47 protein-coding genes and 2 pseudogenes (1 of these 49 running past the window's edge) are annotated in these 57,671 nt (G+C 67.7%); 27 read left to right on the top strand and 22 right to left on the bottom strand.

Translation table 11 applies throughout. The annotated features are described in order from the left end of the window. Positions 1-69, bottom strand: partial view of a hypothetical protein gene (locus tag AB0H61_RS32465; protein WP_357311566.1) — the 5' end (the start) only. It extends 978 nt beyond the left edge of the window; only the first 69 of its 1,047 coding nucleotides appear in the window; its start codon is at positions 67-69; its stop codon lies off the left edge, out of view. Between the two features lie 459 nt (positions 70-528). After that, a complete protein-coding gene (locus tag AB0H61_RS32460; protein WP_357311565.1) occupies positions 529-1,497 on the bottom strand; it encodes a DUF2157 domain-containing protein in 969 nt (322 codons plus the stop codon). Positions 1,498-1,648: 151 nt separating this feature from the next. Here AB0H61_RS32460 and icmF point away from each other — a divergent pair, with 151 nt between their 5' ends. Further along, positions 1,649-4,867, top strand: coding sequence for a fused isobutyryl-CoA mutase/GTPase IcmF (icmF, locus tag AB0H61_RS32455; protein WP_357311564.1), 3,219 nt, complete (start codon positions 1,649-1,651; stop codon positions 4,865-4,867). 130 nt (positions 4,868-4,997) lie between these two features. Beyond that, on the top strand, positions 4,998-6,071 hold the full coding sequence (locus AB0H61_RS32450) for an amidohydrolase family protein (RefSeq protein ID WP_357311563.1): 1,074 nt from the start codon (positions 4,998-5,000) through the stop codon (positions 6,069-6,071). A gap of 24 nt (positions 6,072-6,095) precedes the next feature. On the opposite strand, the gene AB0H61_RS32445 is transcribed toward AB0H61_RS32450, so the two are convergent. After that, positions 6,096-6,749, bottom strand: a complete 654-nt coding sequence (locus AB0H61_RS32445) for a TetR/AcrR family transcriptional regulator (protein WP_357311562.1) — start codon at positions 6,747-6,749, stop codon at positions 6,096-6,098. A gap of 103 nt (positions 6,750-6,852) precedes the next feature. On the opposite strand from AB0H61_RS32445, the gene AB0H61_RS32440 reads away from it, so the two are divergent. The 6 genes from AB0H61_RS32440 (at position 6,853) to AB0H61_RS32415 (ending at position 11,717) form a co-directional block, all read left to right on the top strand. Beyond that, positions 6,853-7,689 (top strand): SDR family NAD(P)-dependent oxidoreductase, encoded by an 837-nt coding sequence (locus AB0H61_RS32440; RefSeq protein WP_357311561.1) that lies wholly within the window; start codon positions 6,853-6,855, stop codon positions 7,687-7,689. A 116-nt stretch (positions 7,690-7,805) separates the two neighbouring features. Then, positions 7,806-8,708, top strand: coding sequence for a ferritin-like domain-containing protein (locus AB0H61_RS32435; protein WP_357311608.1), 903 nt, complete (start codon positions 7,806-7,808; stop codon positions 8,706-8,708). Further along, positions 8,705-9,220, top strand: a complete 516-nt coding sequence (locus AB0H61_RS32430; protein ID WP_357311560.1) for a hypothetical protein — start codon at positions 8,705-8,707, stop codon at positions 9,218-9,220. The genes AB0H61_RS32435 and AB0H61_RS32430 overlap by 4 nt, the downstream gene beginning before the upstream one ends. Continuing rightward, positions 9,217-10,710 carry an NAD(P)/FAD-dependent oxidoreductase gene (locus AB0H61_RS32425; RefSeq protein ID WP_357311559.1) on the top strand — a complete coding sequence of 498 codons (1,494 nt, stop codon included), beginning with the start codon at positions 9,217-9,219 and terminating at the stop codon, positions 10,708-10,710. The genes AB0H61_RS32430 and AB0H61_RS32425 overlap by 4 nt, the downstream gene beginning before the upstream one ends. Before the next feature lie 110 nt (positions 10,711-10,820). Continuing rightward, positions 10,821-11,216: a Dyp-type peroxidase gene (locus tag AB0H61_RS32420; protein WP_357311558.1), complete on the top strand. Its 396-nt coding sequence runs from the start codon at positions 10,821-10,823 to the stop codon at positions 11,214-11,216. Between the two features lie 87 nt (positions 11,217-11,303). Next, positions 11,304-11,717, top strand: coding sequence for a DUF3224 domain-containing protein (locus AB0H61_RS32415; protein ID WP_357311557.1), 414 nt, complete (start codon positions 11,304-11,306; stop codon positions 11,715-11,717). Positions 11,718-11,726: 9 nt separating this feature from the next. Here AB0H61_RS32415 and AB0H61_RS32410 read toward each other — a convergent pair whose 3' ends face one another. The 3 genes from AB0H61_RS32410 to AB0H61_RS32400 all read right to left on the bottom strand — a co-directional run bounded on the left by AB0H61_RS32410 (position 11,727) and on the right by AB0H61_RS32400 (position 16,985). Beyond that, positions 11,727-12,509: a helical backbone metal receptor gene (locus tag AB0H61_RS32410; RefSeq protein WP_357311556.1), complete on the bottom strand. Its 783-nt coding sequence runs from the start codon at positions 12,507-12,509 to the stop codon at positions 11,727-11,729. Positions 12,510-13,416: 907 nt separating this feature from the next. After that, positions 13,417-14,184 carry an SWIM zinc finger family protein gene (locus AB0H61_RS32405; RefSeq protein ID WP_357311555.1) on the bottom strand — a complete coding sequence of 256 codons (768 nt, stop codon included), beginning with the start codon at positions 14,182-14,184 and terminating at the stop codon, positions 13,417-13,419. Next, complete coding sequence (locus AB0H61_RS32400; RefSeq protein ID WP_357311554.1) at positions 14,181-16,985, bottom strand: DEAD/DEAH box helicase; 2,805 nt, start codon at positions 16,983-16,985, stop codon at positions 14,181-14,183. The genes AB0H61_RS32405 and AB0H61_RS32400 overlap by 4 nt, the downstream gene beginning before the upstream one ends. Before the next feature lie 173 nt (positions 16,986-17,158). On the opposite strand from AB0H61_RS32400, the gene AB0H61_RS32395 reads away from it, so the two are divergent. Both AB0H61_RS32395 and AB0H61_RS32390 read left to right on the top strand, forming a co-directional pair. Then, complete coding sequence (locus AB0H61_RS32395; protein ID WP_357311553.1) at positions 17,159-17,521, top strand: hypothetical protein; 363 nt, start codon at positions 17,159-17,161, stop codon at positions 17,519-17,521. Positions 17,522-17,670: 149 nt separating this feature from the next. After that, positions 17,671-18,330 (top strand): annotated as a pseudogene (locus tag AB0H61_RS32390) (HNH endonuclease family protein). Between the two features lie 39 nt (positions 18,331-18,369). Here the strand turns inward: AB0H61_RS32390 and AB0H61_RS32385 are convergent. Then, entirely contained in the window at positions 18,370-19,182 is an 813-nt protein-coding gene (locus tag AB0H61_RS32385) for a sulfurtransferase (protein ID WP_357311607.1), read from the bottom strand. Between the two features lie 188 nt (positions 19,183-19,370). Between AB0H61_RS32385 and AB0H61_RS32380 the strand changes: the two genes are divergently transcribed. Then, entirely contained in the window at positions 19,371-20,612 is a 1,242-nt protein-coding gene (locus AB0H61_RS32380) for a benzoate/H(+) symporter BenE family transporter (protein ID WP_357311552.1), read from the top strand. A 75-nt stretch (positions 20,613-20,687) separates the two neighbouring features. Here the strand turns inward: AB0H61_RS32380 and AB0H61_RS32375 are convergent, their stop codons facing one another. Genes AB0H61_RS32375 through pdhA form a run of 3 tightly spaced genes read right to left on the bottom strand, consistent with a single transcriptional unit; the run spans position 20,688 to position 24,157 of the window. Continuing rightward, complete coding sequence (locus tag AB0H61_RS32375; RefSeq protein WP_357311551.1) at positions 20,688-22,043, bottom strand: dihydrolipoamide acetyltransferase family protein; 1,356 nt, start codon at positions 22,041-22,043, stop codon at positions 20,688-20,690. A 30-nt stretch (positions 22,044-22,073) separates the two neighbouring features. After that, positions 22,074-23,048 (bottom strand): alpha-ketoacid dehydrogenase subunit beta, encoded by a 975-nt coding sequence (locus tag AB0H61_RS32370; protein ID WP_357311550.1) that lies wholly within the window; start codon positions 23,046-23,048, stop codon positions 22,074-22,076. After that, positions 23,045-24,157, bottom strand: coding sequence for a pyruvate dehydrogenase (acetyl-transferring) E1 component subunit alpha (pdhA, locus tag AB0H61_RS32365; RefSeq protein WP_357311549.1), 1,113 nt, complete (start codon positions 24,155-24,157; stop codon positions 23,045-23,047). Before pdhA ends, AB0H61_RS32370 begins: the two co-directional genes overlap by 4 nt. A 136-nt stretch (positions 24,158-24,293) precedes the next feature. Here pdhA and AB0H61_RS32360 point away from each other — a divergent pair, with 136 nt between their 5' ends. Together AB0H61_RS32360 and AB0H61_RS32355 are read left to right on the top strand one after the other, a co-directional pair. After that, positions 24,294-24,788 (top strand): Lrp/AsnC family transcriptional regulator, encoded by a 495-nt coding sequence (locus AB0H61_RS32360; protein ID WP_357311548.1) that lies wholly within the window; start codon positions 24,294-24,296, stop codon positions 24,786-24,788. A gap of 118 nt (positions 24,789-24,906) precedes the next feature. Next, positions 24,907-25,710 carry an SDR family oxidoreductase gene (locus AB0H61_RS32355; RefSeq protein ID WP_357311547.1) on the top strand — a complete coding sequence of 268 codons (804 nt, stop codon included), beginning with the start codon at positions 24,907-24,909 and terminating at the stop codon, positions 25,708-25,710. A 52-nt stretch (positions 25,711-25,762) separates the two neighbouring features. Here AB0H61_RS32355 and AB0H61_RS32350 read toward each other — a convergent pair whose 3' ends face one another. Together AB0H61_RS32350 and AB0H61_RS32345 are read right to left on the bottom strand one after the other, a co-directional pair. After that, positions 25,763-26,185, bottom strand: coding sequence for a thioesterase family protein (locus tag AB0H61_RS32350; protein WP_357311546.1), 423 nt, complete (start codon positions 26,183-26,185; stop codon positions 25,763-25,765). A 31-nt stretch (positions 26,186-26,216) separates the two neighbouring features. Beyond that, the gene (locus AB0H61_RS32345; protein ID WP_357311545.1) at positions 26,217-27,197 is read right to left on the bottom strand and encodes an AraC family transcriptional regulator; all 981 of its coding nucleotides are present in this window, start codon (positions 27,195-27,197) and stop codon (positions 26,217-26,219) included. 81 nt (positions 27,198-27,278) lie between these two features. Between AB0H61_RS32345 and AB0H61_RS32340 the strand changes: the two genes are divergently transcribed. The 5 genes from AB0H61_RS32340 to AB0H61_RS32320 all read left to right on the top strand — a co-directional run bounded on the left by AB0H61_RS32340 (position 27,279) and on the right by AB0H61_RS32320 (position 30,991). Beyond that, on the top strand, positions 27,279-28,136 hold the full coding sequence (locus tag AB0H61_RS32340) for an NAD(P)H-binding protein (RefSeq protein ID WP_357311544.1): 858 nt from the start codon (positions 27,279-27,281) through the stop codon (positions 28,134-28,136). Positions 28,137-28,277: 141 nt separating this feature from the next. After that, positions 28,278-29,537: an MFS transporter gene (locus AB0H61_RS32335; protein WP_357311543.1), complete on the top strand. Its 1,260-nt coding sequence runs from the start codon at positions 28,278-28,280 to the stop codon at positions 29,535-29,537. Positions 29,538-29,616: 79 nt separating this feature from the next. Then, positions 29,617-29,856: a hypothetical protein gene (locus AB0H61_RS32330; protein WP_357311542.1), complete on the top strand. Its 240-nt coding sequence runs from the start codon at positions 29,617-29,619 to the stop codon at positions 29,854-29,856. A 170-nt stretch (positions 29,857-30,026) separates the two neighbouring features. After that, the gene (locus AB0H61_RS32325; RefSeq protein WP_357311541.1) at positions 30,027-30,671 is read left to right on the top strand and encodes an MspA family porin; all 645 of its coding nucleotides are present in this window, start codon (positions 30,027-30,029) and stop codon (positions 30,669-30,671) included. After that, positions 30,668-30,991, top strand: a complete 324-nt coding sequence (locus tag AB0H61_RS32320) for a hypothetical protein (RefSeq protein WP_357311540.1) — start codon at positions 30,668-30,670, stop codon at positions 30,989-30,991. Before AB0H61_RS32325 ends, AB0H61_RS32320 begins: the two co-directional genes overlap by 4 nt. A gap of 44 nt (positions 30,992-31,035) precedes the next feature. On the opposite strand, the gene AB0H61_RS32315 is transcribed toward AB0H61_RS32320, so the two are convergent. Genes AB0H61_RS32315 through AB0H61_RS32305 form a run of 3 tightly spaced genes read right to left on the bottom strand, consistent with a single transcriptional unit; the run spans position 31,036 to position 32,066 of the window. Continuing rightward, positions 31,036-31,473: a hypothetical protein gene (locus AB0H61_RS32315; protein ID WP_357311539.1), complete on the bottom strand. Its 438-nt coding sequence runs from the start codon at positions 31,471-31,473 to the stop codon at positions 31,036-31,038. Beyond that, complete coding sequence (locus AB0H61_RS32310; protein WP_357311538.1) at positions 31,470-31,691, bottom strand: hypothetical protein; 222 nt, start codon at positions 31,689-31,691, stop codon at positions 31,470-31,472. Before AB0H61_RS32310 ends, AB0H61_RS32315 begins: the two co-directional genes overlap by 4 nt. 6 nt (positions 31,692-31,697) lie before the next feature. After that, positions 31,698-32,066, bottom strand: coding sequence for a hypothetical protein (locus AB0H61_RS32305; RefSeq protein ID WP_357311537.1), 369 nt, complete (start codon positions 32,064-32,066; stop codon positions 31,698-31,700). Between the two features lie 365 nt (positions 32,067-32,431). Here AB0H61_RS32305 and AB0H61_RS32300 point away from each other — a divergent pair, with 365 nt between their 5' ends. The 3 genes and pseudogenes from AB0H61_RS32300 (at position 32,432) to AB0H61_RS32290 (ending at position 33,846) form a co-directional block, all read left to right on the top strand. Beyond that, entirely contained in the window at positions 32,432-33,334 is a 903-nt protein-coding gene (locus tag AB0H61_RS32300) for a helix-turn-helix transcriptional regulator (RefSeq protein WP_357311536.1), read from the top strand. Next, positions 33,309-33,515 (top strand): DUF397 domain-containing protein, encoded by a 207-nt coding sequence (locus AB0H61_RS32295; RefSeq protein ID WP_357311535.1) that lies wholly within the window; start codon positions 33,309-33,311, stop codon positions 33,513-33,515. The genes AB0H61_RS32300 and AB0H61_RS32295 overlap by 26 nt, the downstream gene beginning before the upstream one ends. Before the next feature lie 131 nt (positions 33,516-33,646). Beyond that, a pseudogene (locus AB0H61_RS32290) lies at positions 33,647-33,846 on the top strand (DUF397 domain-containing protein). An 88-nt stretch (positions 33,847-33,934) separates the two neighbouring features. On the opposite strand, the gene AB0H61_RS32285 reads toward AB0H61_RS32290, so the two are convergent. The 3 genes from AB0H61_RS32285 to AB0H61_RS32275 are packed head-to-tail and all read right to left on the bottom strand — an operon-like array spanning position 33,935 to position 36,825. After that, positions 33,935-35,353, bottom strand: a complete 1,419-nt coding sequence (locus tag AB0H61_RS32285; RefSeq protein ID WP_357311534.1) for an NAD(P)(+) transhydrogenase (Re/Si-specific) subunit beta — start codon at positions 35,351-35,353, stop codon at positions 33,935-33,937. A 3-nt stretch (positions 35,354-35,356) separates the two neighbouring features. Continuing rightward, the gene (locus tag AB0H61_RS32280; protein ID WP_357311533.1) at positions 35,357-35,674 is read right to left on the bottom strand and encodes an NAD(P) transhydrogenase subunit alpha; all 318 of its coding nucleotides are present in this window, start codon (positions 35,672-35,674) and stop codon (positions 35,357-35,359) included. Continuing rightward, positions 35,674-36,825 (bottom strand): Re/Si-specific NAD(P)(+) transhydrogenase subunit alpha, encoded by a 1,152-nt coding sequence (locus AB0H61_RS32275; protein WP_357311532.1) that lies wholly within the window; start codon positions 36,823-36,825, stop codon positions 35,674-35,676. Before AB0H61_RS32275 ends, AB0H61_RS32280 begins: the two co-directional genes overlap by 1 nt. A 404-nt stretch (positions 36,826-37,229) precedes the next feature. Here AB0H61_RS32275 and AB0H61_RS32270 point away from each other — a divergent pair, with 404 nt between their 5' ends. From AB0H61_RS32270 to AB0H61_RS32260, 3 genes are read left to right on the top strand one after another with little or no spacing between them, the layout of a single operon-like run. Beyond that, positions 37,230-37,709, top strand: coding sequence for an HIT family protein (locus tag AB0H61_RS32270; protein WP_357311531.1), 480 nt, complete (start codon positions 37,230-37,232; stop codon positions 37,707-37,709). Further along, positions 37,706-38,545, top strand: a complete 840-nt coding sequence (locus tag AB0H61_RS32265) for a maleylpyruvate isomerase family mycothiol-dependent enzyme (protein WP_357311530.1) — start codon at positions 37,706-37,708, stop codon at positions 38,543-38,545. The genes AB0H61_RS32270 and AB0H61_RS32265 overlap by 4 nt, the downstream gene beginning before the upstream one ends. A gap of 6 nt (positions 38,546-38,551) precedes the next feature. Further along, complete coding sequence (locus AB0H61_RS32260) at positions 38,552-39,190, top strand: Type 1 glutamine amidotransferase-like domain-containing protein (protein WP_357311529.1); 639 nt, start codon at positions 38,552-38,554, stop codon at positions 39,188-39,190. 1 nt (position 39,191) lies between these two features. Here AB0H61_RS32260 and AB0H61_RS32255 read toward each other — a convergent pair whose 3' ends face one another. Both AB0H61_RS32255 and AB0H61_RS32250 read right to left on the bottom strand, forming a co-directional pair. Beyond that, positions 39,192-39,695 (bottom strand): GtrA family protein, encoded by a 504-nt coding sequence (locus tag AB0H61_RS32255; protein WP_357311528.1) that lies wholly within the window; start codon positions 39,693-39,695, stop codon positions 39,192-39,194. Between the two features lie 61 nt (positions 39,696-39,756). Continuing rightward, entirely contained in the window at positions 39,757-40,068 is a 312-nt protein-coding gene (locus AB0H61_RS32250) for a hypothetical protein (RefSeq protein WP_357311527.1), read from the bottom strand. A 218-nt stretch (positions 40,069-40,286) separates the two neighbouring features. On the opposite strand from AB0H61_RS32250, the gene AB0H61_RS32245 reads away from it, so the two are divergent. Further along, positions 40,287-41,648, top strand: coding sequence for an FAD-linked oxidase C-terminal domain-containing protein (locus AB0H61_RS32245; RefSeq protein ID WP_357311606.1), 1,362 nt, complete (start codon positions 40,287-40,289; stop codon positions 41,646-41,648). A 65-nt stretch (positions 41,649-41,713) separates the two neighbouring features. Beyond that, the gene (locus tag AB0H61_RS32240) at positions 41,714-42,040 is read left to right on the top strand and encodes a GNAT family N-acetyltransferase (protein ID WP_357311526.1); all 327 of its coding nucleotides are present in this window, start codon (positions 41,714-41,716) and stop codon (positions 42,038-42,040) included. A 23-nt stretch (positions 42,041-42,063) separates the two neighbouring features. Here AB0H61_RS32240 and AB0H61_RS32235 read toward each other — a convergent pair whose 3' ends face one another. Both AB0H61_RS32235 and AB0H61_RS32230 read right to left on the bottom strand, forming a co-directional pair. Continuing rightward, positions 42,064-55,764, bottom strand: coding sequence for an amino acid adenylation domain-containing protein (locus AB0H61_RS32235; protein ID WP_357311525.1), 13,701 nt, complete (start codon positions 55,762-55,764; stop codon positions 42,064-42,066). Positions 55,765-55,780: 16 nt separating this feature from the next. Beyond that, positions 55,781-56,446, bottom strand: coding sequence for a DUF6875 domain-containing protein (locus AB0H61_RS32230; protein ID WP_357311524.1), 666 nt, complete (start codon positions 56,444-56,446; stop codon positions 55,781-55,783). Positions 56,447-57,152: 706 nt separating this feature from the next. Between AB0H61_RS32230 and AB0H61_RS32225 the strand changes: the two genes are divergently transcribed. Continuing rightward, entirely contained in the window at positions 57,153-57,518 is a 366-nt protein-coding gene (locus AB0H61_RS32225) for a hypothetical protein (RefSeq protein ID WP_357311523.1), read from the top strand. Positions 57,519-57,671 lie beyond the last annotated feature (153 nt).

The following is a 57,671-nucleotide window of genomic DNA, read 5'->3' as shown; positions in this document are numbered from 1 at the left end:
GTACACCAGCTGTTTCGACGCAACCGCCGTGACTGACCAACCGACGGACTCGGCCGGATTATGAGACATCTCATTCTCCTTCCTTGTCTTTGCGTGTCGACACGTGAACGAGAACAGGAAGCGCTCTGTGCGAAATACCCGACTAACTGCGCATATCGAGTCGGGACACAGTCATCGAATCCCTCTCACGTGGTGCAACGGCACAGTTCGGATCGAATCTCCGGAGGAGGTCGAGTAACCAGTAACTGCCGAAGCATTCAGGCGACCTGGCACTGGCGCTCGGTCAGCAAATCAACCATCCGGTAAAACGGTTCTGTCAGGCGAGCGGTTCGTACACATCTGGCAAACCGGATGGAATTGCGAATTATTCTGAAATCCCCCGGGAAGTTGGTGGATCCGCCCGAACGTTCCGACCCAATGCGAAGATAGAAGAGTTTTCCACCAGTCCGGAGCTACCGTCAAGACCCCTGGCCGAAGATCTTTCGTACCGCATCGCGTCGCATGCCGCCGGGCCGGTGAAGCTCGGATCTAGCTCGGCGATTTGTTGGCCCTGGCGAGGAATACCGCACCCGCGGCGAGTACGAGGGCGCCGAGGGTCAGGACCGCGAGCGAGGCGGTGAGGGCGCCGTCGGTCCAGTGGACGACCGCTTCCAGCACCGCGAGCGCGAGCGCACCCGCGCCGCCGATGACGAGTACCGGCAGGCGGTCGAATGCGTACAGGACGAAGGCGACCACGGCGACCAGGACGGTCAGCCAGGGTGTCCACCGCTCATCGTAGAAGTCGAAGGTTTGGGCGCCGACTATCGAAATGAGTACCGCGACAGAATATCCCGACCATGCCGGGACGAAGGCTCCCGCGCGGGTCAAAGCGAACCAGACGCCGCCGAGGACGCACAGACCGATACCGATCCAACCGTCGCTCGCAGTTGTCACGACGTCGAAGAACCCGATGACCAGCGCGCTCCCGAATCCGGCGCAGGCGAGCATCCCCAGCATCGAGGGCAGGCTCACGTAACCGAGTATCGCCACCACCGATCCCACCGCCGACGCGATCACCCAGGTCGAATCGGAGTTCCCGTCAGGCAGCCCGACGCCCACCGCGGCGGTCGCGGCGAGGGCAGACAGTACAAGCAGTGCGGTCGCGAGCCGGGTGCGGGGTGTCAGCGAGACGCCCGGCGTGGCGAACAACCCGGACATTCCACCCGCCAGCGCGACCGCACCCGCCATCAGGCCGAGCGCGACGACAATGAAGACCCCGACCCCGCCCGCGCGCCCCAGACTGTCCCACGACGCGGCCACCACCAAGGCGAAGCCGCCGAGCAGCAGCCCGGCTCCCACATACGCGGCGATCTCGGCGAAGAGCTTGGCCGGCGTCGGGCGAGGTGCCTGCTCCTCGGCCGCGACCGCCGCGAGCACCGCGTGCCGCTGCTCATCGGTCAGCACGGTTTCCTGGACCAACCGCTCCAATGCGGCCCGCACCCGCTCATCCACAACCACATGCCCAGTATGTCGGCCTCCCGGCCCCCGGCGGCGGTACCTCGTCCGGCCGACACCGCATCGGCAATGGCTAGCACTGTGACGGCCATCACCGTAGACTTTGTTTGACGTCCTAGTATCGGGCGCCAAATGGACTCGCCGGAGGAATCCCGTGGCCGAACATCCCGCGCTGCACGCGCCCGCCCATCCCGTCCGATTCGTGACATCCGCCGCCTTGTTCGACGGGCATGACGCGGCGATCAACATCATGCGCCGGATCCTGCAATCCCAGGGCGCCGAGGTGATTCATCTGGGGCACAACCGCGCGGTCAGCGAGGTGGTCGACGCGGTTCTCACCGAGGATGTGCAGGGCGTGGCGGTCAGCTCGTATCAGGGCGGCCATGTGGAGTACTTCGAATACCTCGCCGATGCGCTGAAAAAGGCCGGGGCCGAGCATGTCCGGATATTCGGCGGTGGCGGCGGGGTGATCGTCGCCGAGGAGATCGCGCGACTCGCCGACGCCGGGGTCACCATCTTCTCGCCCGAGGACGGTCAGCGACTCGGACTGCCCGGCATGATCAATCAGTTGATCCGCGAATGCGATTACGACCTCGCCACCCAACCGCCGGTGCTGGACGCGGTACTCACCGGCGAGCGCGCGGCCCTCGCGCGGGCCATCACCTGCTTACAACAGGACACCCTCCCCGAGGCCGACCGGCAGGCGCTCGCCGCGGCGGCGGCCGCTCGCACCGTCCCGGTGCTCGGCGTCACCGGCACCGGCGGCTCCGGAAAGTCCTCGCTCACCGATGAATTGGTGCGCAGGCTGCGCTCGGATCAGCAGGACAAATTGCGGGTGGCGATCCTGGCGGTGGACCCGACCCGCAGGCGCGGCGGCGGCGCCCTGCTCGGCGACCGGATCCGGATGAACGCGCTCGACGGCGACCACATCTTCTTCCGCTCGCTGGCCACCCGGGGCGGGCACGAACTGCCGCAGAACATCGACGGCATCGTGACCGCCTGCCAGGCAGCCGGATACGACCTGGTGATCCTGGAGACGCCGGGCATCGGACAGGGCGATGCCGCGGTCACCGAACATGTCGATGTCTCGATGTATGTGATGACACCGGAGTTCGGCGCCGCCTCCCAGCTGGAGAAGATCGATATGCTGGATTACGCGGATGTGGTGGCGATCAATAAATTCGAACGCCGCGGCGGCGCGGATGCGCTGCGCGACGTCGCGCGACAGCTGATCCGCAATCGCGAGGAATTCGGTGCGACCCCCGAGGATATGCCGGTCTTCGGCACGAGCGCGGCAACCTTCAACGACGACGGTGTGACCGCGCTGTACCAGCACCTCACCGGGCAACTGGCCGAATACGGATTGCGGCTCGAGCCCGGTGCGCTCCCCCGCGTACAGACCCGCGCCTCCACCAGATTCGCGCAGATCATCCCGCCCGCCCGGGTCCGCTATCTCGCCGAGATCGCCGAGGCGGTGCGTGATTATCACGCGGAAACGGCGCGGCAGATCCCCGCGGCGCAACGGCTGCAACGGCTGGAATTGGTGGCCTCGGAACTGCCGGAGGACGCCGCGGTCCACGAGTTGGCCGAACGCGCCCGTACCGAACTCGGCGCCGCGAATGCCGCACTCCTGGAGGAATGGCCACGGCTCGCGGCGTCGTATCGCGGTGACGAGCAGGTGGTGCGGATACGCGACAAGGAGATTCACACCCCGCTGCGCCGGGAAACGCTGTCGGGCAATTCGATTCCCCGCGTGGCACTGCCCCGTTTCACCGATCATGGTGAACTGCTGCGGTTCCTGCGCTCCGAGAATCTGCCGGGTCGTTTCCCGTTCACCGCGGGCGTCTTCCCATTCAAGCGCGACAACGAGGATCCCGCCCGCATGTTTGCGGGCGAGGGCGATCCGTTCCGCACCAATCGGCGTTTCAAGGTGCTCAGCGAACATTCGGACGCGAAAAGGCTATCCACCGCCTTCGATTCGGTGACGCTCTACGGCCACGATCCCGCCGAGCGACCCGATATCTACGGCAAGGTCGGCACCTCCGGTGTCTCCATCGCCTCGCTCGACGATATGACGGCGCTCTACGACGGCTTCGATCTGACCGCGCCGAACACCTCGGTGTCGATGACGATCAACGGCCCGGCCCCGACCATCCTGGCGTATTTCCTCAATACCGCGATCGACCATGCGCTGGAACGCTTCTCGGCTGCGGAGGGGCGTGAGCCCACAACCGGCGAGGCCGCCGATATCCGGGCGCGCGCGCTGGCGACGGTACGCGGCACGGTGCAAGCCGACATCCTCAAGGAGGATCAGGGACAAAACACCTGCATCTTCTCCACCGAATTCAGTCTGCGCATGATGGCCGATATCCAGGAATGGTTCGTGCGCAACGGCGTACGCAACTTCTACTCGGTCTCGATCTCCGGCTATCACATTGCCGAGGCGGGTGCGAATCCGATCAGCCAGCTGGCCTTCACCCTCGCCAATGGATTCACCTATGTGGAGGCGTATCTCGCGCGCGGAATGCGTATCGATGACTTCGCACCCAACCTGTCGTTCTTTTTCTCCAACGGCATGGATCCCGAATATTCGGTGATCGGCCGGGTGGCCCGGCGTATCTGGGCGGTCGCCATGCGCGACCGCTACGGCGCCGATGATCGCTCGCAGAAGCTCAAGTACCACATCCAGACCTCGGGTCGCTCACTGCACGCCCAGGAGATGAATTTCAACGATATTCGCACCACCCTGCAGGCGCTCATCGCGATCTATGACAACTGCAACAGCCTGCACACCAACGCCTACGACGAGGCGGTGACCACCCCCACCGAGGACTCGGTGCGCCGGGCCCTGGCCATCCAGCTCATCATCAATCGCGAATGGGGCGTCGCGATGAACGAGAACCCGCTTCAGGGCAGCTTCCTCATCGATGAGCTCACCGACCTTGTGGAGGAGGCGGTACTGCTCGAGTTCGAGCGCATCAGCGATCGCGGCGGTGTACTCGGCGCCATGGAGACCGGGTATCAGCGCGGCAAGATCCAGGACGAGTCCATGCGTTACGAACAGCGCAAACACGATGGTTCATTGCCGATCATCGGCGTCAACACCTTCCGCAACCAGCACGGCGAACCGCACCGCGTGCTGGAATTGGCGCGCGGTACCGAATCCGAGAAACAGTCCCAGCTCACCCGCGTCCGCGACTTCCAGAACAGGCACCGCGACGACGCCCACACCGCATTGGCCCGCCTGGAAGCCGTGGCGCGCACCGACGACAATATCTTCGAGGTCCTGATGGACGCCGCCCGCGTCTGCACGTTGCAGCAGATCACCGACACCTTCTTCCGCGTCGGCGGGCAATACCGCCGCAACGTCTGAAAGAGATATCGCCGACGCGGCCGTGCGGACGTTCTGTCCGCATACGGGTCCGGCTGATTCCGGACGGCACCACCCGCACCCGTGTAACAATCGCGAGGTCAATGCCTTCGGCGAGGTAGGGATGACAGCCATGGATCGCACGAATATCCGGATCATCGACGCACACATCCACCAGTGGGATCCGTTCACGACCCCGCGCGATTTCGGGCTGACGGCGAAGGCCTTCCGCATGCTGCCGATCTCGGTCGATATGGCGGCCAAACTGGCGCCACGGCGCGATCGGGAGTTCGTCGGCGATCCCACCGCGTACCTGCACCCGTATCTGCCGGCGGACTATCGGGCCGATGCCGCGGGCGAGCCCATCGACGCGGTCGCGCATATCGAGGTCGAATGGGCCGGAAAGGGCCCGCTGGGCAAGGTGGGCGAGACCGAATGGGTCGCGGCACTGCCCTTCGGCGGTGACGGACCCGCGCTCGGCGCGATCCTCGGCAGCGCCGATCCGGCCGCGCCCGGATTCGCCGAGCTGCTCGACGCCCACCGTGACGCGTCCCCACTGTTCCGCGGGATCCGCACCATGGTCGCCCACCACCCGGACCCCGGCATCCGTTCCTTCACCACGACCGGAAGCGCTCTCACCGCACCGGAATTCCTGGACGGCTTCGCGCATCTGGCCGAACGTGAGCTCTCCTTCGAAGCCTGGGTGTATTCGCACGCGCTACCCGATGTCTCCTCGCTGGCGGAGTGCTACCCCGGGGTGCCCATCGTGCTGAACCATCTCGGGACGCCCGCGGGCATCGTCGGACCGGTCGGCAAACAGACCGGCGCCAACCCGAGCCGTCGCAGGGAACTGTTCCTGCGCTGGCGCGACGACCTGGCCGAATTGGCCGGGCACCAGAATGTGGTCGCGAAGGTCAGCGGCCTGATGATGCCGATCCTCGGCCACCCGGTGCCACCGCGCGGCACCGCGACCCCGGTCCAGGACCTGCTCGAGCGCATCGGCCCGCTGCTGGACCACGCGCTCACGGTCTTCGGTGCAGAACGGCTGCTGTGGGGCTCCAACTTTCCGGTGGACAAACCGATTACCAGCATCACCAACAGCATCGACACCATCGCGGCCGCCGTCGCCGACCACGGTGGCGGCGCCAAGGAGCTGGACCAGATCTTCCACGGCACGGCCCGGCGGGTCTACCGGATCGAACCGTGACCGATCGCTCCGTCCTCGGCGCGCTCAGGCGCCGGTAATCACGTCCGGGGGCAGGAACTGGGCGCCGAGCAGGGCCCCCAGCCTGCTGGTGTGCTCGATGACGCGTTCGCCGTCGATATCGAGGGTGCCGGTGCGCCAGGCGGTGAGCAGTTCGATGAAGCCGCCGATGCCGACCAGGGTGCTCATGCGCACCTCGGTTTCATCGATATCGGGGCGCAGATAGGGGCGGGAGGTCACGATCAGCAGATCGGTCGCGTCCGACAGCATGGTCTTGCGGCGCTGCTCTAGCACGGCGCTGCCCGCGTGGTCGGCCAGCAGGATCCGGGCGCGACCCTGATCATCGGACTGGAGCTCAACCGCGCGGGTAACCGCCGCGCGCAGGATCTCCAGGGCCGGACGGTCGACATTCTCGGCGACGACCGAGGCGAGGTCGGCGAAGACCTCGGCGCACACGTCGTCCCAGGCCGCGGCCAGCAGGTCGTCCCGGTCGGCGAAATGTTCGTAGAAGTAGCGATCGTTGAGCGCGGTGCGCACGCAGACCCCGCGCATCGTGACGGCGGCCCAGCCGTTCTCGATCCAGATTTCCAGCGCGGCGTCGATCAGGCGCGCGCGGCGTTCGGCGCGCCGCTCCTCGGCGGTGCGGCCGCCCCAGGTCCGCGCCGGTGCACGCAGGTTCATGGTTGACAAAGTACCGCAATGCGCGCCTAATTGGTGGCAGGTGCGGACAATGGTGTCAGACGACACCAGATTGAGCCCACCGGCTAGCTCTCCGGGAGTTGTTATGCGGCTCAACCCCTTCGGTGGACCCCGCCGGACCGCCCACGCCGACGCGGTGGTCACCGGCTCCGGCAGCGGGATCGGACGGGCCTTCGCCATCGAACTCGGCCGACGCGGCGGGCGTGTGGTGTGCTCCGATATCGATCTCGACCGAGCCGCCGAGACCACCGAACTCGTGGCCGCGGCGGGCGGTAAGGCCGTCGAAGCCGCCTGCGACGTCGCCCGCATCGAGCAGGTCATCCGGCTGGCCGACACCGCGGAACAGTGGTTCGGCGGACCCCCGACGGTGGTGATCAACAATGCGGGCATCGGCGCGGGCGGACCGTTGATCGGCGACTTCCCACTCGCCGACTGGCAGCGCACCCTCGGCATCAACCTCTGGGGCGTCATCCACGGCTGCCACGTCTTCGCCCCGCGATTGCGCGCGGCGGGGCGGGGCGCGATCGTGAATGTCGCCTCCGCCGCGGCCTTCGGCGCCGCGCCGCGGATGGCGGCCTACAACGTCAGCAAGGCGGGTGTGCTCGCGCTCTCCGAGACCCTGTCCGCCGAGCTCGCGGGCACCGGCGTGAGCGTTACCGTGCTCTGCCCGACCGGCGTGAAAACCAATATCCTGCAGGCCGATTCACCGATGGACGAGCTCGCCGAGCGCCTCGGCGGCACCCTACTGCGCTGGACCGGACGACCGCCCGCCGCGATCGCACGCACCACCCTGGACGCGGTCGACGGCGGATCCCTCTACGTGGTGCCCCAGATCGAAGCGAAGCTGCTCTGGCAGACCAAACGGCTGCTGCCCGGACCGTACACCCGGGCGGCCGGTCTGCTGGGGCGCATCGTGCGGTAGCGCGTTATCCGGAAGGAGATCGAACAATGACGTTCGCCGGGAAGACCCCGCCGGAGGCGGTCCGCCCGAACCCCCATCCCAGGCCGGGCGGACGCGAGGCCTTCGCATACCCGGACATGCTGGCCACCGTCAAGGACAAGCAGTGGGCCTTGGCCGATATCGACTGGGACGCACCGGGCACCGAGCTGATCACCGACGAACAACGCCCGCGGCTGGCGGCGTTCATGGCCGATCTGGTCTGGATCGAACACGTCGGCCAGCGCGGATTCGCCGCGCTCACCACCAAGGCCCCGGAAAGCGCGCTGAAGCAGATCTACCACTACTTCGCGGCCGAGGAGCAGAAACACGCCAATGCCGAACTGGCGCTGATGCGCCGCTGGGGCATGCTCGACGGCGACGCGATGCCGGTGCCCAACAAGAATATTCGGCTGGTGATCGAATTCCTCGATCGGTACGCGGACAGCCTCTCGCTGCCGGTGCTCGGCACCGTGGTTCCGGCGCTGGAGACCGCACTCGACGGCGCACTGGTGAAATTCCTGCTGGACGAGGTGCGCGATCCGCTCTGCCACGAGGTGTTCCGGCATATCAACAATGACGAATCCCGGCATCTGGCCGTCGGATTCCAGGTGTTGGAGCAGCTCGGCGCCGGGCCGATGCGCACCCTGCTCATCGAGACCGCGGGCTACGCGATCCGCCCCTCCGTGGTGCTGGGCGCCGTGCTCTACGCCCCGCTGCTGTCGCGGATGGCGGGCAGCATCATGGCGATGGGCCTGGACGAGGAGAAGCTGTGGAATGCCGTTCGGCGCTATGAGCATGTCGGAGAACGCAATCCGAATATCCGCCGGGTGCCGCTCTATCACGTGGTCCGGTACCACGCCACGGCCACCATCAACCGCATGCAGCCGCTGCGGCTGATCTCCGGCACCCTAACCAAGGGCATCGACCTGTTTCCGACCCGGCTGCTCGGCAGACCGCCGTCGTGGACCGAGGATCTGACCTACGAGCCGGTCGCGAAATGATCGAGCTACGCGGCGCGGATTCCTATACCGGCGAATGGATTCGCAGCGATCGCTGGGATCATCGGCCGGATCTCACCGGTGAGCGGGTCGCGGTGATCGGCGAGGGCGCCGCGGTCGCCGAGGTGCTGCCCGCCGTCGTCGCGACCGCCGGGCGGGTACGGGTCTTCCAGACCGATCCGATCTGGGTGCTGCCGCGCAGCCCGATCCCCGGCACCGACCCGCTGCTGCGGCGGTTGCCCGCCCGCGGCCTCCGGCTGGCGGCACGGGCGAATCTGCGCCTACAGGTGCGTGATTCGTGGGTGCGCAGGCAGCTCACACCGGAGCGGCCCGGCGTGATCACGCTGCACGACCACTATTACGCGGCGCTGCGGCGGGACAACTGCAAACTCATCACATTTCCGATCGCCCGCTTCGTCCCGCTCGGGCTGCGCACCGTCGACGGCATCGAGCACAGGTTCGACTGCATCGTGCTCGCCGGTGATCCGGGCGCACCGCACCAGGAGGTGGCATGACCAGCAATGGAATCGACCACGAGGTGATCATCGTCGGTGCCGGATTCTCCGGTATCGGGGCGGCGATCAAGCTGCGAGAGGCCGATTTCGACGATTTCCTCCTCGTCGACGAGGCCGACGGGGTCGGCGGCACCTGGCATTGGAATACCTATCCCGGTGTCGCCGTCGATATCCCGTCGTTCAGCTATCAGTTCTCCTTCGAGCAGCGCGCGGACTGGTCACGGGTCTACGCGCTGGGGCACGAGCTCAAGGCCTACGCCGAGACCTGCGTCGACAAGTACGGACTGCGCTCGCGGATCCGGTTCCGCACCACCGTCACCGGAGCCGAATTCGACTCCGACCAGCACCGGTGGGTGCTGCATACCGACGGCGGCGGCGATCTCACCGCACGGTTCGTGATCAGCGCGACCGGGGTGTTGACCCGGCCCAAACTGCCCGAGATTCCGGGGATCTCGGCATTCGACGGCGTCACCATGCATACGGCGCGCTGGGATCACCGGCAGGACCTGCGCGGCAAGCGCGTCGCGATCATCGGAACCGGCGCGTCCGCGGTGCAGGTGATTCCCGAGATCGCGCCGAAGGTGGCGCGGCTCACCGTATTCCAGCGCACCCCCATCTGGTGCCTGCCGCGCCCCGATATCCCACTGCCGGCGCCGCTGCGGTGGGCGCTGCGGCTGCCGGGCGGACGACCCTTGACCCGGTTGATCAGCCAGACCTATGTCGAGATCACCTTCCCCATCGCCGCCCACTACTACAGCAGCCTGCCGACCGCGGCGGTCGGCGAACGCCTCGGCCTCGCCCACCTGCGACGTCAGGTCCACGATCCGGCGCTCCGCGAAAAGCTCACGCCCCGGTACGCATTGGGCTGCAAACGGCCCGGCTTCTCCAACGACTACCTGGCCACCTTCAATCGCGACAACGTGACCTTGGAGACAGATCCGATCGCCGGGATCACCGCGACCGGCGTCCGCACCGCATCCGGTACGGAGCACCCGGCCGACGTGCTCATCCTGGCGACCGGATTCAAGGTGATGGAGTCCGGCAATATGCCCACCTACGACCTGCACGGTGTGGACGGTCTCGACCTGGAGAAGTGGTGGGACGACAACCGATTGCAGGCCTACGAGGGCGTCAGCGTGCCGGGGTTCCCGAATTTCTTCTCGATCATCGGACCCTACGGCTACAACGGATCCTCGTACTTCGCGTTGATCGAGAACCAGACCAGGCATATCCTGCGCTGCCTGCGCCATGCCCGCGCGGGCAATGCGACGCTGATCGAGGTCACCGAGGAGGCCAACGACCGCTTCTTCCGGGAAATGCTGGCCCGGCGCGGCAACCAGGTCTTCTGGCAGGACAGCTGTGCGCTGGCCAACAGCTACTACTTCGACAAACACGGCGATGTTCCGCTACGACCGTCCACCACTGTCGAAGCAGCTTGGCGCAGTGGCCATTTCGACCTCGACGACTACCGGTTCGCGACTGCGGGGTAGGTCGCCGTTCCGCTAGCCTCGGCGGGCGGGCCACCGCGCCGGAACCGGCGCAGAATCCCGCGTAGTGCGGCGGCGATGTCCTGGTCTAGCTCCGTGCCGACGACGCCCAGGTGATCAGCGCCGCCTTCCGGGCGCTGCGGGCCAGAATGCCCGGGCTGGCGAAGATGCGCCGGACGCAGCACGGTTTCCTGAGGTGGCCGAGCTCCGGTGCGACGCCGCGAAATATGTTCGGCCACAAGGATGGCACCGCCAACCCACAGCCGGGCACCGCGACCTTCGACCGCACCGTGTGGGTCGACGCCGCCGACGAACCCGCCTGGTTCCGCGGTGGTTCCTACCTGGTCTTCCGCAAGATCCGGATGAAGACCGCCGAGTGGGACCGGCTGGCATCGGCCGAACAGGACCGGATCATCGGGCGACGGCGCGGCGATGGCGCACCGCTGGGGCGGCCGCGGAATTCGACCCCGTCGATCCCGAGGCCCGTGCCGCCGACGGTGACCCGGTGATCCCGATCGGGGCCGGGTTGGGGCTCTGAGTCCCGGCTTCCGCTCGGAGAGCACGGAATGTCGGTGCCGGTCATTACCATTCGCCGCATGAAAGCAACCGGCACCTTCTCCGTCGCCTCCTTCGTCCCCGCCGAGGTATCCCCGCAACCCGCCATCACCACCGCGCTGCCGGTCGGCATCGCCACCATCGAGAAGATCTTCGAGGGCGACATCGCCGGTCGCTCGGCCACGCTGTTCACCTCCGCGTTCGATCACGCCGCCGGCACCGGCAGCTATGTCGCGATGGAGTCGTTCGAGGGCACCGTCGACGGCCGCGCCGGAACCTTCAACTTCCTGCATTCCGCGACCACCTCCGGCGCGGATCGCAGCGATCCCTTCTTCCTGATCGTGCCCAACAGCGGTACCGGTGAGCTGACGGGCATCACGGGCACCGGGGATATCACCGTGGATGCGGAGGGTACCCACCACATCTGGTTCGACTACGAGCTCGGTACGGCGTAGGACCCGCACTCACCGGACAGCGGCGCGGGCCAATTGCTCGGTGAGTGTCGTACGCGCGGTTACGAGCGAAGGCCCGTACCAGGTGAGACTGCGCCCCTCGACCAGCGCGACGGGAATTCCCGGAAAGGCGTCGGGGCCATCGGTTTCGGTAAAGACGTAGGGTTCGTCGGGCAGTACCGCGAGGGATATGCCGCTGGTCAGCTCGTCCGCCGTGACTCGCGGATACCGGTCGGACCGGTCGGCGTGGACCAGGTGCAGGCCGAGGCGACCGGCCAGGTCACCGGTGAAGGTATTGCGGCCGACCACCATCCACGGGTTACGCCAGATGGGGATCACGGCATCCCGGCGCGGCGCGGGCGGGGGTGCTGACCAGGCCGATTCGGCGTCGGCGAGCCACCGCGGGGGCTCGATGCCGAGTGCGCGGGTGAACAGGCGGGTGAGCGAGGCGAACGCCTCGTCCACCGTCTCGATGGAGGTGACCCATACGGGTACTCCCGCGGCCCGGAGACGTTCGACATCGATCCGGCGGTTCTCCTCGCGATTGCACAGCACCAGGTCCGGGGCGAGTTCGATGATGCGGCGCACATTCGGATTCTTGGTGCCGCGGACCCGTTCGACGGCCAAGTCAGCCGGGTGAGTGCACCAATCCGTTACCGCGACAAGCAGTTCGGGACAGGTGGCGGCAACGGATTCGGTGAGAGAGGGCACCAGCGAGATCACGCGCCGCACCGGTGCCGGCATCGCCACGACGGATCCGAGATCGTCTACCCGCGCAACCCGATCGACGCTCATCGGACCGAGCTCCGCACCGATCCCGATGAGCGCGCGCTCACCATGGAAGCCGACGGCACAGCGGGCGCACCGCGGGCGCGGGCGCCTCGAGCGGCGTTTTGCTTGCCCCTGGCACCAGCGGGTAGAGAAACCGGCGCGAGCTGGTCGGCGTCGGTAGCGGCATATCCGGCGTCCCGCAGCCATGTGCGCAGACCGGTGGAGGCCACCAGCTTGTCGATGGTGAGCCCGGTCGGACCAGCGGTGCCGAGAATCACCGGCCCGGATTCCAGCCAGGGGTCTTGCCCGCCACGACACCCAGCCTATGACATAAGCTCTGCGTCGCGATGATTACCCCACCGACCGGGCGGTTCGGCCGCACCGCGAAGGACGGTGGAGGGGCAGCGACCGGGCATCCCTGGGGCAGTACCGCTCCGAAATCGGTGACCGCACACTGAGAGAGGTACCCGGCACCGGGAGTCCCGGCGCCGCCGGATAAGGTCCCGTCCCGAGCTGACCCGGCCGCCGACAGCCCCGCTGCCGGGTGCTCATCAACGAAATACGTTGTGCCCGTGACAATTCCGAACACAACGCCGATCACGCTCTTACCGCTCCATCGTATGCCCCGAACGTCGCCGTCACCGGCGGAACTTACTGCGGCCGTATCGGCTCCGCAGCGACGGCCGGACTATCACGCCCGAATGCCCGATGCCCGAACGGGCAGCGCGGGGACAGCGTTCGGGCATTTCCCGAGTGCCCCGACCACCGCAGACTGGATAGTGGCACCCGGCGCGAGGAAGCTACCGATCCGCAGCACACCGGGCGAAATCCGCCCGTTATGTCCGGGAGGCGTGGTCGGTTGCGCTGCCGGGTGCCCGGCGGAATCCGGTACCGCGCTCAGCCTCCCGACACCTTCAGCGCCCGAATAGCTTCAGTGCCCGAGCAGCTCGTACAGCGTGCTCAGCTCGCGGAGTCCAGCGGCGGCGGTCGGTTCGTCCTCGGCCACCATTCGCATCGCGCGGCGCAGCAGCGTGGGATCCAAATCGTCCAGTGCGGAACGGAAGTCCAGCTTCGGCAGGTCGGGGAGGTGGGCGTGATCGCCGTACGGGTCATCGGAGGCCGTCGGCTGCGGATCGCGTTCGATGCCGCCGATGAGGGTGTCCAGGTCCAGCCCGCGCAGTGTCAGGATTTCGCGCGGGCGCTCGTCCAATCGCTCCGCCAGCAGGTAGCAGACCGCGGCCACGTGTTTACACGGCCAGCCCGCGTCCGGGCAAGTACACGCGAAATCCAGGTCGGCGGCGGTGGTCGGCAGCAGATGCGGGCCCAGGCCGGTGGGCAGGGCGCCGGAGGCGATTTCGGCGAGCATGCCGGGCGCGGTGCGGATGGTGTCGATCAGCAGCTCGAGCTCCTCGTCGCGCAGCGGACGTACGGCGAAAACCGCGGTGAACGGACGCGGTTGGCTGCCTTGCACTTCCGCGGTCACCGCACCCGGCTCGATCCGATAGCTGACCACCTGACCGGCCCGGGCATAGGTGCGGCCGCGGGCGAGTCTGCCCGGCTCTGCCATCGCCTCCACCGCGTCGATCAGCGCCTTACCCCACCAGGTGCGGCCGAATCCCCCGCGTCTGCTGTGGGCCGCCACCCCGCCCTCGACCGGACGACGCTTGCCATATTTGCGGTAATCCTCGAAGGGGCTCATTCGCCGACCGCCTCGGCGCCGAGGGCGAACAATTCGTGCAGCTCGTCGGTGCCGAGCTCGGTGATCCAGTTCTCCCCCGCGCCTACCGCCAGCTCGGCGAGCATGCGCTTGCCGTTGATCATTTCATCGATCTTTTCCTCGATGGTGTCGACGCAGACCAGCTTGCGCACCTGCACATTGCGCTGCTGACCGATCCGGAAAGCGCGGTCGGTCGCCTGATTCTCCACCGCCGGATTCCACCAGCGATCCAGGTGCACCACGTGATTGGCGGCGGTCAGATTCAGCCCGGTACCACCCGCTTTGAGCGACAACAGCATCAGCGGCGGACCGTCGCCGGACTGGAAGTCCTCGACCATGGCGTCACGCCGTTTCTTGGGCACTCCCCCGTGCAGGAACGGAACCGTGGTGCCGAAACGTTCGGTCAGGTAGGGCGCGATGATATCGCCGAATTCGCGGAACTGGGTGAACAGCAACGCCTTTTCCCCATCGGCCAGCACCGATTCCAGCACATCCTCGATCAGAGCCAGCTTGCCGGAGCGATGATTGCCGCGCAGCAGAATCCTCGAACCATCACCGAGGAAGTGCGCCGGATGGTTGCAGACCTGTTTGAGCCTGGTCAGCGCGCCGAGCACAGCGCCCTTGCGCGCCATACCCTTCGCATCCTTGATCTTTGCCATCATGTCGTCGACCACCGCCTGATACAGCGCGGCCTGCTCGACGGTCAGATTGGCGCGGACGGTCATCTCCAGCTTTTCCGGGAGATCGGAGATGACGGCGGGATCGGTCTTCACCCGGCGCAGCACGAACGGCTGGGTCAGGAAGCGCAGTCGGGAGATCGCGTTCTGATCCTGTTCCCGTTCGATCGGGACGGCGAAACGGGCGCGGAAGGTCTGCGGGCTGCCGAGCAATGTGGGCATCGCGAAATCCAGGATCGAGCGCAATTCCTCCAGCCGGTTCTCCACCGGGGTTCCGGTGAGCGCCAGACGATGCCTGGCCGCCAACGCCCGTGCCGCGCGCGCCTGCCTGGTGCCCGCATTCTTGATGTGCTGCGCCTCGTCCAGCACGATCCGCTCCCAGGACTGCCGTCCCAGTTCCTCGATATCCCGGGCCAGCAGCGCGTAGGTGGTGATCACCAGGTCCGAATCCGACACCGCCGCATCGAGTTCCGCACCGGTTCGGCGTCCGACCCCGTGGTGTACGAGCACCCGCAGGTCCGGTGCGAACCGCGCCGCTTCGCGCTGCCAGTTACCGACCACGGACATGGGGCACACCAGCACGGTCGGCCCCGGCCGCCCTGCGGCATCCGGGGCAGCTTCACGTTCGTGCACCAGCAGCGCCAGTACCTGCACCGTCTTGCCGAGCCCCATATCGTCGGCCAGGATTGCGCCGCAACCCATTCGGCTCATGGTGGCCAGCCAGGTCAGCCCGCGCCGCTGATAGGGGCGCAGCTCGGCCTTCAGTCCGTCCGGCGGTGCGACCGGTTCCGGATCATGGCGCCGATCCAGCAGTTCGGCCGCCCAGCCGGTGGCGGTGACCTCGGTGATCGGCACCTGATCGACCCGGCCGCCCGCGAGCTCGCCGAGCATGTCGGCCAGGGTGATCGGCGAGGTGTCGGTATGGGCGGCCACATAGCGGGCCGCGGCCGCCAGCACCTTGTGATCGGCTTGCACCCACTCACCACGCAGTTGCACCAGATCCGATTTGGCGTGCACCAGCCGTGCCATCTCGGCGGCGGTCAGCACGGTATCGCCGAGCGCCAATTCCCAACGGTAGGACACCAATCCGCGCATGCCGACGGTGCTCTCGACGGCCGGGACCGCACTGTCCACCCGCAGCCGCATGGTCGGCGCGGTGATATTCCATGCCCGCGGCAGCAGCAGCCGGACACCGGCGGCCTGCAGCACATGCGCGCCGTGCTCGACCAGATCGGCGACGACCGGGGTGGGCAGCAGCAGGTCCATGGTGTGCGGGTCGCTCGGGAGATCACGCAGGCGCGGGTAGGCCCGCTGCGCCTCACCCAGCTTCTCGACCGCGGTCCGCACCAGACTCGGATCGCCGTGTAGCGGAATCGGATTCGGCGCCTCCCCCGCGACGCGCAGACAGACCTCCAACCGCCACAGCGCGACCGTCTCATCCTCGGTGCCGAATGCGCCGTCGGGTTCGAGCAGGCGAAGCACCAACTCGGGCTGATCCACGGTGAGGCTGGCTCGCCAGCGCTCCAGCACCTCGGCGAGCTGGTAGCTGCCGCCCTCCAGCGCGATATCGTCGACCAGCGCCGCGAGCAGCGGATGCGTCGACGTGGGTGTCTCGATCAGTTCCCGCGCGATCGGATCGGTGAGTTCGCCGACCAGATCGTCGAGGACGGCGGCGGGCCGCCCCGCCACCCGAAGCGCCGCGGGCATGGCGACCGCCAATTCGGCGAGCCAGGCGCGCTGCCGCTCACCGCCGAGCAGCCGCCAGCGCACCCACCACTGGCCGTCCTCACGTCGCAGCTCCGGCACGATCCGGCCGGCCCGAGCCCAGCGTTCGATGCCGTGCGCGACATGGGCGAGGAACCGCAGATCCCCCGTGACGGCTTCGGCGGGCAATCGCTGCCGCAACGCCGTCGCGGCGGCCGCGGGAGCCATCGCGTGCGCGCGCACCTGTCGACACGCGGACCCGTCCGCGCCGAGCACCTCGGCCCGATGCCGGAACTTGGACGACCGCAGCACACCGCCGAGGGGTTCGGGTACTGCAGCGGATTCCGCGTCGTCGGTCCACAGCAGCAGGCCAGATCCCGGCGACCACAGACCGTGCAGCATCCGACCATCCAATCAGGTGGGTCCGACAGCTCTCGCACCGCTTTCCCGGCTCCGCCTGCTCTGGATTTCTCGGCTACACCGGATAAAATTGAATATCCGCTGGTCATAGCATCGGAACCATCGCTAGGTTGCCACACGAACCTAGGCGTCCAAGGAAAGTGCAGGGCAGCAGCATGACAATTCTGCTCCAGGTACTCGAGCAGAGCTTCACGCCGACCGCACCATGGGAACGGCGCAAATTCACTTTCGTCAATACCGACAAAATCGTCGGAATGCGACTGGACGGTCAGTCGGGAGTCTGGCTGGACCTGTCCAGACCCGGCGAATCCCAGCGCCTGGCGCGCACCCTGGATCCCCGCGACGCGGTGACGTTCCTGCTCACCACCTTCGCCAAGATCGCCGAGTGCGAGGAGCGCGGCGGCTCGTGGTTGATCGGGCACGACGGCTCGCGCACCGAAACCATCGCGGCCACCAAATTTCCGCCGCAGATCGACAAAGTCGCCGAGGATGACCTGCTGGCCCGCGCCTGGTTGTGATCGGATTCCCGGTCTGAGGGCTTGATACAGCTGGGTACGCACGAATGTCGGTACACACGGGTACAAGTAGCACCGTGCGCGCGGACATTCGACGGTTTGTGCCGAGCGGCCCTGTGCTGCGCGGCGGGTTGCTGGCGTTTCTCGTCGGCGTGCCGGGCGCGACCGGCTGCACCGAACTCGGCGCGACGGGCACGCCCGCGCCGGGGAGCACCACCCGGGCCCAGGTGGAGCAGTTGCTCGCCTCGGTGCGGGTCATCGCCGCGCGCCCGTACCCCGGCGGCTACGAGCGCGGCTGCGAGGAGGGGCAGGGCTGCGTCTTCGGCCGGGCCTGGTCGGACGACTACGACGGTCCGGACGGGCATGACGGCTGCGACACCCGCAATAACGTGCTGGCTCGCCAGCTCACCGGGGTGACTTTCCGCGCGGGCACCCGCGAGTGCGTGGTGACGTCAGGGGTCCTTGACGATCCCTACACCGGACGGCGTCTCACGTTCGCCAAGGCCGACGCGCGTGACGTGCAGATCGACCACGTCTATCCGCTGGCCGCCGCCTGGGATATGGGCGCCGCGTCCTGGTCGCTGGAGCGACGCGTGATCTTCGCCAATGACGTCGAGACCAATCTGCTGGCCACCGACGCGGAGACGAATCAGGCCAAGGGTGACAGCACCCCGGCGGAATAGCTGCCGCCCGCGCGCGCCGACCACTGCTTCTACGCGGCGAAATACCTCACCGTCGCCGTGCGGTACGACCTGCCGGTGACCGCCGCGGATAACGCCGCGCTGCACGACGTCGCCCGCACCTGTCCGTGAGCTGCCATCGGTATCGACACACACGGGACGGGGAACGATCTACCGGTCGGCACCGGTGGCGACCGGGCGCTTCGGGTCATTCGACCACTGCGACCACGAACCCGGGTACAACGCCGCCTCCACCCCGATGACGGCCAGCGCCGCCACCTGATGGGCCGCGGTGACACCGGAACCGCAGTACACCGCGACCGGGCCGGAACCCAGGCCCGCGAACCGTTCGCGCAGTTCGGCGGCCGCGCGGAAGCGTCCGAAGGCGTCCAGGTTCTCGGTGGTGGGCGCGCTCACCGCGCCCGGAATGTGACCGGCCTGCGGATCGATCGGCTCCACTTCCCCGCGGTACCGTTCGCCCGCGCGCGCGTCGAGCAGCAGACCCCGCCATTTGGCAACGGCATTCGCGTCGACGACCGGCAATTGGCCCGGATTCAGTTCGACATCACCGGGTTCCGGATCCGGCTCGGCGCCCGAGACGAGTTCGCCGCCCGCCGCGGTCCATCCGGGCAACCCGCCGTCCAGGATCCGGACGTCGGCGATGCCCGCCCAGCGCAGCAGCCACCAGGCCCGGGCCGCGGCCATGCCGCCGGTCGCGTCGTAGACGACCACGGGATCACCGGTCCTGATACCCCAACTGCGGGCGCACTTCTCGAGCTGTGTGGGTTCGGGCAATGGATGCCTGCCCCGGGCCGGTGATGGCGGCGCGGCCAATTCGGTTTCCAGGTCGACGAAGACCGCGCCGGGAATGTGACCGTCGAGATAGTGCTGCGGGCCGTCCGGATCACCTAACGCCCACCTGACATCCAGCAGGCGAATACCCTTGTCCGTCAATGTTTCCCGAAGTTCATCAGGTGAAATCAGTACCGCGCTCAAGCCAAACTCCTCGTCCAGAATCGCACTTCGCGCACCGACCACTCCACCCTACGCACCACCGCGCGCCGATGTCTCGATACCCGCGTCAACCGCGGCCGTCCGACCAGCGGAAATTCAGGCCAGTTTCCCGTGACTGGCCGGTGACACACCGTCTGACCAGCGGCAAGATCCGGACAATGTCGAAAGTATCCGCGGCCGAAGACGCGCCATCCACCGCGCCCGAACCACCCGCCGCGGCCGACACCCGGATACCGCCCGAGGCCGGACTCGCCCAGCCACTCGGCGCCGGGGTCGTCACCGCGCTGGTGGGTTTCACCAGTTCGTTCGCGGTGGTACTCACCGGCCTGACCGCGGTGGGCGCGACCTCGGCGCAGGCCGCGTCGGGACTGCTGGCAGTGTGCGTCACGCAGGCCATCGGGATGATCCTGCTCAGTTACCGATATCGGATGCCGATCAGTCTGGCCTGGTCGACTCCGGGCGCCGCGCTGCTCGCGAGCACCGGCGCGATAACGGGCGGTTGGCCCGCCGCTGTCGGCGCGTTCGCGATCACCGGGGTGCTGATCGTGATCACCGGGCTGTGGCAACGCCTCGGGAATCTCGTGGCATCGATTCCGGTGGAGATCGCGCAGGCCATGCTGGCCGGGGTGCTGGCGCCGCTGTGCCTGGCGCCGGTGCAGGCGGTGCGGACCAGTCCGGCGGTGGTGGTCCCGGTGATCGTGGTCTGGCTCGTGCTCCAGCGATTCGCCAAGCGGTGGGCGGTGATCGCGGCCTTCGTGACCGCCGCCGCCGGGGCGGGCATCGCCATCGCGGTCCAACATCGGCGCCTGGATCTCACGGCCATGGCGCCGTCGGTGGAATGGACACTGCCGCACTGGAATTGGCAGGCGATGATCGGGGTCGCGATCCCGCTCTATATCGTCACCATGGCCTCGCAGAACATTCCGGGCACGGCGGTCATGCGATCGTTCGACTACCGGGTGCCGTGGCGGGCTGCCATGACCGTCACCGGAATCGGCACCATCCTCGGCGCCCCCGCGGGCGGGCACGCGATCAATCTGGCCGCGATCAGCGCCGCGCTGTCCGCCGCTCCCGCGGCGCATCCGAACCCCCGACGCCGTTGGATCGCGGCCGCCACGGCGGGTGTCGTCTACCTGCTGCTCGCGCTCGGATCGGCCGCGTTGGTCACCCTGATCGCGACCGCACCCAAGGGCACGCTGGAAACCGTTGCGGGACTTGCCCTGCTCGCCACGCTCGCCGCGGCGCTGGCCGGTGCGCTGAAGTCCGAACAGCACCGCGAGGCGGGCGTCGTCACCTTCCTGATCGCCGCCTCCGGCGTCGGATTCCTGGGCATCGGCGCCGCGTTCTGGGCACTGGTCGCGGGGCTGGTCGTGCGCGGTGTGCTCACCCACCGCGGCTGATCGTCCGGAATTCATTCGCCGGAGACCGCACCGGAAACGGTCGCGCCGAGTGCCGAGGCGTGGGATGTGGTGCGCTCAGCTGCGACTGAGCAAGGTGAGCGGATCCTCCAGCAGTCCCGCCACCGCGGCGAGGAAGCGGGCGCCGAGTTCACCATCCACCATCCGGTGGTCGAAGCTGACCCCCAGCGTGGTGACCCAGCGGACCGCGAGCTCATCGCGGAATATCCAGGGCCGCTTGCGGATCGAGCCGAGGCATAGGATGGCGGCCTCGCCGGGATTGACCAGCGGCACTCCGGTGTCGACCCCGAATACGCCGACATTGGTGATGGTGAAGGTGCCGCCCCGCAGGTCGACCGGGGTGGCGCTGCCCGCCCGCGCGGTTTCGGCCAGCCAGCCGATCTCCCGGCACAGGTCGCGCAGGCTGAGCGACTGGGCCTCCTTGAGATTGGGCACCAGCAGCCCGCGCTCGGTCGCCACCGCGATGCCGAGGTTGACGTAGTGCCTGGTGATGATCTCCTGGTTCGCTTCGTCCCAGGCCGTGTTGATGCCGGGGAATTCCGCGATCGCCGCGATCACCGCCTTGGCGACCAGCGACAGCGGCGTGAGGGTGAGCCCGGCGAAGGACGCCGTGGAGCGCAGGTGGTCGAGCAGTTCCATCGATGCGGTGAAGTCCACGGCGACGAAGGCGCTGGCCTGTGGGATGGTGCGAGCGCTGGCCACCATGGCCGCGGCGGTGCGCTTGCGGATGCCGCTGATCGGCGTCCGCTCCTCGCGGGCGGCCGGGCGGATGAGGCCCGCGTGTTGGTCGGTGACGGTCGGCGGCACGGGGGCCGTGGTTTCGTCCGCGCGGGTGGCCAGGGTGCGCGGCTGCGAAACCGGTACGGCGCCGCGCACATCCTCAACGGTCACCGCGCCCCCCGGACCGGAGCCCGCCACGTACCAGAGGTCGATACCGAGTTCCTTGGCCAGCTTGCGCGCGGCGGGGGTCGCGGCCGCGCGCGCGGTCATCGGTTCCGCCCGCACCGGAGGTGGATTCTCTGCGGCGGCAATGGGTTCCGCCGTCGGAGTGGGCCTGCGGCGCCGAGATATGCCCTCGTCCTCCGGTCCGTACCCGACCAGTACCGAGGTGCGTCCGTTCTCGCCCGGACCCGGGGTTTCCGCCGCGGGCGGTGCGGCCCGGCCGGTGCGCACCCGGATCAGTGGCGCACCGACGGGAACCGTGTCACCCGGTCGCGCCAGCAGTTCGACGACCTGTCCGGAGAAGGGAGACGGCAGCGCCACCACCGCCTTCGCCGTCTCCACCTCCGCGATCGTCTGATTCAGCTCGACCGTATCCCCGACATCCACCGACCAGGACAGCAATTCGGCGTCCGTGAGTCCCTCCCCGAGATCCGGGAGCCGGAATTCCAGGACGTGGCCGTCATCGTGCACGGGGGCACCTCTCACTTGGCGGTCGAGGCGTCAGGCGGCCAGCGAACGGTCCACCGCGGCCAGGATGCGGTCGGGGTCGGGCAGGTGGTGCTTTTCGAGCTTAGCGGGGGGATAGGGGATGTCGAAGCCACCGACGCGCAGTACCGGGGCCTCCAGGTGGTAGAAGCAACGCTCGGTGATTCTGGCCGCGATCTCGGCTCCGAGCCCGCCGAAGACCGGCGCCTCGTGCACCACCACCAGCCTGCCGGTCTTCGACACCGACTCCTCGATGGTGTCGGCATCGAGTGGCGAAAGGCTGCGCAGATCCACGACTTCCAGCGAATGTCCTTCCTCGGCCGCTATTTTCGCGGCGGTCATGGCGGTGGCCACGGTGCCGCCGTAGGCCGCGATGGTGACATCAGAACCGGTGACGCAGATCCGGGCCCGATCCAGTGGCAACTCCGGCGCGGCGTCGAAGTCGACGTCGGCCTTGTCCCAGTAGCGGCGCTTTGGTTCGAAGAAGATCACCGGGTCGTCGAGCGCGATCGCCTGGCGCACCATGTGATACGCGTCGGCCGGATTGCTCGGCGTGACCACCCGCAAGCCGGCGGTATGGGCGAAATACGCCTCCGGTGACTCCGAATGGTGTTCCACCGAACCGATCCCACCACCGAACGGGATGCGAATCGTGATGGGGGCGGTCACCTTTCCCCCGGTCCGATAGTGGATCTTGGCCACCTGCGAGACGATCTGATCGAAGGCCGGGTAGACGAAGCCGTCGAACTGGATCTCACAGACGGGTCGATAGCCGCGCAATGCCATACCGAAAGCCGTTCCGATAATGCCGGATTCGGCCAGCGGGGTGTCCACCACCCGGTTGTCCCCGAAATCCTTCTGCAGCGTGTCGGTGACCCGGAAGACTCCGCCGAGCCTGCCGATATCCTCGCCCATCAGCAACACCTTGGGATCGTCCTCCAGCGCCCGGCGCAGCCCGGTATTGATCGCGGCGGCGAAGGTGGTGATCATGAGCGGACTCCTTCCGATGGCGCGGAGGATGGACCGGGATCGCCGGTGAGGTACTCCGCGTAGGCCCGCCGCTCCTCGGTGATGAGCGGATGCGGGGTGGTGTAGACGTGATCGAACAGCTGCATCGGCGCCGGATCGGGCATGTCGATGGTGGCGGTGCGCACCTGATCGGCGACCTCGTCGGCGCGGGCGGCGACCCGGCGTTCGAATGCCTCGTCCCACAGCGCCTCGCGCTCGAGTAGCCTGCGCATCCGGTCGATCGGATCGCGACGCTGCCACTGCTCGGTCTCGGCGGCGGAGCGATAGCGAGTGGGGTCGTCGGCCGTGGTGTGCGGGCCCATCCGATAGGTCAGCGCCTCGATGAAGGACGGTCCGCCGCCGGTGCGCGCACGCTGGACGGCCTGCCGCGTCACCGCGAGCACGGCCAGCACATCGTTGCCGTCGACCTGGACGCCGGGGATTCCGTAGCCGTAGGCGCGGCGCACGATCGGAGTCTCGCTCTGCACCCGGACCGGGGCGCTGATCGCCCACTGGTTGTTCTGGCAGAAGAAGACCACCGGCGCACTCCAGCTGGCGGCGAAACCCATGGCCTCGGCGATATCGCCCTGGCTGGACGCACCGTCGCCGAAGTAGGCGATGACCGCGATCTCAGCGCCGTCCAGGTGGGCGGCGTAGGCGTAACCGGTGGCATGCAGGCCCTGGGAGCCGACCACGATGTTCGGGTTGGTCATATTGATGGCGGCGGGATCCCAGCAGTGGTGCGCGGTGCCGCGCCACAGGCGGGTGAGGCTCCCGGGGTCGACGCCGCGACAGTAGGCGACCGCCGCCTCGCGATAGCTACAGAACACATAGTCGTCGGGCCGGAGGGCACGAGCCGAGCCGACCTGGGCCGCTTCCTGGCCGAGGAGCGGGGGCCACAGGCCGAGCTGGCCCTGTCGTTGCAGCGCGGTTGCCTCGGTATCGATGCGGCGGGTCACCACCAGGTCCTCGTACAGCGCGCGCAGCTGTTCCGGGCCTATATCGGCCACCGATGCGGCATGTTCGCGATCGAAGACACGGCGGCCGTCGGGCTGGACCAATTGGATCGGGTATGCGGATTTCTCCGACATCGTCGACCGCCTCCTCCGCGTAGGCGCTGTGCTCTACTTCACAGCATCCACGAGAAGGCGATGTGCGCAAGCGACCGACAAGCGAATGAGCAGAATGCTCAAATCGGAACGCCGTACGAGTGTCATACTGCGTACTATGACCAGCAGGGAACCGGTCGACGCGACCTTGGACGCCACCGATGCGCGATTGTTGCTCGAACTGGTCGCCAACCCGCGCGCGACCGGCGTGGAACTCGCCACCAGGCTGGGGCTGTCCCGCAATACCGTGCAAGCCCGGCTCTCCCGCTGGGAGGCGGGCGGCGTACTCGGCAGTTTCGAGCGGCGGGTCGAACCGCGGGCACTCGGGTACCCGCTGGCGGCCTTCGTCGCGGTGGTGGTCGACCAGCATCGGCTGGACTCGGTGGTCGACGAACTCGCCGAGGTGCCGGAGGTGACCGAGGTATGCGGTATGACCGGGCCGACCGATCTGACGGTGCGGGTGGTCGCGCAGGATGCCGACGATCTCTATCGGATCGCCGGCCAGATCCTGAAGATTCCCGGGGTGGAACGCACCAATATGGCGCTGGTGATGCGCTCGCTGGTCGGTCCACGCACCGCGCCGCTGCTGGACCGGCTCGCCGGGCCCGGCTGATCCACCGGAGCCGGGACGGTACGGCGAATACCCTTGACCTCGAGTGCGATCGAGGTTCCAGGATGGCAGGGTGCCGTCAGGAGGTGCCCGTCCCGCGCTGCCCGCTAGGGTGCGACCTATGGAGATTTCGGGCAAGGTCGCGATCGTCACGGGGGCGGGCGCGGGGATCGGTGCGGCGCTGGCGCGTCGGCTCGCCGCGGGCGGGGGCCGGGTGGTGGTCGCCGATCTGGACGCCGAATCCGCGGCCGCGGTCGCCGCGTCCATCGGGTCGAATGCGGTCGCCGCGAGCGGCGATGTCGCCGACGAGAAGGTGATCCAGACCCTGATCGACCGTGCCGAAGCCGAATTCGGTCCGGTGGACCTGTACTTCGCCAACGCGGGCATCGGCGGCGGTCCCGGCCTGGACAGCACCGATGAACAGTGGTCCGCCGCACTGGAAGTCAATGTTCTCGCCCATGTTCGCGCCGCCCGCCTGCTGATGCCCGGCTGGCTGGAACGCGGCGCCGGATACTTCGTCTCCACTGCCTCCGCCGCGGGTCTGCTCACCCAAATCGGTTCCGCCCCGTACTCGGTCACCAAACACGCGGCCGTTGGATTCGCGGAATGGCTTTCGGTCACCTACGGCGACAAGGGTATTCGCGTCAGCTGCGTCTGCCCGATGGGTGTGGACACCCGCCTGCTGCACGGCGAACTCATCCCCGATGACCCCGCCGCCGCCGAGCTCGCCGTCAAGGCCGTGACCACCGCGGGCGCCGTCATCACCCCCGAACAGGTCGCCGACACCATCGTCGACGGCATCGGCACCGAGCAATTCCTGATCCTGCCCCACCCCGAAGTCCTGAAGATGTACCGCCACAAGGGTTCCGACTACGACCGCTGGCTCGACGGGATGCGGCGCTTCCAAGCCGCCCTCGGCGGCTGATATGGTGCCGCTGCGCTGATTCGACGGCAACGCCGGACCCGCGGTCCGCCCGTCAGTCGGTGACGAGCGCGGTCGCCGCGGTCCGGATGACCTCGGGAATCTCGACCGGCTTGCGGGTCTCGGAATCCACGTAGACGTGCACGAAGACACCGGTGGCGGCGAGTTCGAGGACGCCGTCGGCCTCCCGGAAGATCGCCAGATCGTAGGTGATGCTGGAGCGGCCGAGCCGCGAGACGCGCAGGCCGACCTGCACCCGGTCCGGGAAGCTGATCGAACCGAGGTACTGACACGAGGTCTGAGCGACCACGCCGAGCGCGGGCAGATTCCGGATATCGGTGCCGGTGGCGTCCATCAACCACGCGTTGACCGCGGTGTCGAAGTACGAGTAGTACGTCACGTTGTTCACGTGGCCGTAGTGGTCGTTATCTGCCCACCGGGTCGGCACCGGCCAGAGCACTGGATACTGCTGCGTCACCCGGCCGACGTTATCGCACCCACTCACCGGCTCAGCCGGCTGCCGCCCCCGAGTGCTCGGCCGGGGTCGCGCCTTGACGATGGTCGCGCGGGCTCACGCCGAAGTGCCGCTTGAAGGCCGCACTCAACGCGAAGGCGCTGCCGTATCCGACCTGGCGGGCGATGGCCTCGATGGTGGCATCGGATTCCTGCAATAGATCGGCGGCGAGCGCCAGCCGCCATTCGGTGAGGAAGGCCATCGGCGGTTCGCCGACCAGATCGGTGAAGCGGCGGGCCAGCGCGGCGCGCGACACTCCGACCGCGTCGGCCAGACTCGCGACGGTCCACCCGTGCGCCGGATTGTGTTGCAGCAGCCGCAGTGCCTTGCCGACCAGCGGATCGCTGTAGGCGTGGTACCAAGCCGGGGCGTCTTCGCGGGCGAACCAGGCGCGCAGCGCGGCGATCAGCACCAGGTCGAGCAGGCGGTCGAGCACCGCGCCCTGCGCGGGTTCATCCTTGGTGGCCTCGTCGGCGAGCAGGTCGAGTAGGCGGCTGTCGAAATCGCCGTGCGGCAGCACGATGATCGGCGGCAGCGCCCGCAACAGCCGCTGACTGGCGGCGCCCGCCGATTCGTAGGTTCCGGTCACCATCATGGTGGCGCCCTCGGGGTCGGTCCCCCACTGACGCACGCCGAGACTCAATGTCTCGCAGAGAATTTCACCGTCCGGCGTCTTCGTCACCTGGCCGGGGTGAATGATGATCTGCGGCTCCGTAGCCGGCGAGTCGGCCACCGTATACGGTTGCGGCCCACGGAAAATCGCGACATCGCCCGCGTTGAGCTGGCGCGGCGCCGCTGCCCCGTGCTGCTTCGGCCCGGCATCCGGCAGGATCCAGGCGGTCCCGCGGATCATCGACAACACCGTCAGCGGGGCCTCGTCCTGGATTCGCAGCGACCACGGCGGGTCGAGCAGCGAGCACATCAGGAACGCACCTCGGGCGCGTGGACCTTCGAGCAGACTGGCGAGCGCATCCACACCACTCAGGGTAGACGCTGACGCATGATCGCGAGCGGCTGAACCATGTTCCGTCTCGGCAAACGCCGATGAAATAGAGATATGACAGTCAACGACACCCACCGCCCCCGCATCCTCGTCACCGGCGCCACCGGCAAGACCGGCAGCCGCGTGGTCACCCGGCTGCGGCAGGCCGGGCATCCGGTCCGGCTCGGCTCCCGCACCGCCGACTACCCCTTCGACTGGACGAACCGGAATACCTGGTCGGCGGCATTGGAGGGCATCGAACAGGTCTACCTCGCCTTCCAGCCGGATCTCGCGGTGCCGGGCGCACCCGATGTCATCCGCGCCTTCGTCGCCGCCGCGAAGACGAACGGCGTGCGCAAACTGGTGCTGCTGTCCGGGCGCGGCGAACCCGAGGCCGTGGAGTGCGAGCAGATCGTGCGGGAATCCGGTCTGGACTGGACCGTGGTGCGCTGTAGCTTCTTCGCCCAGAACTTCAGCGAGGGCGCCTTCGTCGACTACATCCTCGCCGGCGAGGTCGCCCTGCCGAACGGCGATGTGCCGGAACCCTTCGTGCACGCCGACGATATCGCCGACGTCGCGGTGGCGGCGCTCACCGAGGAAGGACATCGCGGGCAGATCTACGAGCTGACCGGCCCGCGCGCCCTGACCTTCGCCGAAGCGACCGCCGAGATCGCCGCGGCCACCGGACGCGAGATCGCGTTCATCCCGATCTCGCGCACCGACTTCGTCGCGGGCCTCACCGAATACCAGCTGCCCACCGATGTGATCAGCCTGCTGGACTACCTGTTCGGCACCATCCTGGATGGCCGCAATTCGGCGACCGCCGACGGGGTGCGGCGCGCACTCGGCCGGGCGCCGAGGGATTTCCGCGACTACGCCCGGGAAACCGCCGCCACCGGGGTGTGGGCCGCTCAGGAGGCGCCGGTGCACTGAGACCCGAACCGATAACCTCCCGCGGACGTGGATTTCAACGACGAACTCCACGCAACCGGAACCCGCCGGGCCGACGATGTCCCGGACCGGATCCGCGGGAGGCGTCTGCGCCCGCGAATAATGATCGGTACCGTCGAACGGATGCCGACCACGACCGTCGACCACGCGCTGCGCCTGGCCCGCGCCGCGGTCTTCGCGGTGTTCACGCTGAACGGATTTCTGGTGGCCCTGTGGGTGGTGCACATCCCGGTCGTCACCGATCGCACCGATATCGCGAAATCCACCCTCGGCACCTTCATCCTGATGTTGACCGGGGCCGCGCTCGTCGGCATGCGGATCGCCGGCCCGCTGGCCGACCGCTTCGGTAGCCGCACGCTGGTCGGTGCGGCGGCGATCCTCGCCTCGGTGACCGTGATCGGCCCCGGTCTCGCGACCGGCCCGGTCGCCCTCGCCATCGCCCTGGCCTGCTTCGGATTCGGCAACGGCGCCCTGGATGTCTCGATGAATACCCAGGCCGTGCATGTCGAACGGGCCTACGGCCGCCCGATCATGTCCGCCTTCCACGCACTGTTCTCCGGCGGCGGACTGCTCGGTTCGGTGCTCGGCGCGGCGGCCCAGCGCGCGGGCATGGATATCCGCCTGACCCTGACCCTCGGCGCCGCCGCGTCACTCGCCCTCACGGTCGCGGCGCTACCGTTCCTGCTGCGCGACACCAGATCCGAATCGCATTCGCCGGTCGCCGACGCGCACACCGACTCCGACGCGGCTGCCGATGCCGGGTCGATGCGTTCGGCCGGCCCCGGCACTCCGTCGTCGGCGACCGTCGCGCGCGGCATATCCGGCCGAAACCGAAAGGTGCTGGGGTTGGCGGTCATCGCGTTCATCATCCTGATGACCGAGGGTGCGGCCGCGGATTGGAGCGCCCTGCAAGTGCGCGACCACCTCGGTGCGGACGAGGCGACCGCCGCTCTCGCCTTCGGCGCATTCTCTTTCACCATGACCGCGGGCCGATTCGCCACCGACCGGATCGCCGGGGCATTCGGCCGCGTGGCCGTCGTCCGCTATGGCACCCTGATCTGCGCGACCGGCCTCGGCCTTGTCATCCTGTCGGCCTGGACCCCGCTGACCCTGCTCGGCTGGGCGCTGGTCGGCCTCGGCCTGTCCGGCAGTATTCCGCAAATATTCACCGCCGCGGGCAATCTCGGCTCCGCCACGGCCGCGACCGATATGTCCCGGGTTTTCAGCATCGGCTATCTCGGCCTGCTCGCCGGACCCGCTCTCATCGGCTGGCTCACCGCCCTGGTTCCCCTCACCACCGCCCTGGCCGCCCCCTTGATCGCGGTACTCCTGTGCAGCTGGTTCGCGGGGGTCGTCGCACCACCCGGCAAGTCCTCGGCATAGCGTTGCGCGCCGAAATCTGAGGTGGTACACCGGTTCCGCACGCTCGGTTGAACTGCTACGCGATAGGTAGGGTCGGGGGATGTTCGATAACGGCAGACTCGAGGCCAAGATGGATCGCATCGAGCGGAAGCTGGATCTGATCATCGAACACTTCGGCATCGTGGAGCCCGAGGCGGGAACCGGGATGGCGGAGATCGATGAACTGTTGCGGCATGGCAAGAAGATCCAAGCCATCAAGCGATATCGGGACTTCCACCCGGCAGCGGGACTGAAGGAAGCCAAGGATGCGGTCGAGGCGCGGCAGCGGCACGAGCTCTGACCCGAGTTCCGATACCCGAGTCAGCTCGACGGGTGAGAGTCGATTCGACTACCGAAGCCAGAAGCGGTGACGATTCCCACACACCGCATCGGGCGAACGCCGGATAACGTCCGGTGCGGTGCGGCCGTAGTCTTCTGTCTCGGAATGTCTTTTAAGGATGAGGAAGTTCGATGAAGGGCTCTATCAAGGCACTGCTATGCCTATCGGCGGTGCTGGGGCTCGGTGGTGCGGGGGCACTGGGTTTCAACGGTGCGACGGCGGTAGCCGAGCAGACGGCGGACAAATCCCGGACGGTCACCACCGAGGATGGGTGGGAATTGCGGATCACCAAGACCGCCGAGAATGTGGACCGTCAACCCAATCTGGCGAATTCGCCGCTCAGCCGCGAGGCATTCGTGAGCCTGTCGGCCGTCGCCGATATCACCGGCAGCGGCCGGGTAGCGGTGGATTCGGGTTCGGTCCAGCTGGGCTACCAACTCGGTTGCCAGGTGGACGTTTCCAGCGGACTCACCATGGGTCTCGCGGTCGCGACGGGGCCGAGTATCGGAATTTCGGCGGGCGGGGTCAATGTCGGCCTCGGCGCGCAGGCCATTCCGAGCGTCTCGATGACCGCCAAGCCCGGCACCATCGTCAACCTTCCGTTCGGGACGAAAACATTGGCGGGCGCGCACGGTTCGATCACCACCGACCAGGTGCAGATCAAGGTCGACGGCTGCCTCGGCTCGGTCAGCCTGCGTTCCTTCGCGATCGTGTCGATTTCGACCGCCACCGCGGACAATTCGGTATCCGTCTACGGCGATCCGGTGTGGCTGTGAGGCGCGTGAACTGGCTGGCGGCGACCGGCGCGCTGGTCTCGGTCCTGGCGATCTACCCGCTCGCGCAGGCCGCGCCGATCGTGCCCGCCGCCCCCGAACCGGGCTGCGGTACACCGGCGGCCGGATCCGAACCATCCTGCGCGGCACCGGTGGAGACGACTCGCCCCGCCCCGCGCCCGCCGACCCTGCCACCGGCGTTTCCGCCCAGCATGCTCCCGCAACCGAGGCCCGCCGCACCTGGCGCCAATCCTCCTGCGGGAGCGCTGGTTCCACCCGCCGCCGGCTCAGGACGCGGCACCCCGATCGTCCCGGCCGACTGATCGCGGGTCGTCAGCCGCGCGCGACGGATGCCCGGCATCGTCGGCTACTTCGCGCGCGGCAGCAGTTCGGCGGCGGACAGGGTGATACGCACCAGGTCGTCGAATGAGGGGCGCAGTTCGGCGCGGGGTTCCTCGAGCCATTCGCGCCGCGGGTCGTGCGGACCGGGCAGCATGATCAGCGCTCCGGCGACGGTGCGGATGGCCTGATAGGCGGACAGCGCGGCGAATATGCGCACCGGTCGTTCATCCAGGGTGTCGGCGCCGTGGGACAGGAAGGTCCGGTTGCGGGTCGCGGTATTCACAATGACCGGTGTCGGCGAACCGCGGGAGCGGAGTTCGGTGTGCACGAATTCGGCGAGCGGCTGCGGCATTTGGATGCCGTCGACCGCTCCGGCCCGCAAGATGATGTGCCCGTGGGCGTCGACGTAGACGTCGAGGCCGTGGTCGCAGCGGTAGCGGGCGGCAAGGTCTGCCGCGGTCAAGGGTGTAACCATAGTTCCTCGCAGGGCATGCGTCGGGTCGGGATAAGGCCGTCGAGGACTTCGGCGGCACTGAGATCGGGGTGGTGGCTGTCGGCCCATTTGTCGAGGAAGTTCGCGACCGCGGTGCGACATCCACGAAAGTCGAAAACGATATCGCCCGTGGTGAATCGGAGGTGCAGGTCCGGTTCGTCCGGGCGCGGCGAGCCCCCCGCGGGCATCGGTGCTCACCACAGCCTGCACACGCGTATCGCCTCGACGACATCCTCGGGAGCGGGCCGGTAGGCATCGGCCGGGTTACCGTCGAGCCAGCGGCGCGTCGTATCGCGCGGAGCCGGTAGCCGGATCTCGTGGCCGTACGGGACGAGGCGCGCCCGCGTGGCCGCGAGCATCGCGAAAGTGGCGCAGTCACACAGGTTGTGGTGCACCGGCGCGGTGAGCATCGTCCACCACTCCTGGGCTCTCTCGTCGACCGCGACGACCACCGGTCCGGGATGAGCAAGCCGCGCCAGCACCCGCCTGCCCAACTCCGACGGCATTTCGACCGCACCTACCGCCCCGGCCCGCAGCACGATCTCGCCGGTTCTATCACGCACGAACGCATCCAGTCCGGCAACGTCGCGGTAGAACCCGGTGTGCTGTATGGATTTATCGACTCGGCTCGGTGCATTCATCGCGGACCCCTGGTAATGGACGATGTTCAGATGCGCGGTATCCGGCGATTCGGCCCCACAGCCCGTGGCCGTGGCGTCGCTCGGAGACGGTCACGAGCGGTGCGGGTTGCTCCCCGCCACCCCGGATACCGCGCAGCCACAACAACATCACCACCTCTGACTTGGTACAACGCGCACACGGAATCCCGTGCGAGATTTTCCGTTTCGCCAGGTACGTTTCCGCTACCCGTGACAAACTGATTCCGCTCCCCGCTGTCCGCCGTTCCGCCTACGAGGGGTAACTAGAGATGGCCGACGAAGACAGCACACTCCCCCGGCGTCAGCTGGGTCGACAACTGCGTGAGTACCGTGAGGAAATGGGCATGACACTGGCCCAGGCGGCCAGGCTCGCAGAAATAGGTACGTCGACACTGCACCGGCTGGAGAAAGGCCAAGCCGACAAGGTTCGTGTCCGGATAGTGCTGTACCTGTGTGAGATATACGAGCGGTCCGCCGAAGAGATGGCGGCAGCGAAGCACCTTGCCGAGCAGGCTGCGGTCAAGAGCTGGCACGCCGAGTACAACGAGTTCCTGCCGAACAACTTCGACAACTACGTCGGACTGGAAGCCGCTGCGCAGCATCTGGTTTCGTATCAAGAATTGATGCCCGGTTTGCTACAGACCGCGGATTACGCCCGAACGATGATCCGACACTACTATGTGAAGGAATCGGATAGCGACATCGATCGCCGAGTCGAACTGCGGATGAAGCGGCAGATCATCGTCAAGCGGAAGGCCGAGCCGGTAAAGCTCGATGTGGTTGTACATCAATCCGCGCTGCATCGCGTTGTAGGCAACCACAGGGTCATGGCCAATCAGTTGCGGCACTTGGCCGATGCCAGCACGTGGCCGAATATCGAATTGCGGATCCTGCCGTTCGCGGCGGGCTTGCCGATGGGTGTATTGCCGGGAGGATTCGTCATCCTCGATTTCGGGTTCGATACCAAAAGGCGACCAGTGGAGCCTCCCGTGATCTTCGTCGAGAACGTGCTCACGGCGAACATCTACCTGGAGAAACCGTACGATGTCGACCGCTATCGTGAACTGTCGGCAACTCTGCACCAGGCTTCGCTGGATGCTGCAGACAGCAGAGCACTGCTGAGAAAAGTAGCGAAGGAGTATCAAAGTGGACATGAACCTTGCTGGCGCTGAGTGGTTCAAGAGCCGCCGCAGCCAGGCAGGCCAGGAGTGCGTCGAGGTCGCCTGGCTCAACAACGGCAACGTCGGTGTCCGCGACTCGAAGAACCCCACCGGCCCCGCGCTGATCTTCACCCCCGGCGAATGGGACGCCTTCACCGCAGGCGTCGCCGACGGCGAATTCAACCGCCCCTGACCACAGTCGAGAGACGGCCCTGCTCCGATCGCGTGTTGAAGCAAGCCATTGTCGCGTCGTGGTGACGGCCGTATCGTCGGTGATTCAACCTATTGCGTGCCAAGGGAGTTCGTGTGAGCGGCACATATGACATCCACCTGACGGGCGCCCAGTGGTTCAAAAGCAGCCGCAGCTCAGGCGGGAACGAATGCGTCGAAGTCGCATTCCTCGACGGCGGCCACGTCGGTGTCCGCGACTCGAAGAACCCACCGGCCCCGCACTGATCTTCACCCCCGCCGAATGGGACGCCTTCACCGCAGGCATCACCGACGGCGAGTTCGACCGCCCTTAGTCGATCAGCTGCGCAAACCCCGTGGTGACCGAAACAGCGAAACGGCCCCCGTTGGTGAACGGGGGCCGTTTCGGTGAAATGCGGTGTCTTACAGTGCCTTCAATTCCTCGGTGACCGCACCGACGGACTTCTTGGCGTCGCCGAACAGCATCGAGGTGGTGTCGGCGTAGAACAGCGGGTTGTCGATACCGGCGAAGCCGGAGTTCATCGACCGCTTGAGCACGATGACGCTCTTGGCCTGGTCGACATTGAGCACCGGCATGCCGTAGATCGGGCTGGAGGCGTCCTCGCGCGCGGCAGGGTTGGTGACGTCGTTGGCGCCGATGACCAGGGCGACATCGGTGCGGCCGAACTCGCCGTTGATGTCGTCCATTTCCTTCATCGCGTCATAAGACACCTCGGCCTCGGCCAAAAGGACGTTCATGTGCCCGGGCATACGACCGGCGACCGGGTGGATGGCGTATTTGACCTCCACACCCTTCTTCTCCAGCAGCTCCGCCATTTCCTTGACCGCGTGCTGGGCCTGCGCCACGGCCATGCCGTAGCCGGGGACCACGATGACCTGGTTGGCGTAGGCCATCTGGATCGCGGCATCGGCGGCGGAGGTGGCCTTGGCCTGCTTCTGCTCACCACCACCGGCACCGGGAGCCGTACCGCCGCCACCGAATCCACCGGCCACGATGGCGGGGATGGACCGGTTCATGGCCTTGGCCATCAGGTTGGTCAGGATGGTGCCGGACGCGCCGACGATCATGCCCGCCACGATCATGGCGGTGTTGTTCAGCGCCAAACCAGCCGCGGCGGCGGACAGACCGGTCAAGGCATTCAGCAGTGAGATCACCACAGGCATATCCGCGCCACCGATCGGCAACACGACCATCAGGCCGAGCACACCCGCGGCGAGCAGTAGCAGCACCATCCACCACCACGGCGCGCCACCATCGGAGGCACCGATACCGATGACCACCGCGGCCGCCACGGAAACGATCAGCAGCAGCAGGTTCAGCGGCTGCTGCAACTTGCCGACGCCGATCGGCTTACCGGGCAGGATCTCCTGCAACTTGCCGAAGGCGATCAGCGAACCCCAGAACGACACCGAACCGATGATCGCGGCGAACAGCGAGCCGACGATGATGTGCACGGTCGGCTCTTCACCGTGTTTGAAGTCGGAAAAGCCGGTGGTGTCGAGGAATTCGGCCCACGCGATCAATGCGACCGTGCCACCGCCGACACCGTTGAACGCGGCCACCAGCTGCGGCATGGCCGTCATCTTGGTGTACTTCGCGGGCGGCACACCCAGCACGACACCGAGCACGAGTCCGGCCACGATCAGGATCCAGTTACCGGTGTCACGCACCGCGATCAGGGTCGCCACCACGGCGATACCCATACCGACGGCGGCGATCCAGTTACCGCGCACCGCCGTCTTCGGGCCGGTCAGGCCCATCAGGCCGTAGATGAACAGCGAGAAGGCGACGATGTAGAGGATATTGACGAGGTTGTCCATGACCTACTGACCCGCCTTCTCAGCCGCTGCGGGCTTCTTGCCCTTGAACATGCCCAGCATGCGGTCGGTCACCACGAAACCACCGATGACGTTCAGTGTTCCGAAGACCACGGCCACGAACAGGATGATCTGGATCCCGATCGACGGGTCCTCCATCTTGCCGAGGGTGACCAGCGCGCCGAGCACGACGATGCCGTGGATGGCGTTGGTGCCCGACATCAGCGGGGTGTGCAGCGTGTTGGGAACCTTGGAGATGACGGCGAAGCCGACGAACCCGGAGAGCACCAGGATCGCGATATTCGCCAGCAGTTCGGTATACATCAGGCATCCACGCTTTCGCTCGTCTGTTCGCTCGGCAAGCCTCGCTCACGTGTGACACAGGAATCGGCGAGCACCTGATCGCTGAAGTCGGGGGCGAGTTTGCCGTCGACCAGCATCAGCTCCAGCAGTGCCGCAATATTCTTCGAGTACAGCTCGCTCGCGTGCTCGGGCATGGTGGCGGGCAGGTTCAGCGGCGAGGCGATGGTGACCTCATGCTTGACCACGGTCTCGCCCGGTTCGGTCAGCTCGCAGTTACCGCCGGTCTCCCCGGCCAGATCGATGATCACGCTGCCCGGCTTCATCCCCTGCACCGCGGCGGCGGTCACCAGCCGAGGCGCCGGACGGCCGGGGACCAGCGCGGTCGTGATCACCACGTCGAAACCCTTGATCGCGTCTTCGAGGGCCTTCTGCTGCTGCGTCTTCTCGTCCTCGGTGAGTTCGCGGGCGTAGCCGCCCTCACCGGCGGCATCGATGCCGAGGTCCAGCCACTGCGCACCGACCGAACGCACCTGATCGGCGACCTCGGGACGGACGTCGTATCCGGTGGTCCGACCACCCAGGCGCTTGGCCGTGGCCAAAGCCTGCAAACCCGCGACACCCACGCCGAGCACCAGTACGGTCGCGGGCTTCACCGTGCCCGCGGCGGTCGTCAGCATCGGGAAGAACCGCGTCGATTCCGACGCGGCCAGCAGCACGGCCTTGTAACCGGCCACATTGGCCTGCGAGGACAGCGCGTCCATGACCTGCGCACGCGAAATGCGCGGGATGGCCTCGACCGCGAAGGCATGCACGCCCGCGGTCTTCAGCGCGCCGATCTGATTCTCGGCATTGCGCGGCGCGAGGAATCCGATCAGCGTCTGCCCGGCCGTCAGCTTCGCCACCTCGGCATCGCTGGGCGGGGCGACCTTCACGACCACCTCGGCCGACCACGGATCACCGATGGTCGCACCGGCTTCGATGTAGGCCTCGTCGGGGATGAGCGCACCCAGTCCGGCGCCGGTTTCCACGACCACCTCGACGCCCTGCTTCAGCAGCGCCGGGATGATCTTGGGCACCAATGCGACACGCCGTTCGCCCGCGTTAGACTCGCGAACGACTCCGACACGCGCTCCGCGCGGCGACGAATCGCCTACGCCCTGCGTTGTCTCCACTTGTCAGACTTCCTTCTCGTGCTGGCAATAAGCCACCGAACGACGGTTGAACGAAGTTACTTGTGAGTAGGTTCGTCCAAATCCTCGCAACTGTACCCGGCCGACAGTGAACGTAGCTGAGATGCCAGTCACACCGCCGAGCCGCATTCCACCCATCGGACCGCCGCGCGGCCGGGCGGCGGACCTCTCGGGCCTGTTCATCACTCTCTGCTTGTTGGGCCGGTGTCGATGTCGATGGTGGTCTGCGCAGGTGAGCGCCACAAGCCCCTACGTGGAGGTCCCTTACGAACCTAGAGGTTGGTGAACAGCTCAGGGGCGTGCGGCGCACCCACCCAGTGACGTGCATCATGCCGAATGCCCGATTCGGGGTGTTCGCCGCCTCTCGTACGCCGTATGGTCGCGGTGTGAACGACTGCGTCTTCTGCCGCATCGTGGCGGGCGAAGCTCCGGCGACCAAGGTCTACGAGGACGACACGCTGTGCGCCTTCCTCGACATCCGGCCCATTGCCCGCGGGCATACCCTCGTCATCCCCAAGCGACACGCCACCGAACTGGAAGACCTCGACGCCGATCTCGGCGCCCATATCTTCCGGGCCGGGCACCGGCTCGCACTGGCTATGCGCCGCAGCACGCTCGCCGCGGACGGGGCGAATCTGGTACTCAACGACGGCAAGGCGGCGTTCCAGACCGTTCCCCATATCCACCTGCACGTGATCCCGCGCCGACACGGCGACAAACTCAGTCTCGCGAAGGGCTTCCTGCTGCGCAGACCGCACGATCCCGTCGCGACGGCCGCCGCGATCCAGGCCGGGATCACGGCCATGGAGCAAGAGGACACCGCGGACGACGTGTCGACCGGCACCGAGGAAGGAACACAGGCATGACCGACCCGACCCTGGACCGGACCGAGCTCACGGCACTGCTGTCCCAGCAGTGGGACGCCATCGCGGCCCTGGTCGCCGACCTGGACGAGAACGGTTGGCGCACATCGTCACCACTGCCGGGCTGGACGGTCTTCGACGTGGTCGCCCATGTGATCGGCACCGAATCGTGGTTGCTCGGTGAGAAGCCGCCCGCGCACGACCCGAACCGCCCGAAGACCGATGTGCGCACGCTGCCGCATGTCCGCAACGAGACCGCGGTGCTCAACGAGATCTGGGTCGACCGGCTGCGGCCGCTGCCGGGCGCCCGGCTGCTGGAGTTGTTCGGCGAGGTCACCGACCGGCGGCGCAAGACGCTCGAGTCGATGGAGGATGCCGCGTGGGAGACCCCGACGCCGTCGCCGATCGGGCAGGTCGGCTACGGCCGGTTCATGCGGGTGCGGCTGTTCGACTGCTGGATGCACGAACTCGATATCGCCGACGCCCTCGGCACCGCCGTGGACGAGGGCGGCAGGCGCGGTGCGGTGGCCTTCGCCGAATTCGCCGGAGCGATTCCCCGGGTGCTCGCCAAATTGGGCAAGGCCCCGGACGGATCGCGCGTGACCTTCGAGGTGACCGGGCCGTTGGCGCGCACACTGCATATCCAGGTCGACGGTCGCGCCGCCTACGTGGACGCCCTCGACAGGCCCGTCACGGTGACGATCCGGCTGGACTCCGGACTTCTGGTGCGGCTGGGCGGCGGGCGCACCACCGCCGACGCGCACCGCGACGAAATCGCGATATCCGGCGACGAGGAGCTCGGCCTGCGGCTGGTGCGCAATCTGGCCTTCACCATCTGATCCTCGATGCGACTGTTCCTGTCCAGCTATCGATTCGGAGCCCACTACGACCGGCTCGCCGCACTCGTCGGCAGGCCGGGCCGGGTCGCGGTGATCCCCAATGCCTGCGACGCCTGGCCGACGGCCTGGGCGAGCGCGGTCACCAGCGACGTGGTCCCGCTGCGCACGCTGGGGTACTCGCCCGAAGTACTGGATTTACGCGACTTCGTGGGACGCCCGGCCGAATTGGAGCGCAGGCTCGCCGAATTCCCGCTGGTGTGGGTGCGCGGCGGTAATACGTTCGTGCTGCGCGCCCAATTCGCCCGCAGCGGAGCCGATCTGGTGCTGCCGCGGCTGCTCGCGGCGGATGCGCTGGTCTACGCCGGATACAGCGCGGGCGCCTGCCTGCTGGCGCCGGATCTGCACGGATTGGAGTCCTGTGACGATCCGGCCGAGGTCGAACCCACCTGCGGTATCGAACCACGCTGGGACGGACTGGGTTTGGTCGATCGCCGGATCGTGCCGCATCTCGCCTCCGCGACCGACCCCGACGGTTTCGGCGATCGGCTCGCGGCCGACTACCGCGCGGCCGGGATCGCGTACTGGGGCTTGACCGATAACGACGCGGTGGTGGTGGATGGCGACCGCATCGAGGTCCTGCGATAGCTCAATCGACCCGCGCCGGTTGCGGTTTCGCCGCACGGCGGCGAAAGACCACCCAGCGCATCGCGCAGTACATATATATCGCCTCGCAGGCCCCCGCCAGCAATCGCGACAGGTGGTACTCGAGGCCGAGTTCAGTAAGACCGGTGCCGACACCCAGGATGAAGGCGACGTAGTTGACGGCGACCACAACCACATACACCGCGGCCTGCCTGCCGACGGGTGCGTGCGAATGGAAGTTGAAGGTCCGGTTCAGCACAAAGCTCAACCCGAACGCGCACACGTAACCGAGGGTGACCGCCAGCCACACCGGCCAGCCCCACCACCCGTGGAAGATCGTCAGCAGGGTCAGGTCGACACCGAAGGTGAACCCGTTGATCAGCGCGAACCCCAGGAAGGTCGGCGGGACGAGACGATCGAGGCCGAAGGGCAACCGTGCCACGACGGCTTCGCACCAGCGGGTGAACCGGTCAGCGAGCGTTTCGGTGGTGGTCGCCAGGTCGGGCACGGCGCCAGCATGGCAGCGGCAGGTGTCCGTCAGGTGAGCACGGGGCAAACCGGCTGGTGGATCAGCCGATCTGGGTGAGCGGTTCGGGCCGATCCAGCGCCGACCACGCCGCCAGCCAGCGCCGCCGGGTCATATCATCGACGCCGGAGAGCAACGCGTCCAGCAGCGCCGCAGGCTCATCCCGCCACTGCCGGGAGAGGTTCGCCAGCGCGTCCTTGCCGAAGAGTCCCGAACGATCCAGCGCGGTGAGCCACTCGCCGAACTCCCCCGCGTGAATGCGCCGTAGAAGCGGCACGTCCACGACACCGTCGACGATCTCGTCGGCGAATGCCGCGGCGACCAGTTCGCGGTAGTCCGGCGAAACGCTGCCCATCCGGAAAACCCTCCCGTGTTGTTGTGGTCCCGGGAAACCCGGATCGACCCTGCTTCGATATTCCGGCCCCGACACCGTGGCACACGATGACGTGTCCCGGCACACACCGTAGCCCGCCGCGGCCGGTCGGGTAACCCCGCAATTCCGTGGTCAGCCGCCACTCCGGCGAGAAGTTCCGCGACGACCGCTCATACACCGGCCGGGAGGCTACCGTAGCGATTGTGGAACTGCATGACCTGATCGAGCGGCTGCCCGACGGTGCGATACTCACCGATCCCGACCTGCTGGCCGGGTATCGGCAGGACTGGGCGCGCGATCCCGACGCGGGCACCCCGCTGGCGGTGGTGCGCGCCACCGGGACGGCGGATGTGGCCGCGACGCTGCGCTGGGCGCACGAGCATCGGGTGCCCGTGGTGCCGCGCGGCGCCGGATCCGGGTTGTCCGGTGGCGCGACCGCGGTGGACGGCGGGATCGTGCTGACCACCGAGCGAATGCGCGATATCACCGTCGACCCGGTCACCCGCACCGCGGTGGTGCAGCCCGGACTGCTGAACGCCGAGGTCAAGCGCGCGGTCGCCGAGCACGGTCTGTGGTATCCGCCGGATCCGTCCTCCTTCGAGATGTGCTCGATCGGCGGCAATGCCGCGACCAATGCGGGCGGGTTGTGCTGCGTGAAATACGGCGTGACAACCGATTACGTGCTCGGTATGGAGGTGGTACTCGCCGACGGCACGGTGGTCCGGCTGGGCGGGCCGCGACTCAAGGACTCCGCGGGGCTTTCGTTGACCAAACTCTTCGTCGGCAGCGAGGGCACCCTCGGCATCATCACCGAGCTGACATTGCGCCTGCTGCCCGCGCAACCACAGCAGAGCACGGTGGTCGCGACCTTCGCGACGCTGACCGAGGCCACCGAGGCGATCCTCGGCATCACCGGGACGCTGCGCCCGTCCATGCTCGAATTCATGGACTCGGTGGCGATCAATGCCGTCGAGGACGAGATGCGGATGGGGCTGGATCGCTCCGCGGCCGCGCTGCTGGTCGCCCGCTCGGACGCGCCCGGCGAATACGCCTCGCGCGAGGCCGAGCTGATGGTGGCGGCCTGCGAAAAGGCCGGGGCCATCGAGGTTTTCCACACCGAGGATCCGGAGGAGGGCGAGGCCTTCACCGCGGCGCGTCGCTTCGCCATCCCCGCGGTCGAACGCATCGGCCCGCTGCTGCTCGAGGATGTCGGGGTGCCGCTGCCGCGACTCGGCGACCTGGTCACCGGCATCGCCGCGATCGCCGAACGCAATGAGGTGCTGGTGTCGGTGATCGCCCACGCGGGCGACGGCAACACCCACCCGCTGATCGTGCACGACCCCACCGACCCCGCGAATACCGCACGTGCGCACCGCGCCTTCGGCGAGATCATGGATCTGGCCATCGCGCTGGGCGGCACCATCACCGGTGAGCACGGCGTGGGCAGGCTCAAGAAGGCGTGGCTGCCCGATCAGCTCGGCCCCGACGTCATGGCCCTGACCAAGCGGATCAAGGACGCCCTCGACCCGCACGGCATCCTGAACCCCGGCTCCATTCTGTGATCAACTGACCGGACCTACCCCTCGGGCTCGGAACATTTCCGGCCGCAAAGGAGTTTTCTCAGATCATGACGACCAGGCTCGAGCACAACGTCGCCGACACCCGTTACGAGATCTATATCGATGACACCCTTGCCGGGTACGCCGACTACGCCGAACACGAGGATGCTGATCCCGCCCAACCCGTCGGCTCCGCCGACCGCCGTCACCGCAAGGTCCGCGACTTCCACCACACCATGACCTTCCCGGAATTCCGCGGCCGAGGTGTGGCGGGCAAGGTGGTCGAATACGCGCTCAACGAGTCACGCGAGGCGGGCTACTCGATCATTCCCACCTGCTGGTACGTGGAGAAGTACGTCACCGAGCATGCGGAATACGCCGACCTGGTCGCCTGATCACGCACCGCTGGCCCGGAGGGTCAGCGGAGGTGCTCGGCGACGATCGGGCCGATGACGGCCAAGGCATCGGGGCCGGTCAGTTTGTTGTGTTCGTAGTCCACCGGGTGGTCGGTGATCGCGCCGGTGATGTAGGGACGCCAGGTGTCGACATTGGGAGCGATGCCGGGGCGCCCGTTGACGCTGCTGAAGAAGAGCATGTCGCCGTCGAAGGGTTCGGGGCGGTAGGCGGCGGCCTCGCGGACCAGGTTCAGGTAGTCGGTGTAGAGACGCTCCAGGTCGGTGGCGGTGAGCGCGGCGAAGGTACCGCCCGCGGCCCGCAGCAGTTCGGCGGCGCGGTCGGCCAGGGCCGCGTGATCGCCCTGTTCGATCTCGGCGCTACCCGGCAGGTCCGGGAGCAGCGCCGGGTCGATGCCGCCGAACTCCGCGAGCAGGGCCTCCGGCGGGGGCATCTCCTCGGCACTCATGGGTTCGGGATCGGCGCGGCCGTCCATGATGATCAGGCTCGAGACCTCGCCGCCGCGACGCTGGAGTTCGACCGCCACCGCATGTGCGATGGGGCCGCCCGCGGAGTAACCGAGGAGACGGTAGGGGCCGCTCGGCTGGGTCCGCTGGATCTCGTCGGCGTAGTGGGCGGCGCGTGCGGTCAACGGCCGGCCAGGTTCATCGGAACCGGTGACCCCGGGTGACTGTAGGCCGTACACCGGGTAGTCGCCGTCCAGATGCTGCACCAATCCGGCGTAGCACCAGGCCAATCCAATGGCCGGATGGATGCAGAACAGGCTGGGGCCCGCTCCGGTCGGCCGCATCGGCAGCAGGGTGCGCAGCGCGGGATCGACCGCGGTCGGGTCGGCGCCCTCGATGATCCGCTGCGCCAGCGCGCCGGGACTGGGATCACCGAACATCCACTGCACCGGCATCGGGAATCCGATGCGGTCGCGGATCTCGGCCACCAGCCGGGTGGCGACCATCGACGTGCCCCCGAGCTCGAAGAAATTGTCGTCCAGGCCGACCCGTTCGGCCCCGAGCACCGTTTCGAAGGCGGCGACCATCGCGTGCTCCGTCGGCGTCACCGGCGGCCGGTACGGCATATCCTTGCGGTGCAGCGAGATCGGCGGCGGGTACACCGTGGTCCCCGGCGGGGCCGTCATATCGAGGTCGCCGAGCACCAACTCCGGATTCGCGGTCAGCGCGCCGAGCAGCTCGACGAACCGTTGCGCCAAGTTATCGGCGGTCGCGGGCTCGAACAGATCGAGGGCGAAGGTCAGGGTGCCGCTCATACCCGCGGGCGCGCCGTCGGCGTCGAACTCCTCGGCCAGCATCCACTCCAGATCGAATTTCGCACCCACCGAGGGCATCTCGACGGGCTTGACCTCCAGGCCCGGCATGCCGACCGGTTCCCGCTCGAAGTTCTGGAAGACCAGCAGCACCTGGAACAGCGGGTGGTGCGCGGTGGAGCGGGCCGGAGCCAGCACCTCGACCAGTTGCTCGAAGGGCACATCGGCATTGCTGAAGGCATCCAGATCGCCGTTCTTCGTTGCGGCGAGCAGGGTTTCGAAGGTGGCATCCGGCTCGACCCGGCTGCGGAGCACAAGAGTATTGACGAACATTCCGACCAGATCGTCGAGTTCGCCGTCACCGCGGCCCGCGATCACCGAGCCGATCGCCACGTCCCGCTGGTCGGACAGGCGCGACAGCAGTGTGGCCAGGGCGGCATGCGCCACCATGAAGGTGCTGACACCGTACCAGCGCGCGACGTGCCGAACCTGTTGTTGCACGGTCGCATCCACGGTGAACTCCACCAGGTCCGCGCGATGGGTCAGCACCGCGGGCCGTGGGTGGTCGCTCGGCAGCGACAGCACATCCGGCAGCCCGTCCAAGGCGGCCCGCCAATGCTCCAGCTGCTGATACGCGACGCTGCCCGGATCGTCCGCGGCACCCAGCAATTCCCGCTGCCAGAGCGCGTAGTCGGCGTATTGCAGCGGCAGCGGCGCCCACTGCGGCACCGCACCGGAGCGGCGCGCCCCGAATGCCACCATGACGTCGCGGGTCAGCGGAGCCATCGACCAGCCGTCCGAGGCGATGTGGTGCAGGACCACGACCAGGACCCATCGACGCTCGGCGAGGCGCAATAAGGTCACCCGCAGCGGCAGCTCGGTGGTCAGATCGAAGCCGTGCGCGCACGCCCGCACCACCGCGGCGGGCATCGAGTCCTCGGCATCGAGTTCCGAGACCCGTACCGGCACATAGGCATCCGCGACGGACCGGATGTCCTGGAACGGCTCGCCCTCCGCATCCACCGGGTAGACGGTGCGCAGCGACTCGTGCCGGGCCAGCACATCCATCAGCGCGGATTGCAGCACGACCGGGTCCAGCTCACCGTCGATCTCGACGGCGATCGGCACATTGTGCGCGGGTGAGGCGGGGTCATAGCGGTTGAGGAACCACATGCGGCGCTGGGCCGCCGACAGCGGCGTGTGCTCCGGCCGCCTGCGCGGACCGGGCCGCGGACCGGGCGGCGCGGCGGCGGTGCGCACGGCATGGGCGAATTCGGCCACGGTAGGCGCGTCGAAGACCATACGGACCGGGATCCTGGTGTTCAGCACCACGCCGAGCCGGGACACGATGCGCGTGGCGATGAGTGAATTGCCGCCCAATGCGAAGAAATTGTCATCGAGTCCGACCCGCGCGACGCCGAGCAGTTCACCGAAGGTGTCGGCGATGGCGCGCTCGGTGGGCGTATTCGGTGGCCGGTAGCGTCCGGCACGGATATCGGGAGCAGGCAGGGCACGGCGATCGAGCTTGCCGTTGCCGGTGCGTGGCAACGCGTCGATGGTCATGATCGCCGCGGGCACCATATACGAAGGAAGTTGTTGTGCCACGAGGGTTTTCAGCTCATCGGCCGATACCTGTGCGTCCGGCGCCGGCACGACGTAGGCGACGAGTAACTCACCCACGGCCGGATCGGTGTACACGGTGACCGCCGCCTGATGGACCGAAGGGTCGACCAGTAGCGCCGACTCGATCTCGCCCAATTCGATGCGCAGACCGCGCAGCTTCACCTGTAGATCGGAGCGACCGAGATAGTCGAGGTTGCCACCGCGCCGACGCACCAGATCGCCGGTGCGATACATCCGCTCCCCCGGGCGTCCGTACGGATCGGCGACGAATCGGGTAGAGGTCTGTCCGGTGCGCCCGTGGTACCCGCGAGCCAGCGCGGGGCCCGCCAGATAGAGTTCGCCCGCGACACCGTCGGGCACCGGGCGCAACCGCTCGTCGAGCACCACTGCGGTCATCCCCGCGACCGGCCCGCCGATGGTGATCGCGTCGCCGGGGTACAGGGCGTCGCTTCCGGTCGCCCAGATCGTCGCCTCGGTGGGGCCGTAGTCGTTGAAATGCACTCGGCCCGGCGCGGCCCACCGCTCGACCAGTTCCGGCGGGCACGGCTCACCCCCGGTGATGATCGCTCGCAGCGCACCGCGACCGGGAACATCGTCATCCTCGGACACGAGCACGGCCGGATCCACCGACGCGAGCGCCGACGGGGTCAGCGCGATATGCGAAACACGCTCTCGGGCCAGCAGTTCACCCAGTTCGACGCCGCCGAACGCGGTGCGGCCCGCCACCACCAGGGTGCCTGCCGCGCCCACCGCGAGCAGCAGTTCCAGGACCGCGGCGTCGAAGCTCGGCGATGCGACGTGCAACACCCGGGACTCGTCGGTCAGGCTCAGCCGGTCGCGTAGTGCCGCAACCATATTCGCCAGACCGGAGTGGGTGACGACAACGCCCTTCGGCCGTCCGGTGGAACCGGAGGTGAAGATGACGTAGGCCGGGTTGTCCGGTCGCGGAGTGATTGTCCGCTCCGCCGCGTCGATCGGTGCGCCCACGGTCGCGGCGAGCGTATGGGCGGTCTGCGGATCGTCGAGTACGAACCACCGCACCGCGTCCGCCGCCCCCTCGGCCACCGAATCATCCGACCCGCGCGCGGAATCGGGTAGCTCGGCCGCGACGTCGCGCACGGTCACGCCGAGCCGGGCACCCGAGTCCGCGAGGATCTGGGTGATGCGTTCGGCCGGATAGGCGGGATCGACCGGAACGAAGGCCGCGCCGGTCTTGGCCACCGACCACACGGCGAGCACGGAATCGATCGACCGGCGCAGCGCCACCGCCACCAGCGTCTCGGGACCCGCACCGGCCCGAATCAGCTCGCGAGCCAGTCGATTCGAGTGCGCGTCCAGATCGCGGTAGGTGAGCGCCGTCGCGCCGTCGACCACCGCGACACCATCCGGATTCGCGGCCACCGCGGCGGCGAGCAGATCCGGCAGGATCGCGGGTTCGGCGACAACCGGGGCGGGCGTCGCGACCAACCCCGCCAGCTCGCCGGGTTGCAGCAGATCGATATCGCCCACGGGGATCGCGGGATCGGCCGCCACCGTGCGCAGGATCCGCACCCAGCGGTCGGCGAGGCGCTCGATGGTGCCCGCGTCGAACAGGTCCGTGGCATAACCGAACCGCACCGCGAGCCCCTCCTCCTGCTCGGCCACCGTGACGCTGAGATCGAAACGCAGCGTCTGCTGGTCCAGATCGACCGGCTCCACGGTGAGTTCGGGCAGGGTCAACCGCACCGGGGCCAGGTTCTGGAAGACCAGCATCACCTGGATCAGCGGATGCCTGGCCGTCGAACGGGCCGGGTCCAGCACATCGACCAGGTTCTCGAACGGAACGTCCGCGTGCGCGAAGGCATCCAGATCGGTGCGACGCACCTGATCGAGGAGTCCGGTGAAGGGCTGCGCGGACGCGACCGGGGTGCGCAACACCACGGTATTGACGAACATCCCGACCACGTCGTCGAGTTCGGCCACACCGCGACCGGCGATCGGCGTGCCGATGGCCACGTCCGCGGTATCGCTCAACCGGGCGAACAGCACCGCGAGCGCACTGTGCAGCACCATGAACAGCGTGGACTGCCGGTCACGGGCCAATGCCTCCAGCGCGGTGGTGAGTTCGGCGTCGAGCTCACTACGGACGGTGCCCGCCCGCAGCGACGCGGCGATCGGGCGTGGCCGGTCCGCGGGCAGGTCGAGCCGGTCCGGCAGGCCGTCCAATGTTTCGGTCCAGTAGGCGATCTGCTGCGCCAGCCGCGACGCCGGGTCTTCGGCCGATCCGAGCCGATCCCGTTGCCAGAGTGTGTAATCCGCGTACTGCACGGCGGGCGGCGACCACCCCGGCGCGTTGCCGTGCATCCGGGCCGCGTACGCCGTCATCACATCGCGGGCCAGCGGCCCCATCGAGAAACCGTCGGCGCTGATGTGGTGCACGACGAGCGCCAGCACACAGCATTCGGGGTGCTCGATGATCCGGAACAACCTCAGGCGCAGCGGAATCGCGGTGGTCACATCGAATCCCGTGACTACACAGTCGATCACGGATGCGGCGAGATCCGCCTCCCGGACCGCGACCGTATCCACGTCGAGGGCTACCTCGTCGGCAGGCACCACGACCTGGTAGCCGATCCCATCATGACTCGGGTACACCGTGCGCAGCGATTCGTGACGTTCGAGCACATCGCCCAGCGCGGCCCGCATGGCGTCGAGATCGAAAGTTCCGGTGACGCGCAGCACGATCGGAATGTTGTAGCCGCCGGAACCCGGATCGTACTGGTTGACGAACCACATGCGCTGCTGTGCGGGAGACAGCGGAATCCGGTCCGGTCGCGGACCCCGTCGCGGGCCCATCGTATCCGCGGCCGCCGGGTCTGCGGTCAGCGTGCTCAGCCGGGCCGCCAGACCGCGCACGGTCGACGCCTCGAACAGCAGCCGCACCGGCACCTGAGCGTGCAGTTCGGCACTCAGCCGCGCGACGACCCGGGTCGCCGACAGCGAATCACCGCCGAGGGCGAAGAAGTCGTCGGCGGCCCCGATGCCACTGCGGCCGAGCACCGCGCCGAATGCCTCGGCCACGGGCTCTTCGATACCGACCGGCGCGACATACTCCGCCACCGGGCGTTCGGGTTCGGGCAGCGCACGCAGGTCCACCTTGCCGTTCCCGGTGAGCGGCAAGACCTCCAGCACCGTCACCGTCGACGGAACCAGATGCCGGGGCAGTCTGCGCGCCAGATATTCGGTCAGGTCCGAGACGGTGAGCTCCGCACCGGCGGCGGGCGAGGCATAGGTAGCCAGCACCCGGTCTCCGGAGAGACCCGGGCGCGGCACCGTGACCGCCAGGGCCACCCGCGGATGGCCGCGCAACACCGCGTCCACCTCGCCCGGCTCCACGCGGATACCACGCAATTTCACCTGGGTATCGTTGCGGCCCAGGTATTCCAGCCTGGTGTGCGAGACCCGGCGGACCAGATCACCGGTGCGGTACATCCGCTCCCCGGGGCTTCCGAAGGGGTTGGCCACGAACCGTTCCCCGGTCAGCCCGACCCGGCCGGTGTAGCCGCGGGCCAGCCCCGGCCCCATCAGATACAGCTCGCCCGCGGTCCCCATCGGCGCCGGTCGCAGCCAGCGGTCCAGCACCGCGAGGCCGACCCCGGGCAGGGGACGGCCGAGACCGGCCTCCTCACCCGCGATGAGCGCCGTGGTGAAGGTCGCGGCCACGGTCGCCTCGGCGGGGCCATAGGAGTTCAGCAACGCGCGCCCCGAGCCGAGCCGGGCGGTCAACTCCGGCGGGCAGGCCTCGCCACCGGTGACCAGCACCCGCACCCCGGACAGCGCGTCCGAGGGCAAGGTGGCCAGCACCGCGGGCGTCGAGAACACATGGGTCACCTGTGATTCGGCGATCAACGCGCCCAATTCGGGGCCCGCGTTCACCTCGGGCGCGGCGACGACCAGCGTCGCGCCCACGTAGTACGTGGTCAGCCACACCATGATGGCGGCGTCGAAATTCGGGTTCATGCACAGCAGTACGCGATCACCGCCACGCGCCTTCACCTTCGCGGCGACACCGGCCACCAGCCCGCTCAGTCCGGCGTGCGTCACCACGACGCCCTTCGGGGTTCCGGTGGAGCCCGAGGTGTAGATCAAGTAGGCGGGGTGCCCGGCCCGCAGCGGTCGCAGCCGGTCGGCATCCGAAACCGGAGTGGCCGCGGCCGCGGCCATATCGTCCTGCGATTCGTCGAGTACCTGCCAGCGCACCGTATCCGGCATCCGCACCCGCCAGTCGGCCACCGTGATGCCGAGCTGGGCGGTGCAGGCCATCGCGATGGCCGTGATGCGCGCGGCCGGATGCTCGACATCCACCGGCACGAAGGCCGCGCCGGACTTCGCGATCGCCCAGGCCGCCACCAGCCAATCGGACGAACGCGGCACCGCGAGCAGGACCGCGATCTCCGGACCCGCACCCGCGTCGATCAGGACCCTGGCCAGCCTGTTCGACAGTTCGTCCAGTTCCCGGTAGGTGAGTTCGGTGTCGCCATACCGGAGCGCGGACCGATCGGGGCGGCCGGTACCGGTCAACAGATCCGGCAGCAATCGCATCGGCTGCGGCCGGGATCGCAGCAGGTCGACCCGGTCCATCCCGCGTACCGCTGCCGTGGGCCCGGCCGGATGCTCCGCGATCCGGGTCAGAATGCGGGCGAGCCGTCCGGCGAGGCCGGTGGCCGCGGCGGCATCGAAGAACTCCGCCGAACAGGTCAGCGCTATGTGCAGCAGCCCGTCGCGGGCCTGCGCCGCGATCGAAAGCGGATAGTGCGTTCCATCACGTCCGGTGAATCCCCGGACCCGCAGCTCGGCCCGCTCGACGGCGGCCGCCAGCGACGCCACGTCGACCGGATAGGACTCGAAGACGATGGTGGTGTCGAACAGCGGTCCCAGCCGGGCCGCGGTTTGAATCTCGTTGAGCCCCAGCATGTGATGGTCGATCAGGGCGCCCTGCTCGCGTTGCACGCGGACCAGCAGCTCGGCGATCGGCTCCGCGGGCGCGAGGGTGATTCGCACCGGAATGGTGTTCACCATCATGCCGATCATGCGATCGGCCCCCGCTACCTCCGGTGGCCGCCCGGAGACCGTCGCGCCGAAGACGACATCGGCCTCGCCGGTCAACTCCGCGAGCAGCAGCGCCCAGGCGACCTCCACCAGCGTATTCGTCGTGACGCCGTGCTCGGTGGTCATCCGCAGCAGCGCAGCCGAATCCGCGTCGTCCAGTGGCACATCGAGGATGTGCTTGGCCGGATCCTTCGGCCCGGCAACGGGTTCCCGACCCGCGGTCACCAGCGACGGCGCCGACAGCCCGTCCAGCGCGGCGGCCCAGGCCGTCCCCGCCGCGGCGGTATCGCGTCCCGCCAACCATTCCAGGTAGTCCCGATAGCTCGGAGGCTCGGCGAAACCCGTACTGTCCCCGCTGGTTTGGTACAGCGCCAGCAGTTCGCCGAACAGCAGCGGCATCGACCAGCCGTCCAGCACCAGGTGGTGGTTGGTGACCACGAGACGGACATCCCGCTCACCGCAGCGCACGCACAGGAACCGGATGAGCGGCGGCCGCTCCGGATCGAACGGCCGGTCCAGCTCGGCCGCCGCGAGATCGTCGCATTCCGCCGCGGTCGCGGTGACGGTCCGCCAGGGCACCTCGACGTCGGCGAGTACCACCTGCGCCACCGAATCCGCGCTGTGCACGAAGGCCGTGCGCAGTACCCGGTGACGTCGGACCAGTTCGGCCGCGGCGGCCGCCAGACGCGCGGTATCGAGATCACCGTCGAATTCGAAGACCGATTGCACCGAGTACGCGTCGGCGTGCTCGGGATCGAGCTGCGCGTGGAACAGCAGCCCGCGCTGCAACGGAGCCAGCGGCCAGACATCCTCGATCGCCGGGTACCGCGTGGCCAAGGCATCGATCCCCGCCTGGGTCAGCGCAACCAACGGCAGATCCGAGGGTGTGAATCCACCCGTGTCCGGGTCACGCAACAGCTGGGCGATTGTCGTGAGTTCGGAATTCCATTGCCGCACAAGCTCTTCGACCCGATCGTGATCGATCGCTCCGGAGGCGAAGCGCCAGACCGCGTGCAATACCGGGCCGTCGGCGGAGTCGACGGTCATCGCGTCGATCGTGAGCAGCGCCGCCGCGGGCAGGTCCTCGTTCCCGGCCCCACCCAACTGCGCGGCCAGCGAGACCGGCAGCCACGGCATTGTTTCCGCGGCCGTTCCGGTCGCCTCCGCGATCGCACCGATCGCGGTGACCTGACCGAGATAGTTGAACCCGATCTGAGGTGTCGGTGCGGCACCGAGGTCCGCGGCGGTCTGCGGGTTCAGGTGGCGCAACATTCCGTAGCCGATACCGCCGTGCGGCACCGCGCGCATCTGTTCCTTGACCGCCTTCAGCGCCACCGCCGGATCCGCGGCGCGGCCGATGTCCAGCCGGAGCGGGAATTGATCGGTGAACCAGCCCACCGTCCGCGACAGATCCGCACCCGGGACCGCACTCTCGTCGCGGCCGTGGCGCTCCAGCATCACCAGTTCGGGCCCGCCGCGCCCCTGCGCCAGCGCCGCGGCCAGGGCGGTCAGCAGCGCCTCTTCGACGCCGCACCGGAAGGCCGACGGCATGCGCTCGATCAATACCGCGGTGAGTTCCGCGGGCAACCGCATCTCGACACGGTCCAGCGTGCGCCCCACATCGACGACGGGATCGAGCGCACGGTGGCCAAGCGGCGCGACGGGTGTCTCGAGCACCTGTGACCAGTACGCCGCTTCGGCGGTCCACTCCTCGCGCCGCGCGGCGTCCGCCAGCGCATGCGCCCAGGTACGCATCGAGGTGCTCACCTCGGGCAGCATCGGCGCCGTGCCCGCGGCCACCTGCGCCCACGCGGTCATCAGGTCGGCGATCAGGATTCGCCAAGAGACCGCGTCGACGGCCAAATGGTGCACCACCAGCACCAGGCGGCCCATGTGGTGCGCGCCGGGGTCGAGCCAGGTCGCGGCGACCATGACACCGGCGGCCGGATCGAGCCGGTCGGTCGCGGCGGTGATCACGGATTCTGTCGCGGTGTCGTCGATCTCCGTGACGGAGAGTCGCCGCAGGACGGTCGCGGCGTCGACCGCACCGGGGGCGGAGACCTCCAACCCGTCGGCGACCATGCGGGCACGCAGCATATCGTGTCGATCGAGGACGGCCTGGAGGGTCTGCGCCAGCCGGTCCCGGTCCATGCCGGACGGCAGCGCCAGCACCATGGATTGTGCGAATCGCTCCCAGCCCGGCTGCTCGAGCAGCCACGCCACAATCGGTGTCGACGGGACGAAACCTACACCACCGCCGGTCATTTCGCGCAGAAGTTGACGACCGCCCGGCGCCGTGACGACGGTCGCCAGCGCCGCGGGGGTGGGATGTTCGAAGACATCGCGAGCCGAGAAGACCAGGCCGTCCGCCCTGGCTCGGGACACCAGCTGGATCGACAGGATCGAGTCACCGCCGAGGGCGAAGAACGACGATTGCGCGCCGACCCGCACGCCACCGAGCACCTCGGCGAACAGCGCGCACAGCGCACGTTCGGTATCGGTTGCGGCAGGGGTGAATACCGGCTCCTCGATGACGGGCTCCGGCAGGGCACGGCGATCCACCTTGCCGTTCCCGGTGAGCGGCAGCGCATCGAGTACGGTGACCGTCCCCGGGACCATATGCGCAGGCAGCCGCCGCACGCAGAACTCCCGCAGCTCCGCCACATTCACCTCGGCGGCCCCGAGCGATTCGCCCCGATGCACCGGCACCACATACGACGCCAGCATCGTCCGCCCGGTCGCGGCGAGACGCGGCACGGTGACCGCGATCTCCACCGCCGGATGCGTGGTGAGCACCGCGTCCACCTCGCTCGGCTCCACCCGCATCCCGCGCAGTTTCACTTGAAAATCGGTGCGGCCCATGTACTCCAGCACGACGTCCACCGGCCGCTCGGCGACGGTGGCGGGATCCGCTCCATTCCCACTGATGCCCACCCGTCCCGAATGTTCCTCCACCACAGCCGAATCTGCACCACCCCCATCGACGCCCGCGCGACCCGAACCGCCCCCCACCACAGCCGGACCCGCACCATCCCCATCGACACCCGCCCGTTCCGAACGGTCCCCCACCACGCCTGGACCCGCACCATCCCCGCCGACACTCGCACGACCCGAACGCTCCACCGCCACAGCAGAATCCGTGCCATCCGCACCGACGCGAGCCCGCGCGGCGCCCTGCCCGGCACCTTCCGTCGCCCGCCACCGGACCAGGTCGCCGGTGCGGTACATCCTGGCGCCCGGCGGACCGAAGGGGTTGGCGACGAAGCGATCGGCGGTGAGTCCGGCCTGCCCGACATAGCCGCGGGCGAGGCCGGCGCCCGTGATGTAGAGCTCGCCGAGCGCACCGACCGGCACCGGCCGCAACCTGCGGTCCAGCACCAGCAGCCCGACACCGGGCGCGGGGTGGCCGATCCCCGCGGGCCGGTTCTCCACCAGTCCCTCGGTGCTGGAGGCCGCGATGGTCGCCTCGCACGGGCCGTAGGAATTCATCAGTCTGCGACCGGAGCCGAAGCGCGTCACCACCTCCGGCGGGATGACCTCAGCACCGGCCAACACGGCGCGCACCCCGTCCAGTGCCCCCTCGGGCAGCGTCGAGAGCATCACGGCTGTGCAGACCAGGTGCGTGACACCGTATTCGGCGATCACCTCGGCCAACCCGGCGCCGACCACCGCGTCACCCTCGGCGACCACCAGGCTCGCACCGACGCTGAATGCGGCCAGCAGCTCGAGCAGCGACGCATCGAAACTCGGATTCAGGCAGTGCAGCACCCGCGACCCGGGGCCCGCCTGATAGGAATCGGCCACGGCCGCAACAAGTCCCGACAATCCGGAATGCGTCACCGCGACGCCCTTGGGCACGCCCGTCGAACCGGAGGTGAAGACAATATAGGCCGGGTGCGCGGCCAGCACGGGTGCGGCGACCGTATCCGCGGCCCCCTCGGCCACCAGTTCGGCAGCGGGATCGTCGAGCAGAATCCAGCGCACCGAATCGGGCAGGGAATCGACCAGCGCCGAAACGGTAATACCCAGGCGGGCACCGCATTCCGTCGCCATCGTGGCGACCCGCTCGGCCGGATTACCGGTGCCGACCGGCACGTACGCCGCCCCGGATCGCGCCACGCCCCAGAACGCGAGGACCGACTCCACCGACCGCGGCAATGCCACCAGCACGCTGGTCTCGGGCCCGGCCCCGGCGGTAATCAGCCCGCGCGCCAAGAGATTCGACCGTTCGTCCAGTGCGCCATAGGCCAGCGTGCGCGAACCCGCGTACACCGCCACCGCATCCGGGCCCGCCGCACGCAGTCCGCTGTCGAGCACCTCGGACAGCAACCGCGGCTCCGGCGCGGCCGGGCCGTGCGTGCCATCGAGCAGATGTCGCTCGTCGTCCAGGAAACATCCGAGCTCCCCGACCGGCGTATCCGAATCGGCGGCGAGCAGGGATTCGAATACGCGCATGAACCGGCGATGGTGCCTGGTCAGTGAATCCTCGTCGTAAAGATCGGGATTCGCGGAGAAGTCGATGCGAATGGGACTCTGCGCGCCGAGCTGGTACAGGTTGACGAACAGGTCCTCGATCGGGCCCGAGGTCAGCACATGCGGACTCGACTCGATACCGGTGAAATCGACCGCGCGCGGGAACAGCATGATGTTGAAGACCGGCCCGACCAGTCCGCGCCCGGCCACGGGCACTACGGATTCCGACCCGCTCTGCCGGATATCCTCGTACCGGAACCGCTGGTGGCGCAGCGCGCCGGAGACCTCGATGCGCACCGCGTCGATGATCTCGGCGACGGTGCGCCGCTCGCCCACCTCGAGTCGCAGCGGCACCACATTCGCCAGCATGCCGCCGGAGCGGCGCAACATCGCGGTGGTGCGCCCGGAGACCGGCAGACTCAGCACCACCTCGGGCGAGGCGGTCATCCGGGCGTAGTAGATCGCGAGCGCGGCCATGGCCAGCGCCGGTGACCCGACACCGAACCGCGCGGCAGCGGTGTCGAGTTGTTCGGTCATGGCCTCCGACATCATGATTCGATGCTGTCGCCCGAGCGCATGCGCGGGGGCGGCCGCCTCGACCAGGCTGCACCGCCGCGGCATATGGTCGATCCGCTCGGCCCAGTAGGCGGAGTCGGCGGCGAACCGGGTCGACCCCAGATAACTCGCCTCCGCCTCGTACACCTCGCGCAGACTCGCCGCCGCGGAAGCCTTCGGTTCCACCCCCGCCAGTGCCGCGTTGTACAGCTCGGCGACCCGGTACATCACGGTCGACGAAGCGAAGCCGTCCAGCACGATGTGGTGGACCCGGGTGTACCAGAACACCCGGTCCGGCGCGACGCGGAACAGCACCGAGACGCCGAGCGGATCGGCGACCAGATCGATCGGCGCGGCCACATCGGCGCGCATCCACCGCATGGCCTCCGCATTCGGATCGTCCGAACCGGACAGATCCAGATACCTGATCTCGTGTTCGATGGTCGGATCTATGACCTGACGCGGGCCGGAGCCATTGTCGACCAGGCGCAGCATCGAGGATCCGATTTCGCGGGCCGCCCGGTAGGAGGCCGCCTTCAGCAGTTCGATATCGAGCCGGCCGCGCATCTCGAGGTACGACGCCTCATAGAGCGGTACATCGGGATCCAGTAGCTGGGCGTACCACATGCCCAGCTGGGCGGGTGAGAGCGGGAACTCCTCGGCGGCGCCGGAGGCGGTGCCCAGGGCGGGCGAAAGTCCTTGGGTCATAAGGAAAATCCTGAAATCAGTTTATGCGATCCGGTGCCACGTGGACCGGCCCGCCGTTGGTGTTGCCGCGTGCGGCGGGGACCGGCTCGGCCCCCGGTTGGATTTCGTAAGCCGGGACTTCGTCTCGGACGCTCGTGATCAGCCGGTCCACCACGACATTGCGCACGTGGGCGGGTAGGGCGGGCGCGAACTTCTTCACATAGGAAGACATCCACTCCGGCCGCTCCAGCAGGAACGGGAAGTCGGTGGCCATCATGGTGCGGACCACCAGCATCGGAATCGGCGCATCGAGTGGACGGAAGTCCTTGTTCCACAGCCCCGGCTGACTGCAACCCGGATAGAACTGACCGAACATGGTGCCGCGCTCCACGAAGCCCGTCTTGAGCTCCTCGTGAATCTCGTCGATCAGCGAGAAGTCCCGCAGATCCGGAAACACGGTGATCAGCGTCCGCAGCACCGCGCCGCCGCCCTCGGCCGGCGGGAGCTTCGGAAACAGCTCGAGCGCATCGTCGAATACGAGCCGCACGAAGGATGGCCAGGGTCGAGCACCCGGGATGCTGCCGATCCACATCAGGTCCCGCCGGACGGACGGCCCGACGTAGGGGCACACCGGCCCGTCCCGGCCCAGATCGGGATCGGGCGCCGTGAGATATTCATGGGCCCACCCTCGTACGGTATCCACTGCTGCATTAGTGAATGCGCACGATATTTCAGTCATGGACAGCGGGACCCAATTCATCCCCGACCGCGGCCCAATAACGATCTTGGTCATCACTCACCTCGTCGCGTAACGAAGCCGAGTATCCACCCACCGACCATCGGTTCACACGAGTAATGCCCTACCCCAATACTCGGGGTAGGTCATTCCAATACCGAGGGTTGATATTCGTAACATGCGATCAGTTCTCGACGACGCTACAAGGAAGACCTGGTCACAGGTAGTGCAAGGCTGACGGATCGACTTCTTCCACATTCCTTGACTGGTCATCGCAACCCTCCGCGACCCTGTTAACAGATAGCTATCGTCTACGCGGTCTCCGAATTACGCATATTCGGACACGAATAAACAACCGAACGGCCTCGATATTATTTCGCGGTTGCGTGAGCGCCTAAAAAACGGGCGGTCCGCGGCGTGCGCCGCGGACCACCCGGTCGTTATGAAATGCGAGTAATTCAGCCTCACAGCAGTGCGGGGCGACATCACGAGTCTGCCGTTGAAGTTGAGCTCGTAATGCCTGCTGAGTGTTCGAGTTCGTTGGTTGGACTCGACCTTGGGGAAGGTCCGTGCGGACGAGCTGCGAACGCGGCCGCGGCGGTGGAGGAGTTCTCGATATTGTCAACATGGTGCCGAATCGGGCACGACGACAACACTTTTGCTAGGGGAGAGCGTGAATCTGGAAGCACAGATGGAGATCGATCAGGAGATCGGACAGTGCGTGCTCGCGGAGATGTACGAGGATGAAACCGAAGCGGAGCTATCCATCGACATCGTGGGCGAGCAGTACCGGGTTGTGGTGCGCTCGGATACCCGATCGGCGATTGCGCCCTCCGATGACCTGCTGCAGGCCGCGGGCGCACTGGTCGACCTGCACAGTCGAGCGGGCACCGGGCTAGCGGGCATGGTGTACCAGTATTCGAAGAACGAGGATGGCAGCTGGGCCATGGGAAGCAGCTTCGAATACGGCGAGCCAGCACCTCACTTCGGGCTGTCGCAACAGCGGCGTGGATGGCGTCGCTGGTTCGGGCGCGGCTGAGGATTAAGGCTCCCTGGCCTTGTTACCAGGTCAGGGGGCCTTTTGCCGATGACTCAACGACGTTTATGACCCGAGCGGGTGGGACCACGGTGACGGCTACCGCGGCCGCGCCTTCGACTCGCTCGCCGAGTTGGCCGGGGCGGTGGGCATGTT

The sequence above is a fragment of the Nocardia sp. NPDC050710 genome, from assembly GCF_040654375.1.
GTDB lineage: Bacteria > Actinomycetota > Actinomycetes > Mycobacteriales > Mycobacteriaceae > Nocardia.
This window is presented reverse-complemented; position numbering and strand designations above follow the sequence as displayed.

Coding starts and splice junctions, on each gene's coding strand:
- AB0H61_RS32450 (WP_357311563.1), top strand. CDS start 4,998: ATGGATCGCACGAATATCCGGATCATCGACGCACACATCCACCAGTGG.
- AB0H61_RS32445 (WP_357311562.1), bottom strand. CDS start 6,749: ATGAACCTGCGTGCACCGGCGCGGACCTGGGGCGGCCGCACCGCCGAG.
- AB0H61_RS32440 (WP_357311561.1), top strand. CDS start 6,853: ATGCGGCTCAACCCCTTCGGTGGACCCCGCCGGACCGCCCACGCCGAC.
- AB0H61_RS32435 (WP_357311608.1), top strand. CDS start 7,806: ATGCTGGCCACCGTCAAGGACAAGCAGTGGGCCTTGGCCGATATCGAC.
- AB0H61_RS32430 (WP_357311560.1), top strand. CDS start 8,705: ATGATCGAGCTACGCGGCGCGGATTCCTATACCGGCGAATGGATTCGC.
- AB0H61_RS32425 (WP_357311559.1), top strand. CDS start 9,217: ATGACCAGCAATGGAATCGACCACGAGGTGATCATCGTCGGTGCCGGA.
- AB0H61_RS32415 (WP_357311557.1), top strand. CDS start 11,304: ATGAAAGCAACCGGCACCTTCTCCGTCGCCTCCTTCGTCCCCGCCGAG.
- AB0H61_RS32410 (WP_357311556.1), bottom strand. CDS start 12,509: ATGAGCGTCGATCGGGTTGCGCGGGTAGACGATCTCGGATCCGTCGTG.
- AB0H61_RS32405 (WP_357311555.1), bottom strand. CDS start 14,184: ATGAGCCCCTTCGAGGATTACCGCAAATATGGCAAGCGTCGTCCGGTC.
- AB0H61_RS32400 (WP_357311554.1), bottom strand. CDS start 16,985: ATGCTGCACGGTCTGTGGTCGCCGGGATCTGGCCTGCTGCTGTGGACC.
- AB0H61_RS32395 (WP_357311553.1), top strand. CDS start 17,159: ATGACAATTCTGCTCCAGGTACTCGAGCAGAGCTTCACGCCGACCGCA.
- AB0H61_RS32380 (WP_357311552.1), top strand. CDS start 19,371: ATGTCGAAAGTATCCGCGGCCGAAGACGCGCCATCCACCGCGCCCGAA.
- AB0H61_RS32370 (WP_357311550.1), bottom strand. CDS start 23,048: ATGATCACCACCTTCGCCGCCGCGATCAATACCGGGCTGCGCCGGGCG.
- pdhA (WP_357311549.1), bottom strand. CDS start 24,157: ATGTCGGAGAAATCCGCATACCCGATCCAATTGGTCCAGCCCGACGGC.
- AB0H61_RS32360 (WP_357311548.1), top strand. CDS start 24,294: ATGACCAGCAGGGAACCGGTCGACGCGACCTTGGACGCCACCGATGCG.
- AB0H61_RS32355 (WP_357311547.1), top strand. CDS start 24,907: ATGGAGATTTCGGGCAAGGTCGCGATCGTCACGGGGGCGGGCGCGGGG.
- AB0H61_RS32340 (WP_357311544.1), top strand. CDS start 27,279: ATGACAGTCAACGACACCCACCGCCCCCGCATCCTCGTCACCGGCGCC.
- AB0H61_RS32335 (WP_357311543.1), top strand. CDS start 28,278: ATGCCGACCACGACCGTCGACCACGCGCTGCGCCTGGCCCGCGCCGCG.
- AB0H61_RS32330 (WP_357311542.1), top strand. CDS start 29,617: ATGTTCGATAACGGCAGACTCGAGGCCAAGATGGATCGCATCGAGCGG.
- AB0H61_RS32325 (WP_357311541.1), top strand. CDS start 30,027: ATGAAGGGCTCTATCAAGGCACTGCTATGCCTATCGGCGGTGCTGGGG.
- AB0H61_RS32310 (WP_357311538.1), bottom strand. CDS start 31,691: ATGCCCGCGGGGGGCTCGCCGCGCCCGGACGAACCGGACCTGCACCTC.
- AB0H61_RS32300 (WP_357311536.1), top strand. CDS start 32,432: ATGGCCGACGAAGACAGCACACTCCCCCGGCGTCAGCTGGGTCGACAA.
- AB0H61_RS32285 (WP_357311534.1), bottom strand. CDS start 35,353: ATGGACAACCTCGTCAATATCCTCTACATCGTCGCCTTCTCGCTGTTC.
- AB0H61_RS32280 (WP_357311533.1), bottom strand. CDS start 35,674: ATGTATACCGAACTGCTGGCGAATATCGCGATCCTGGTGCTCTCCGGG.
- AB0H61_RS32265 (WP_357311530.1), top strand. CDS start 37,706: ATGACCGACCCGACCCTGGACCGGACCGAGCTCACGGCACTGCTGTCC.
- AB0H61_RS32260 (WP_357311529.1), top strand. CDS start 38,552: ATGCGACTGTTCCTGTCCAGCTATCGATTCGGAGCCCACTACGACCGG.
- AB0H61_RS32250 (WP_357311527.1), bottom strand. CDS start 40,068: ATGGGCAGCGTTTCGCCGGACTACCGCGAACTGGTCGCCGCGGCATTC.
- AB0H61_RS32240 (WP_357311526.1), top strand. CDS start 41,714: ATGACGACCAGGCTCGAGCACAACGTCGCCGACACCCGTTACGAGATC.
- AB0H61_RS32235 (WP_357311525.1), bottom strand. CDS start 55,764: ATGACCCAAGGACTTTCGCCCGCCCTGGGCACCGCCTCCGGCGCCGCC.